Source organism: Bradyrhizobium manausense, assembly GCF_018129685.1.
Classification (GTDB): domain Bacteria; phylum Pseudomonadota; class Alphaproteobacteria; order Rhizobiales; family Xanthobacteraceae; genus Bradyrhizobium; species Bradyrhizobium manausense_D.
On the sequence record NZ_JAFCLG010000006.1, the window covers coordinates 54,779 to 110,348 of the forward strand.

At 63.9% G+C, this 55,570-nt stretch carries 56 protein-coding genes, 1 tRNA gene and 1 pseudogene (1 of these 58 only partly in view); 21 read left to right on the forward strand and 37 right to left on the reverse strand.

Translation table 11 applies throughout. The features are described from left to right. Positions 1–932, reverse strand: the 5' portion of a protein-coding gene (locus JQ621_RS16820) for a carbon-nitrogen hydrolase family protein (RefSeq protein ID WP_212235802.1). It extends 85 nt beyond the left edge of the window; the window shows 932 of its 1,017 coding nt (coding positions 1–932); the start codon lies at positions 930–932; its stop codon lies off the left edge, out of view. A 195-nt stretch (positions 933–1,127) separates the two neighbouring features. Here JQ621_RS16820 and JQ621_RS16825 point away from each other — a divergent pair, with 195 nt between their 5' ends. From JQ621_RS16825 to JQ621_RS16840, 4 genes are all read left to right on the forward strand, one after another. After that, positions 1,128–2,084, forward strand: coding sequence for an AraC-like ligand-binding domain-containing protein (locus tag JQ621_RS16825; RefSeq protein ID WP_212235803.1), 957 nt, complete (start codon positions 1,128–1,130; stop codon positions 2,082–2,084). 268 nt (positions 2,085–2,352) lie between these two features. Then, positions 2,353–2,499, forward strand: coding sequence for a hypothetical protein (locus tag JQ621_RS16830; protein WP_212236034.1), 147 nt, complete (start codon positions 2,353–2,355; stop codon positions 2,497–2,499). A 23-nt stretch (positions 2,500–2,522) separates the two neighbouring features. Then, positions 2,523–2,867: a c-type cytochrome gene (locus JQ621_RS16835; RefSeq protein ID WP_212235804.1), complete on the forward strand. Its 345-nt coding sequence runs from the start codon at positions 2,523–2,525 to the stop codon at positions 2,865–2,867. A 124-nt stretch (positions 2,868–2,991) separates the two neighbouring features. Beyond that, positions 2,992–4,413 (forward strand): MFS transporter, encoded by a 1,422-nt coding sequence (locus JQ621_RS16840; protein ID WP_212235805.1) that lies wholly within the window; start codon positions 2,992–2,994, stop codon positions 4,411–4,413. A gap of 73 nt (positions 4,414–4,486) precedes the next feature. Here JQ621_RS16840 and clpA read toward each other — a convergent pair whose 3' ends face one another. Beyond that, positions 4,487–6,895 (reverse strand): ATP-dependent Clp protease ATP-binding subunit ClpA, encoded by a 2,409-nt coding sequence (gene clpA, locus JQ621_RS16845; RefSeq protein WP_212235806.1) that lies wholly within the window; start codon positions 6,893–6,895, stop codon positions 4,487–4,489. Between the two features lie 294 nt (positions 6,896–7,189). Next, the gene (gene clpS, locus JQ621_RS16850) at positions 7,190–7,522 is read right to left on the reverse strand and encodes an ATP-dependent Clp protease adapter ClpS (RefSeq protein ID WP_027530069.1); all 333 of its coding nucleotides are present in this window, start codon (positions 7,520–7,522) and stop codon (positions 7,190–7,192) included. Positions 7,523–8,006: 484 nt separating this feature from the next. Here clpS and JQ621_RS16855 point away from each other — a divergent pair, with 484 nt between their 5' ends. Then, entirely contained in the window at positions 8,007–9,389 is a 1,383-nt protein-coding gene (locus JQ621_RS16855) for a TadE/TadG family type IV pilus assembly protein (RefSeq protein WP_212235807.1), read from the forward strand. Positions 9,390–9,459: 70 nt separating this feature from the next. Here JQ621_RS16855 and JQ621_RS16860 read toward each other — a convergent pair whose 3' ends face one another. Further along, positions 9,460–9,798 carry a phasin family protein gene (locus JQ621_RS16860; protein WP_212235808.1) on the reverse strand — a complete coding sequence of 113 codons (339 nt, stop codon included), beginning with the start codon at positions 9,796–9,798 and terminating at the stop codon, positions 9,460–9,462. 387 nt (positions 9,799–10,185) lie between these two features. On the opposite strand from JQ621_RS16860, the gene JQ621_RS16865 reads away from it, so the two are divergent. Then, positions 10,186–11,991, forward strand: coding sequence for a D-alanyl-D-alanine carboxypeptidase (locus JQ621_RS16865; RefSeq protein ID WP_212235809.1), 1,806 nt, complete (start codon positions 10,186–10,188; stop codon positions 11,989–11,991). A gap of 223 nt (positions 11,992–12,214) precedes the next feature. On the opposite strand, the gene JQ621_RS16870 is transcribed toward JQ621_RS16865, so the two are convergent. Then, on the reverse strand, positions 12,215–12,940 hold the full coding sequence (locus tag JQ621_RS16870) for a DnaJ domain-containing protein (protein ID WP_212235810.1): 726 nt from the start codon (positions 12,938–12,940) through the stop codon (positions 12,215–12,217). Between the two features lie 168 nt (positions 12,941–13,108). On the opposite strand from JQ621_RS16870, the gene tehA reads away from it, so the two are divergent. Beyond that, positions 13,109–14,104 (forward strand): dicarboxylate transporter/tellurite-resistance protein TehA, encoded by a 996-nt coding sequence (tehA, locus tag JQ621_RS16875; protein WP_212235811.1) that lies wholly within the window; start codon positions 13,109–13,111, stop codon positions 14,102–14,104. A 6-nt stretch (positions 14,105–14,110) separates the two neighbouring features. On the opposite strand, the gene JQ621_RS16880 is transcribed toward tehA, so the two are convergent. The 3 genes from JQ621_RS16880 to JQ621_RS16890 form a co-directional block, all read right to left on the reverse strand. Then, positions 14,111–14,866, reverse strand: a complete 756-nt coding sequence (locus tag JQ621_RS16880) for a VWA domain-containing protein (RefSeq protein ID WP_212235812.1) — start codon at positions 14,864–14,866, stop codon at positions 14,111–14,113. A 153-nt stretch (positions 14,867–15,019) separates the two neighbouring features. Beyond that, complete coding sequence (locus JQ621_RS16885; RefSeq protein WP_212235813.1) at positions 15,020–15,880, reverse strand: alpha/beta fold hydrolase; 861 nt, start codon at positions 15,878–15,880, stop codon at positions 15,020–15,022. 339 nt (positions 15,881–16,219) lie between these two features. Beyond that, the gene (locus JQ621_RS16890) at positions 16,220–17,143 is read right to left on the reverse strand and encodes a division plane positioning ATPase MipZ (protein ID WP_212235814.1); all 924 of its coding nucleotides are present in this window, start codon (positions 17,141–17,143) and stop codon (positions 16,220–16,222) included. Positions 17,144–17,415: 272 nt separating this feature from the next. Here JQ621_RS16890 and JQ621_RS16895 point away from each other — a divergent pair. Continuing rightward, positions 17,416–17,547, forward strand: a pseudogene (locus tag JQ621_RS16895) (pantoate--beta-alanine ligase); the annotation flags it as partial. Between the two features lie 78 nt (positions 17,548–17,625). Here JQ621_RS16895 and JQ621_RS16900 read toward each other — a convergent pair. From JQ621_RS16900 to JQ621_RS16920, 5 genes are all read right to left on the reverse strand, one after another. Then, complete coding sequence (locus JQ621_RS16900) at positions 17,626–18,066, reverse strand: DUF1489 family protein (protein ID WP_212235816.1); 441 nt, start codon at positions 18,064–18,066, stop codon at positions 17,626–17,628. Positions 18,067–18,108: 42 nt separating this feature from the next. Continuing rightward, positions 18,109–19,110: a hypothetical protein gene (locus JQ621_RS16905; RefSeq protein ID WP_212235817.1), complete on the reverse strand. Its 1,002-nt coding sequence runs from the start codon at positions 19,108–19,110 to the stop codon at positions 18,109–18,111. A 157-nt stretch (positions 19,111–19,267) separates the two neighbouring features. Further along, positions 19,268–19,459 (reverse strand): hypothetical protein, encoded by a 192-nt coding sequence (locus tag JQ621_RS16910; RefSeq protein ID WP_026312695.1) that lies wholly within the window; start codon positions 19,457–19,459, stop codon positions 19,268–19,270. A 202-nt stretch (positions 19,460–19,661) separates the two neighbouring features. Further along, positions 19,662–20,030: a YidB family protein gene (locus tag JQ621_RS16915; RefSeq protein ID WP_212235818.1), complete on the reverse strand. Its 369-nt coding sequence runs from the start codon at positions 20,028–20,030 to the stop codon at positions 19,662–19,664. 136 nt (positions 20,031–20,166) lie between these two features. Further along, positions 20,167–20,829, reverse strand: coding sequence for a glutathione S-transferase family protein (locus JQ621_RS16920; protein WP_212235819.1), 663 nt, complete (start codon positions 20,827–20,829; stop codon positions 20,167–20,169). Between the two features lie 121 nt (positions 20,830–20,950). Here JQ621_RS16920 and JQ621_RS16925 point away from each other — a divergent pair, with 121 nt between their 5' ends. Continuing rightward, positions 20,951–21,664: a DUF599 domain-containing protein gene (locus JQ621_RS16925; RefSeq protein WP_212235820.1), complete on the forward strand. Its 714-nt coding sequence runs from the start codon at positions 20,951–20,953 to the stop codon at positions 21,662–21,664. Positions 21,665–21,717: 53 nt separating this feature from the next. Here the strand turns inward: JQ621_RS16925 and JQ621_RS16930 are convergent, their stop codons facing one another. The 4 genes from JQ621_RS16930 to mgtE all read right to left on the reverse strand — a co-directional run bounded on the left by JQ621_RS16930 (position 21,718) and on the right by mgtE (position 25,482). Then, a complete protein-coding gene (locus JQ621_RS16930; protein WP_212235821.1) occupies positions 21,718–22,611 on the reverse strand; it encodes a hypothetical protein in 894 nt (297 codons plus the stop codon). Positions 22,612–22,660: 49 nt separating this feature from the next. After that, a complete protein-coding gene (locus tag JQ621_RS16935) occupies positions 22,661–23,479 on the reverse strand; it encodes an aldo/keto reductase (RefSeq protein WP_212235822.1) in 819 nt (272 codons plus the stop codon). A gap of 151 nt (positions 23,480–23,630) precedes the next feature. Beyond that, positions 23,631–23,963, reverse strand: a complete 333-nt coding sequence (locus JQ621_RS16940; protein ID WP_212236022.1) for a helix-turn-helix domain-containing protein — start codon at positions 23,961–23,963, stop codon at positions 23,631–23,633. A gap of 97 nt (positions 23,964–24,060) precedes the next feature. After that, complete coding sequence (gene mgtE, locus JQ621_RS16945; RefSeq protein ID WP_212235823.1) at positions 24,061–25,482, reverse strand: magnesium transporter; 1,422 nt, start codon at positions 25,480–25,482, stop codon at positions 24,061–24,063. 75 nt (positions 25,483–25,557) lie between these two features. Between mgtE and JQ621_RS16950 the strand changes: the two genes are divergently transcribed. After that, positions 25,558–26,364, forward strand: a complete 807-nt coding sequence (locus JQ621_RS16950) for a polysaccharide deacetylase family protein (RefSeq protein WP_212235824.1) — start codon at positions 25,558–25,560, stop codon at positions 26,362–26,364. A gap of 194 nt (positions 26,365–26,558) precedes the next feature. After that, positions 26,559–27,851, forward strand: coding sequence for a polysaccharide deacetylase family protein (locus JQ621_RS16955; RefSeq protein WP_212235825.1), 1,293 nt, complete (start codon positions 26,559–26,561; stop codon positions 27,849–27,851). 4 nt (positions 27,852–27,855) lie between these two features. On the opposite strand, the gene JQ621_RS16960 is transcribed toward JQ621_RS16955, so the two are convergent. Further along, positions 27,856–28,230 carry a hypothetical protein gene (locus JQ621_RS16960; RefSeq protein ID WP_212235826.1) on the reverse strand — a complete coding sequence of 125 codons (375 nt, stop codon included), beginning with the start codon at positions 28,228–28,230 and terminating at the stop codon, positions 27,856–27,858. Between the two features lie 223 nt (positions 28,231–28,453). Between JQ621_RS16960 and JQ621_RS16965 the strand changes: the two genes are divergently transcribed. Together JQ621_RS16965 and JQ621_RS16970 are read left to right on the forward strand one after the other, a co-directional pair. Further along, positions 28,454–28,711 (forward strand): hypothetical protein, encoded by a 258-nt coding sequence (locus JQ621_RS16965; RefSeq protein ID WP_212235827.1) that lies wholly within the window; start codon positions 28,454–28,456, stop codon positions 28,709–28,711. Between the two features lie 282 nt (positions 28,712–28,993). Further along, positions 28,994–29,665, forward strand: a complete 672-nt coding sequence (locus JQ621_RS16970) for a transglutaminase-like cysteine peptidase (RefSeq protein WP_249125344.1) — start codon at positions 28,994–28,996, stop codon at positions 29,663–29,665. On the opposite strand, the gene JQ621_RS16975 is transcribed toward JQ621_RS16970, so the two are convergent. The 3 genes from JQ621_RS16975 to JQ621_RS16985 form a co-directional block, all read right to left on the reverse strand. After that, the gene (locus JQ621_RS16975; RefSeq protein ID WP_212235828.1) at positions 29,662–30,030 is read right to left on the reverse strand and encodes a helix-turn-helix domain-containing protein; all 369 of its coding nucleotides are present in this window, start codon (positions 30,028–30,030) and stop codon (positions 29,662–29,664) included. The two genes, JQ621_RS16970 and JQ621_RS16975, sit on opposite strands and share 4 nt — an antisense overlap. Positions 30,031–30,268: 238 nt before the next feature. Beyond that, positions 30,269–30,353 (reverse strand) — tRNA-Leu (locus tag JQ621_RS16980). A 176-nt stretch (positions 30,354–30,529) separates the two neighbouring features. Then, the gene (locus JQ621_RS16985; protein WP_011088012.1) at positions 30,530–30,772 is read right to left on the reverse strand and encodes a FliM/FliN family flagellar motor switch protein; all 243 of its coding nucleotides are present in this window, start codon (positions 30,770–30,772) and stop codon (positions 30,530–30,532) included. Between the two features lie 105 nt (positions 30,773–30,877). Between JQ621_RS16985 and lipB the strand changes: the two genes are divergently transcribed. Both lipB and JQ621_RS16995 read left to right on the forward strand, forming a co-directional pair. Next, complete coding sequence (lipB, locus tag JQ621_RS16990; RefSeq protein ID WP_212235829.1) at positions 30,878–31,612, forward strand: lipoyl(octanoyl) transferase LipB; 735 nt, start codon at positions 30,878–30,880, stop codon at positions 31,610–31,612. 199 nt (positions 31,613–31,811) lie between these two features. Further along, complete coding sequence (locus JQ621_RS16995) at positions 31,812–32,525, forward strand: DNA helicase (protein ID WP_212235830.1); 714 nt, start codon at positions 31,812–31,814, stop codon at positions 32,523–32,525. Positions 32,526–32,568: 43 nt separating this feature from the next. On the opposite strand, the gene JQ621_RS17000 is transcribed toward JQ621_RS16995, so the two are convergent. Beyond that, positions 32,569–32,991, reverse strand: coding sequence for a tautomerase family protein (locus JQ621_RS17000; protein ID WP_212235831.1), 423 nt, complete (start codon positions 32,989–32,991; stop codon positions 32,569–32,571). A gap of 113 nt (positions 32,992–33,104) precedes the next feature. On the opposite strand from JQ621_RS17000, the gene JQ621_RS17005 reads away from it, so the two are divergent. Beyond that, on the forward strand, positions 33,105–33,977 hold the full coding sequence (locus JQ621_RS17005) for a LysR family transcriptional regulator (RefSeq protein ID WP_212235832.1): 873 nt from the start codon (positions 33,105–33,107) through the stop codon (positions 33,975–33,977). On the opposite strand, the gene JQ621_RS17010 is transcribed toward JQ621_RS17005, so the two are convergent. From JQ621_RS17010 to JQ621_RS17025, 4 genes are read right to left on the reverse strand one after another with little or no spacing between them, the layout of a single operon-like run. Then, positions 33,974–34,387, reverse strand: a complete 414-nt coding sequence (locus tag JQ621_RS17010) for a hypothetical protein (protein WP_212235833.1) — start codon at positions 34,385–34,387, stop codon at positions 33,974–33,976. The genes JQ621_RS17005 and JQ621_RS17010 overlap by 4 nt on opposite strands. An 11-nt stretch (positions 34,388–34,398) precedes the next feature. Then, positions 34,399–35,835, reverse strand: coding sequence for a TIGR01777 family oxidoreductase (locus JQ621_RS17015; RefSeq protein ID WP_212235834.1), 1,437 nt, complete (start codon positions 35,833–35,835; stop codon positions 34,399–34,401). After that, on the reverse strand, positions 35,832–36,497 hold the full coding sequence (locus tag JQ621_RS17020) for a DUF4166 domain-containing protein (RefSeq protein WP_212235835.1): 666 nt from the start codon (positions 36,495–36,497) through the stop codon (positions 35,832–35,834). Before JQ621_RS17020 ends, JQ621_RS17015 begins: the two co-directional genes overlap by 4 nt. Before the next feature lie 16 nt (positions 36,498–36,513). Continuing rightward, the gene (locus JQ621_RS17025; RefSeq protein ID WP_212235836.1) at positions 36,514–37,071 is read right to left on the reverse strand and encodes a GbsR/MarR family transcriptional regulator; all 558 of its coding nucleotides are present in this window, start codon (positions 37,069–37,071) and stop codon (positions 36,514–36,516) included. Positions 37,072–37,223: 152 nt separating this feature from the next. On the opposite strand from JQ621_RS17025, the gene JQ621_RS17030 reads away from it, so the two are divergent. Continuing rightward, the gene (locus JQ621_RS17030; RefSeq protein WP_212235837.1) at positions 37,224–38,744 is read left to right on the forward strand and encodes a PAS domain-containing sensor histidine kinase; all 1,521 of its coding nucleotides are present in this window, start codon (positions 37,224–37,226) and stop codon (positions 38,742–38,744) included. 30 nt (positions 38,745–38,774) lie between these two features. Here JQ621_RS17030 and JQ621_RS17035 read toward each other — a convergent pair whose 3' ends face one another. The 4 genes from JQ621_RS17035 to JQ621_RS17050 are packed head-to-tail and all read right to left on the reverse strand — an operon-like array spanning position 38,775 to position 42,445. After that, positions 38,775–39,377: a c-type cytochrome gene (locus tag JQ621_RS17035; RefSeq protein ID WP_212235838.1), complete on the reverse strand. Its 603-nt coding sequence runs from the start codon at positions 39,375–39,377 to the stop codon at positions 38,775–38,777. A 59-nt stretch (positions 39,378–39,436) separates the two neighbouring features. Beyond that, entirely contained in the window at positions 39,437–40,084 is a 648-nt protein-coding gene (locus tag JQ621_RS17040) for a c-type cytochrome (RefSeq protein WP_249125345.1), read from the reverse strand. Positions 40,085–40,113: 29 nt separating this feature from the next. Beyond that, on the reverse strand, positions 40,114–40,884 hold the full coding sequence (locus JQ621_RS17045; protein ID WP_212235839.1) for an outer membrane protein: 771 nt from the start codon (positions 40,882–40,884) through the stop codon (positions 40,114–40,116). A 25-nt stretch (positions 40,885–40,909) separates the two neighbouring features. Next, the gene (locus JQ621_RS17050) at positions 40,910–42,445 is read right to left on the reverse strand and encodes a cytochrome C (RefSeq protein WP_249125346.1); all 1,536 of its coding nucleotides are present in this window, start codon (positions 42,443–42,445) and stop codon (positions 40,910–40,912) included. Between the two features lie 193 nt (positions 42,446–42,638). Between JQ621_RS17050 and JQ621_RS17055 the strand changes: the two genes are divergently transcribed. Then, entirely contained in the window at positions 42,639–43,286 is a 648-nt protein-coding gene (locus tag JQ621_RS17055; protein ID WP_212235840.1) for a c-type cytochrome, read from the forward strand. Positions 43,287–43,320: 34 nt separating this feature from the next. Here JQ621_RS17055 and JQ621_RS17060 read toward each other — a convergent pair whose 3' ends face one another. From JQ621_RS17060 to JQ621_RS17080, 5 genes are all read right to left on the reverse strand, one after another. Continuing rightward, entirely contained in the window at positions 43,321–43,995 is a 675-nt protein-coding gene (locus JQ621_RS17060) for a Crp/Fnr family transcriptional regulator (protein WP_212235841.1), read from the reverse strand. 127 nt (positions 43,996–44,122) lie between these two features. Further along, positions 44,123–44,422: an acylphosphatase gene (locus JQ621_RS17065; RefSeq protein WP_212235842.1), complete on the reverse strand. Its 300-nt coding sequence runs from the start codon at positions 44,420–44,422 to the stop codon at positions 44,123–44,125. After that, positions 44,419–45,285, reverse strand: a complete 867-nt coding sequence (locus JQ621_RS17070) for an isocitrate lyase/PEP mutase family protein (protein WP_212235843.1) — start codon at positions 45,283–45,285, stop codon at positions 44,419–44,421. The genes JQ621_RS17065 and JQ621_RS17070 overlap by 4 nt, the downstream gene beginning before the upstream one ends. Before the next feature lie 192 nt (positions 45,286–45,477). Further along, on the reverse strand, positions 45,478–47,493 hold the full coding sequence (locus tag JQ621_RS17075; RefSeq protein WP_212235844.1) for an acetyl-CoA carboxylase biotin carboxylase subunit: 2,016 nt from the start codon (positions 47,491–47,493) through the stop codon (positions 45,478–45,480). A 176-nt stretch (positions 47,494–47,669) separates the two neighbouring features. Next, positions 47,670–48,752: a zinc-binding metallopeptidase family protein gene (locus tag JQ621_RS17080; RefSeq protein WP_212235845.1), complete on the reverse strand. Its 1,083-nt coding sequence runs from the start codon at positions 48,750–48,752 to the stop codon at positions 47,670–47,672. Between the two features lie 203 nt (positions 48,753–48,955). On the opposite strand from JQ621_RS17080, the gene JQ621_RS17085 reads away from it, so the two are divergent. From JQ621_RS17085 to JQ621_RS17095, 3 genes are all read left to right on the forward strand, one after another. Beyond that, the gene (locus JQ621_RS17085; RefSeq protein ID WP_212235846.1) at positions 48,956–51,433 is read left to right on the forward strand and encodes a hybrid sensor histidine kinase/response regulator; all 2,478 of its coding nucleotides are present in this window, start codon (positions 48,956–48,958) and stop codon (positions 51,431–51,433) included. Between the two features lie 184 nt (positions 51,434–51,617). Further along, the gene (locus JQ621_RS17090; RefSeq protein WP_212235847.1) at positions 51,618–52,058 is read left to right on the forward strand and encodes an EamA family transporter; all 441 of its coding nucleotides are present in this window, start codon (positions 51,618–51,620) and stop codon (positions 52,056–52,058) included. A 28-nt stretch (positions 52,059–52,086) separates the two neighbouring features. After that, positions 52,087–53,337 carry an arsenic transporter gene (locus JQ621_RS17095; protein WP_212235848.1) on the forward strand — a complete coding sequence of 417 codons (1,251 nt, stop codon included), beginning with the start codon at positions 52,087–52,089 and terminating at the stop codon, positions 53,335–53,337. A 10-nt stretch (positions 53,338–53,347) separates the two neighbouring features. Here JQ621_RS17095 and JQ621_RS17100 read toward each other — a convergent pair whose 3' ends face one another. Together JQ621_RS17100 and JQ621_RS17105 are read right to left on the reverse strand one after the other, a co-directional pair. After that, positions 53,348–54,712 (reverse strand): MFS transporter, encoded by a 1,365-nt coding sequence (locus JQ621_RS17100; protein WP_212235849.1) that lies wholly within the window; start codon positions 54,710–54,712, stop codon positions 53,348–53,350. A gap of 41 nt (positions 54,713–54,753) precedes the next feature. Further along, positions 54,754–55,521: a GntR family transcriptional regulator gene (locus tag JQ621_RS17105; RefSeq protein WP_212235850.1), complete on the reverse strand. Its 768-nt coding sequence runs from the start codon at positions 55,519–55,521 to the stop codon at positions 54,754–54,756. Between the last annotated feature and the right edge of the window lie 49 nt (positions 55,522–55,570).

Sequence of the window (55,570 nt, forward strand, 5' to 3'; positions counted from 1 at the left end):
TTGAGCAGCAGCCGCGTAACGTCGGGCCGTGAATAATGTCCGGCAGGATCGGCGGCGTTCTTGGCGACACCAATGGCACCGAGATCGATCTCGGCAATCAAAAGCCCCTCCTGGTCCGGCGCGAGCTTGCCGCCGATCTGGCTGCCGTCAGGGCCGTAGATCGCGGCAAAACCACCGCCGACATGCAGCAGCGCATTCTTGTCCGGCCGGTCGCAGAGCTCGTCAATCATCGCCTGAGAGACGGTCGCGCACGGCGCGAGCACGAAGCAGGAGCCTTCCACCGCATAGACACGGGAGGCGGCGTTGTTGACCTCGGCGCCGAGGGCTGGTGCGAAGGGATCGTAGAGCGAGAAGCTCGGCCAGGCCGCGACATGCACCTGCTCGTTCTGGGCGTACATCGCATATTTGGACAGCGGCTGGAGATGCTCCCAGCAGCACAGCGCACCCAAGCGGCCGATGTCGGGGCGCGCGTGGACCGCAAGATCGCTGCCGTCGCCCTCGCCATAGACGGTGCGCTCGGCGTGGGTCGGCCGTAATTTACGCCGCTTCGCAATGGTCTCGCCGTCGGGCCCGATCAGCCATTGCGCCAGATAGAGGCTTCCACCGTCGCGCTCGGACAAGCCGATCACGGCGGTAAGCCTGGCCTTGCGGACGGCGTCACGCAGTCGCTCGGCCTGCGGGGTGTCATAGGCAAGCGAATTATCAAAGTAGCGCTGCACGAAACCGCGGCCGATCGCCCAGGCCGGCGAGTCCATCCAGATATGCCAGGGGTAACCGGGGATGAAAGCCTCGGGAAACGCGATCAGCTTGGCGCCTTTCTCGGCGGCTTCTCCGATCAACGCGATCGACTTGTCGATCGAGGCGTCGAGGTCGAGCCAGGCGGGGGCCGCCTGCACCACCGCGACCTTGTATTTCGGATGCTCGATACCCATTGCCGCCTCCATTCCTGGTTGATCCAAGACCACGTCCGATGCAGTCTATTGAGCCAAGCCGGGCGGCCGCCTGCTCGACCACGGCGGAACAAAAATTCGACTGGAGGGATCGCCGCCCGGTACGGAACTTGCCTGCGCTCAGGCGGATCTGCGCCACCACGCGGTCTTGCGGGAAGTGAAAGGGGGGCTTGCCAGATGCCAATCCAGTTCACGACAGACGGCAGCCCCGGCTACCGCCGGCTCGCCCTTTGGCAGGACATCGTCTGCGACGTCTTCGTCGGGCTCGACTGCAAGTCGGACCTCGGCAGCGCCTTTCATGGCTCGGTCACGCAAGTCCCGCTCGGCAAGGCCGTTTGCTCCGAGGTCTGCTCGGACCGCCAGCACGTGTTCCGCACGCCCTCGCGGATCGCGCGCTCGGATCAGGATTACGTTCTAGTCGCGCTCGGCAATCGCGGTGATGGCGGCGTCGTGCAGGACGGCCGTGAGACCGTGATCCATCCCGGCGAGTTCGCGCTCTACGACACCACGCGTCCCTATGAGCTGAAGTTCAAGGACACGTTCTCCCAGACCATCTTCAAGGTGCCACGCCAGATGCTGCAGCGGCGGCTTGGCGGCACCGAAACGCTCACCGCAATCACGTTTGGGGCCGATGCGCCGGTCGAACGGCTCGCTTATGATTTCATCTCCAGGCTCTGCCAGAGCGCGGACCGGCTCGCGCCGAACAGCGCAGCGGCCTTATCCGAGCAAGCCGTCGACTTGCTCGCAATGGCGCTGAGCGAGCGGCTCGGCGGGACATCGCTGCCGTCCTCGACCCATCGCTCCGCCCTGCTCTACCGGCTCAAGGCGCATATCCGCGCGCGCCTCGCCGATCCCGACCTTTCGCTGGCCGAGACCGCCGCCGCGCTCGGCATCTCATCGCGCTACGTCAACGATCTTCTTGCCGACGAGGACACCTCGTTCCAGCGTCATGTGCTTGCCGAGCGTCTCGCCCAATGCAAACGGGACCTCGCCTCGCCCATGCTTGCTCAGCGCCACATCAGCGAGATCGCGTTTGCATGGGGCTTTAACGACCTCTCGCATTTCGGCCGCGTTTTCCGCGAGCATTTCGGGATGTCGCCGCGCGACTTCAGGCAGAGCCAACTGCGACACTGACGTCAAGTCCAGTCAGCTATCATCGCAAATCCCGGTGCGGTCGGCTGGTCCCCGACCAAGGATCGTATCGCAAAGCTCGATGCCGCGAGCAAAGGTGACGCTGCCCTATCCGCATCGGCACCAGCGCGGCACCTTCTCCGACCGCAATCCGTCGCCGGTGTATTTGGCTAACGCGCAAGGGCCGCCTTGATTTGAGCTGTATCAATCCTGCCCGTACGGATCGTGGCATCGTGCTGCCTTGCGAGGCAGCCCGATGCGCCGATTTGCCATGAAAGCCTTGTTCACCGCCCTCAATCTCGATCGCACCGAGCGGACGCGGATCGACTGGGATCGCCGCGTCGTGATCATTTCAACGGCCGTGACGGTTGGGCTGATCGCGCTTTATGCCTATGGCAAGGCAACTTCGCGATGGTGAGGAGACCGGGCGCATCGCAGGGAATGGCTGTGATCAAGTCGGCGTCTTCGACTCTACTCCTGATTGGCCTGTCGTGTGCTTCATCCGCCCACGCGCTGGATGCCGAGCAGCAGCACGGTCAAGCCCTGCTGGAAAAAATGTGCTCACGCTGCCATGCGGTAGGCACGACCGGTACGAGCCCGAATGAGCTGGCCCCACCCTTCCGTAGCCTGGGTGAAAACAAGCTTTACGACCCTGATTTCCCAGTGCGCCTCCAAGAAGGTTACAGCAGCATTCATCGATTCATGCCGACCTTCCGCTTCGACCGGGAGAACGCCGAGGCCGTCACCAACTACCTCAAGGCCATTCAGGTGCGAAAGAAGAACTAACCCAAGCCCCGCAAGTTATCGACTTGTGCCGTGGTGGGAACCGCCCGTGTCTTGCCGGGTTGCGGTCGATCACGCAATTTCCTAATCCGGTTTTCATCACGGCTCGAACCAAGCACGCCCCACCATGTCGCCTGTCCCGACCGAACATGCCGACGGCCTGCCACAGCCTCAGCGCAATCAGGCCATCCTGACCATTGCGCTCAGCATCACCATGGCCGTCGTCGACAGCGCCATTGCCAATGTCGCACTGCCGACGATCGCGACCGACCTGAACGCGAGTCCGGCGTTCTCGATCTGGATCGTCAACGGCTATCAGCTTGCGATCACGATCTCGCTGCTGCCGCTGGCCTCGCTTGGCGAGATCGTCGGCTATCGCCGCGTTTATCTGATCGGGCTCGCGCTATTCACGCTCGCATCCGCCTTCTGCGCACTGGCGCATACGCTGCCGCTGCTGACGGTTGCCCGCATCATCCAGGGCTTTGGCGCGGCCGGCATCATGAGCGTCAATTCGGCGCTGGTTCGTTTCACCTATCCGCGCAGCCAGCTGGGCCGGGGCATCGGACTCAATGCGCTCGTCGTCGCCTTCTCCGCCGCGATCGGGCCGACGCTCGCTGCCGGCATCCTTGCGGTCGGCAGCTGGCCCTGGCTGTTCGCCATCAACGTGCCGCTTGGCGTGGTGACGCTGCTGCTCGGCCTGCGCAGCCTCCCGCACACGACCCTGGCGGGCCATTCCTTCGACTGGCAGAGCGCCGGGCTCTCGGCGATCACCTTCGGCATCGGTATCGCCGCGATCGACAGCGTCGGCCACGGCGAGGCGACGTTCACCTGTCTCGTTCAGTTCGCCATCGCGATCATCGCCGGTGCTCTGCTGATCTATCGCGAGACCCACATAAAGTCGCCGCTGTTGCCGGTCGACCTGCTGCGCATCCCGGTCTTCGGGCTGTCGATTGCGACCTCGATCGCTTCGTTCTGCGGCCAGATGCTGGCCTTCGTCGCGATGCCCTTCTACCTTCAGAGCCGCTTCGGCTACTCGGCGGTGCATATGGGCCTTCTGATCACGCCATGGCCGATTGCGGTGGCGTGCGCCGCGCCCCTCGCCGGCCGGCTGGTCGAGCGCTATCCGGCCGGCCTGCTCGGCGGCATCGGGCTGACGCTGTTCGCCTGCGGCCTCGGCACGCTCGCTTTTCTGCCCCCAAGCCCGACGCCGCTTGACGTGGTCTGGCGGATGGCATTGGCGGGCTTCGGCTTCGGCCTGTTTCAGACGCCCAATAACCGCACCATGATCGCAGCCGCCCCGCGCGATCGCGCTGGCGGTGCCAGCGGCATGCTGGGCACGGCACGCCTGCTCGGCCAGACCACCGGAGCTGCGCTGGTGGCGCTGTTCCTTGGCCGCTACCCGGCAGAGGGAACCCGGATTGCACTTCTCAGCGGCGTTGGATTTGCCCTCTGCGGCGCGATGCTAAGCCTGCTGCGGCTGTCGCCCGCAGGCGCACGCGGCGCCGAACACGTTCGGGTCCAGGACGATCAGCGCCTGCGGGGTGAATAGGGTCCGACAAAATGTGATGCCGGCAAACAAAAGGCCGGCTCTGCAGCCGGCCTTTCGATTCATGATGCGCCGATCAAACCTTGACCAGTGGGCCCTTTGACGTCGGCCCTTTGGAGCCGCCGGGGCCGCCCGGCTTGTTGGGCTTGCCCGGCGGGCGCTTGCGAGCCGGCAGCTTTTCCTGCTTCGGTGTGACCGGGCCCTCGACGAACTCGAAGCCGATCTTGTCCTTGGTCTCGTCAGCCTCGTCCTTGACCAGGACGACGCGGACATGGCCACCGCCCTTGAGCTTGCCGAACAGCACCTCGTCAGCCAGCGGCTTCTTGATGTGCTCCTGGATGACGCGGGCCATCGGCCGCGCGCCCATCTGTTCGTCATAGCCGTGCTTGACCAGCCAGGTCTTGGCGGGCTCGGACAGCTCGATGGTAACGTCGCGATCGCCAAGCTGTGCCTCGAGCTGAAGCACGAACTTCTCGACCACGGTGCCGATCACCTCGACGCTGAGATGGCCGAACGAGACGATGGCATCGAGGCGGTTGCGGAATTCCGGAGCGAACTGCCGGTTGATCGCCTCGTGGTCGTCGCCTTCGCGCTTCGAACGGGTGAAGCCGAACGCCTGCTTGGCGAGATCCGAAGCACCCGCATTCGTGGTCATGATCAGGATCACGTTGCGGAAGTTGACCTGTTTGCCGTTGTGGTCGGTCAGCCGGCCGTGGTCCATGATCTGGAGCAGCACGTTGTAGAGATCGGGATGCGCCTTCTCGATTTCGTCGAGCAGCACCACGCAATGCGGGTGCTGGTCGACGCCGTCGGTCAGCAGGCCGCCCTGGTCGAAGCCGACATAGCCGGGAGGCGCGCCGATCAGTCGCGACACAGTGTGCCGCTCCATGTATTCGGACATGTCGAAGCGCAGGAGCTCGACGCCGAGCGACGCCGCGAGCTGCTTGGCGACCTCGGTCTTGCCGACGCCGGTCGGACCGGAGAACAGGTAGCAACCGATCGGCTTCTCCGGCTCGCGCAGTCCGGCACGCGCCAGCTTGATGGAGGCTGCCAGCGATTCGATCGCCTTGTCCTGGCCGAACACCGTGCGCTTCAGGGTCTGCTCGAGATGCTTGAGCACCTCGGCGTCGTCCTTCGACACGCTCTTCGGCGGAATCCGCGCCATCGAAGCGATCGTGGTCTCGATCTCCTTGATGCCGATCGTCTTCTTACGCTTGTTTTCGGCAACCAGCATCTGCGCCGCGCCTGACTCGTCGATGACGTCGATCGCCTTGTCCGGCAGCTTGCGGTCGTGGATGTAGCGGGAGGACAGCTGCACCGCAGCCTCGATCGCCTCGTTGGTGTACTTCAGCCGGTGATAGTCCTCGAAGTACGGCTTGAGGCCCTTGAGGATCGCGATCGCGTCCTCCACCGTCGGCTCGTTGATGTCGATCTTCTGGAAGCGCCGCACCAGCGCGCGGTCCTTCTCGAAGTGCTGGCGATATTCCTTGTAGGTGGTCGAGCCCATGCATCGGATCGTGCCCGAGGCGAGCGCGGGCTTGAGCAGGTTCGACGCATCCATCGCCCCGCCCGACGTCGCGCCCGCACCGATCACGGTATGGATCTCGTCGATGAAGAGGATCGCGTTGGGATGCGCCTCGAGCTCCTTCAGCACCTGCTTGAGGCGCTCCTCGAAGTCACCGCGATAGCGCGTGCCCGCAAGCAACGTGCCCATGTCCAGCGAGAACACGGTCGCAGCCGCCAGAACCTCCGGCACCTCGCTGTCGACGATGCGCTTGGCGAGGCCCTCCGCGATCGCGGTCTTGCCGACGCCGGCCTCGCCCACGAACAGCGGATTGTTCTTCTGGCGGCGGCACAGCACCTGGATCGCCCGGTTGATCTCGGAATTGCGTCCGATCACCGGATCGATCTTGCCGTCACGCGCCTTCTTGTTGAGATTGACGCAATAGGTCTCGAGCGCCTCGCCCTTCTTCTTGGCGTCGTCGGTGCCCTTGGTCTCGGTCTCCTCGTCGACGCCGCGCACAGGCCGCGCCTCGGAGACACCAGGCCGCTTGGCGATGCCGTGACTGATGTAGTTGACGGCATCATAGCGCGTCATGTCCTGCTCCTGCAGGAAGTACGCGGCATGACTCTCGCGTTCGGCGAAGATCGCGATCAGCACATTCGCACCGGTCACCTCTTCGCGACCGGAGGATTGCACGTGGATCACCGCGCGCTGGATCACGCGCTGGAAACCGGCGGTCGGTTTGGCGTCGTCGGCACCATCCGTCACCAGATTTTCGAATTCGGTCTCAAGATAGTTGACGAGACTCGTGCGGAGCTTGTCGAGGTCGACGCTACAGGCACGCATGACGGCGGCTGCATCGGAGTCATCGATCAAGGAAAGCAGGAGATGCTCAAGCGTCGCGTATTGGTGATGACGCTCGTTTGCGATCGCCAGTGCACGATGCAGGGATTGTTCAAGGCTTTGGGAAAAAGTCGGCATTCGCGTCCTCTATGGCCCCCACCATCATGATCGCCATCGCCCGGTCAGGCAACAACAACCTTTGTCACATATAGTTATACAAGATCGCGGCGAAAGACCGGTTCCGCGACTCGACAGGCAGTACGAGCCCACCGCATTCTCGATGCAAAACCCGTTCCGATTTGGGCAAAACCACCCATTTGGGCAGGATTGGCGCCGGCGCCGATGTAGGCCGGATCACGCCGCGGCATGCGCTGACATCACACACCGCACGAACAGAACGACTCCGGAGAACGCTGGATACAAACGCGCGGGCTACTTCTTTTCCATCACGCATTGCAGCGGGTGCTGGTGCTTGCGGGCGAAATCCATCACCTGCGTCACCTTCGTCTCTGCAATCTCATAGGTGAACACGCCGCACTCTCCGATACCGTGATGGTGGACATGCAGCATGATCTTGGTCGCGGCCTCGACGTCCTTCTGGAAGAATTTCTCCAGCACGTGGACGACGAATTCCATCGGAGTGTAGTCGTCGTTGAGGATCAGCACACGATAAAGGTTCGGCCGCTTGGTCTTCGGCTTGACCTTGGTGATGACAGACGTGTTGGGACCCGCCGGGCCGCCCGAACGGTTCTCGTCATTGCTCATCCGGGGAGCGTGGGCGGCGGACGCCGCGGAAAGGTCAAGTCTGGAAGTCAGTTGCGGCATGGCTCAGGCGTTCAAATTCCCCACGGAAGCGTATGACGACTTGCCACGCGGCCCCGCACACGGAAGCTCCGCGCTGGCGCGCCGGCTTTTTGGATCGCCGCCTCCAGCCCGTCCGGCCTAACCGGATCGGCTGCAAGGAATATGGGCCTGCCATCGGCTAGCCGCAAGCGTGCAAAGGTCCAGCCGATGCGGCCGCAACGATCCCGATTCCCGGTCCGGGCGATCCTGGACAAGGTTAATCAATCCGAACCGATTTGACAAAAATTTCCCGCTGGCCGTTCAGAGGGTGTTGACCAGGAACCCGACGCCGACATGACCCGCGGCGTTCTGGAGCAGGATTCTCCCGTTTTTCTACGGGCCTGGTTTACCCGTCTTTCAAGGCCTTGGCGCAAAATAGGGCAAAACCACAGACCCCGGAATCGTCATGTTTCGCCTGCCCGTCGTCAGCCGCATGGGTCGACAGTTCACCCGTTTCGCGAGGGCGGAGCAAGGCAATATCGCCATGATCTTCGCCATCAGCCTGGTGCCTGTTCTCGGCTTCATGGGCGCCGCGATAGATTACAGCCGCGCCGTCCAGGCCCGCACCCAGATGCAGGCAGCGCTGGATTCCACCGCGCTGATGCTCTCCAAGGATTTGTCGTCGGGCGTCATCACGACGTCGCAGATCAACTCCAAGGCGCAGAGCTATTTCAACGGCCTGTACACCAATACGAGCACCCAGTCGCTGGCCGTCTCGGCGAGCTATACGGCTGCAAGCAGCTCTGCCAATGCGTCGGTCCAGGTCACGGGATCCGGATCGATTCCCACAGAGTTCACGAAAATCATCGGATTTCCGAATCTCGGCTTCAGTGCGAGCTCAACCAGCACCTGGGGAGCCAGCCTGCTGCGCGTTGCGCTGGTGCTCGATAACACCGGTTCGATGGGGCAATACAACAAGCTGACGTCAATGCAGAGCGCGGCCAAGAGCCTGGTCACCCAATTGTCCAACCTCGCCGTGAACGCTGGTGACGTCTATATTTCCATCGTTCCCTTCGAGATCGATGTCAATGTCGGCACGTCCAATGTCGGCGCGAGCTGGCTGCGTTGGGATCAATGGGATCCGAAGAACTATTCCAATGCAGCCACTCCGTGGCAGACCTATTGCAGTGGCGGCTACTGGATGACCATGGCCCAATGCAAAGGCCATGGCTACAATTGGGGTCATACGCCATCCGGCAGCACGTCGCAGTGGAACGGCTGCGTGACCGATCGGGACCAGAGCTACGACGTCTCGTCCACCGCGCCCACCTCGGTCGCGACCTATTTCTACGCCGACCAGGACCAGTCGTGCCCGACGGCGCAGATTCTGCCGCTGACCTACAATTGGACTGCGGTAAACAACACGATCAATGCCATGACGGCCCAAGGCGCGACCAACCAGACCATCGGGCTGCAGTGGGGCTGGCTCTCGCTGCTTCAGCAGGCACCGCTGAACGCGCCGGCGGAACCAGCTACCGGCAACACCTATCAGCACATCATCGTGCTGTTTACCGACGGCTTGAACACCGGCGACCGCTGGTACGGCGATTTCTCGAACACGAGCAGCCAGGTCGACTCGCGCATGAGCACCCTGTGCACCAACATCAAGAACTCGGGCGTGACCATCTACACGGTTCAGATCGATACGGACGGCGCGGGCCAGTCTGCAGTCCTGCCGGGCTGCGCGAGCGACTCGAGCAAGTTCTTCATGCTGACGAGTTCGAGCCAGATCGCAGCCGCCTTCAACCAGATTGGCGTATCGATCTCCAAGCTCCACGTATCACGGTGACGCGGCGGAGCCTGCACAAAAAAAGCCCGACTGTTTCAGCCGGGCTTTTCGATTCCAGGAGTTCAGAGAATTACTGAGCAGCCGGGGTGAACTTCGACACGACCGTCTCGACCGGCTTGAAAGCCTGCTTGGCAAGGTCGCTGTAGAGGCCGGCGATCTTCTGCGATTCCGCGACGAAGGTCTCGTAGGCGGAACGGGCGAAATCGGTCTGGGCTTCCATCGCCTTGTCCAGCGACTTCACGCCGGAAAGCTTCTCGACGAAGGACTTGGTGTCTTCAAAGGACTTCTTGGTGTAGTCGCCGTAGGCGCTGGCGATCGCCTGGAGGCCGTGCTGCACCGAGGTCGCGGAGGCAACGTATGTCTCGAAATGCTCTTTCCCGTAGTTCTGGAAGTCTTCAACCTTGAACATCTTGGAATCCTTTTCCCTGGCTCGTGTCCGGAAGCCCCGGCTCCCTGACTCTGCCCACAATTAGTGCAACGCACAAAAAAGTCAAGAATATTGTGCGACGCACAAAAATAGATGCAAGTCGCGGAGATTCCCGGGCTTTTCCGCAATGGTTCCTTAAGCTTTTGGAAACCGCACCCCCCTACCCTGATTCCCTGGACGGTTCACCTTCCGCAAACGGTCAAAAGCCGTTTGAGAACATCACCTTAGCCAGAACAGCGGCTCAGGCCCAACGTTCCCCGCACTGAGCACCAGCGGAGGGACAGCCTAAGCAGGTAATGATACCGGGTCCGCAGGGCACAATTTTGCCTCACGAGCCGGTGATCAAGTCACAAACGGGGACGGGGTTCCATGCTTCGTAACAACTGGTCTTCCTCGCGCTTGGCGCGGGTTGGCGTTTTCGGTCTTCTCACGGTCACCACTGCCGTCATCTTCACGACCAATGCTGCCGACGCACGGCACTATCGCCGTCACTATGCGCACCACCGGGTGCAGCGCGAAGCCTCCGAGAGTTCCAGTCCGAAATTCGCGTCGATCATCGTCGACGGCAATTCAGGCGCGGTGCTCCAGTCGACCAGCCCGGACGGGCTGCGTCATCCCGCCTCGCTTACCAAGATCATGACGCTCTATCTGCTGTTCGAGCGTCTGGAGTCCGGCAAGATGAAGCTCGACACCGAGTTGCCGGTGTCTCAGCATGCCGCCGACCAGGATCCGACCAAGCTCAATTTGCGCGCCGGCCAGACCATCCGCGTCGAGGACGCGATCAAGGGCCTCGTCACCCGCTCCGCCAACGACGCCGCTGTCGTGATCGCGGAAGCAATCGGCGGCGACGAGGACGATTTCGCCGCGATGATGACGCGCAAGGCGCGCGCTCTCGGAATGTCCAAGACGGTCTATCGCAACGCCAACGGCCTTCCCAACGACGAGCAGGTCACGACAGCGCGCGACCAGGCCACGCTCGGCCGCGCCATCCAGGAGCGCTTCCCGCGCTACTATCGCTATTTCTCGACCACCACGTTCAGCTGGCGCGGAGAATCGATCCGCAACCACAATCACCTGCTCGGCAGCGTCGAAGGCGTCGACGGCATCAAGACCGGCTACACCCGCGCCTCCGGCTTCAATCTCGTGACGTCGATGCGCCGTGGTAACCGCCACCTGATCGGCGTGGTGCTCGGCGGCCGCAGCGGCGGCTCGCGCGACGCCATCATGCGCAACCTGCTCGCCGAGAATCTCGAGAAGGGCGCGACCGTCCACACCGTTGCTGCGGTGACCGAACGCAATGGTGCCGACGCCAGCACCGACGTCGCCGATGCGTCGGACACCCCTGCCCGTCCCACTCCGCAGGTCCAGGCCGCAGCCGCTCCGGCCCCCGAGGCAGCCGCGCCGCGTCCCGCCTCGCGCCTCTCCGCGCTTGCAGCGGCGACCGCAGCGATGCCGCCGGCTCAGGCCAAACCTGAAGCCAAGCCCATGGAGTCCAGGATCGAGCCCGCGCCGCTCACCAATGGCGTGATCTCGAGCCAGCCGCTCTCCCTCATTCCGGGATCGTCCGAACCGATGAGGCCGGTCCGGGTCAAGACGGTTCAGGTCAAGGCCGGCGCGGTCAAGGTCGCCTCCGCCGCCCCGGCACAGGTCGCACCGCAGGTCACCAACACGATTTCGCCTCGCACTGATGTCGCCGAGACCTCAGGCGCGGTCGTCGCCAGGGCAGACATCGTCAACAAGCCGGAGCAGGCTCGTGCCGAACTGCCGCAGCAGCCGGCTGGCTTCGGCACCGGCAACGGCGTCCTCGGCGTGCTGCCCGCCGCAACCGCCGCGGCCCCGGCCCCCGCCCCGGTCGCCAAGCTTGCCTCCGCCGATCCGGCAGCGCAGCCGATCCAGATGAGCGCCACCGCCAAGCCCGCGGTCACCCATAGCGGCTGGATCGTCCAGGTCGGCGCGCTCGAGAGCGAAAGCGAAGCCCAGCAGCGCATCGAAGCCGCGCGCAGCTCGGCCCACGGCCTGCTCAGCAAGGCCGATCCGTTCACCGAGCCTGTCGTCGCCAGGGACAATCGCAAGCTCTACCGCGCCCGCTTCGCCGGGCTCGAGCGGGACCAGGCCGAAGCCGTCTGCAAGACGCTGAAGCGCGCTGATATCTCCTGCATGACCGTCCGCAACTGATCGCCCTTGGCTTTCCGAACAAAATGCCCGCGCCTTGCGCGGGCATTTTTGTTTTTGCGATGCGGCGGCGCTGGAAGCTGTTCTGCGACAACCTCTCGTCAAGAATTTACGGTTAAGACTTTCCTCAAGGGATCGACCACGCCGACAAGGCGGGCATCGGGGCGACGGCAAACGGAGCAGGCGGAGCTGACGCGGTACGGGCGTTTGTGGCGTGGTGCCGGAGTTAGCCGTTATGCGTACGAAGCAGAGTATCCTTGGCCTCGTTTACCCGAGCAGCGAGATACGTCGAGCCCCCCTGGTCGGGATGCAGTTTCTTCATGAGGGACTTGTGCGCCCGACTGATGTCGTCGCGCCCCGCGCCCGGCTGCAGGCCAAGGATCTGATAGGCCTCCTCCGTCGTCATTTTACCGCTCGCCGACGTGCGGCGCTGCCTCCCTGCCGCGTCTCCCTGCGCGTTCTGACGCCAAGCGGGAAACCGGCGGTCCAGATAGCTTTCAAGTAAGGCCACGCTCTCGGCGTCAAACGCCGGGACCATCGCCAGCAGGCCAGCCAGATCGAACTCGTCGAGACTGCGCCCGGCGTACGGCCCGGCGACGATCTCACCCGATAGCTGACCGGACTCGTGATCAAGCCGCATGTCCAGGAATTGCGAGCGGACGCGCGAGGCCTGACCGGACGCGCGCGTTGCACCACCGCCGAACAGGCTCCCAATATTCCCCAACCCGGCATTGGCCAGCGGCGCCCAGCCAAGCAATCCGGCCCCAAACAGTCCGAGCGGGATCGCCACCGCCAGTTCGCCCCGCAAGCCCGTGAAGGCGGCCACCGCAAGCGCGACGACGCCGCCCCCAACCTTGATGGCGCGTGCCAGCACAGCCGGATTGGCAGAGCGGAACATCTGCAGCAGCATATAAAGCGTGATAACGGCAACGAGGCCAGCGATCAGGGTCATGGCGCGAATATAGTCGCGCCGTTGTCAAAAAGCATGGTGTCCTTCCCTCGGTCTACGATCGGACGGTGACACCAGCGCTTCTTTTGCGGATAAGCACTTCACCCAATCATTCCAGCTCTCTCTGCCGTGACGAAGGTCAGGAATGATGAGGAGGCTTTGGGGAAGACCATGAGCATGGGATACAAGCCACCGATCGTGCCGGCCGCCTTCTTCGGCATTGTCCTCGGCCTTGCAGGTCTCGGTAGTGCCTGGCGTGCCGCACACCAGGTCTGGCACCTGCCGGCGATCGTCGGCGAAATCATTCTTGCCCTCGCCTCGGTCGTCTGGGCGGTTCTGATTGCGCTGTTCGCGCTGCGCTGGATTTTTGCACGCGCCGAGTCGCTTCATGAAGCCCATCACCCGGTCCAGTGCTGCTTTATCGGCCTCGCCGGCGTCTCCACCATGCTGATCGCGCTCGCCGCGGAGCCCTATTCGCGTCTCGTCGCCCTCAGCCTCTTCGGGCTCGGCTCAGCCTTCACCCTCGGTTTCGCACTTTGGCGGACGGGACTATTGTGGCGCGGCAACCGCGATCACACTGCGACAACGCCGGTCCTCTATTTGCCGACCGTTGCGGGCGGCTTCGTTACGGCCGGCGTCTCGGCGGCGCTCGGTTATCCCGATTGGGGGCAGCTCGCATTCGGTGTCGCACTGTTCTCCTGGTTCGCGATCGAGTCCGTTCTGCTGCATCGACTTTATATCGTCGAGACCCTTCCCATCGCACTTCGTCCGACGCTCGGCATTCAGCTCGCACCACCGGTGGTCGGCGCGGTCTCCTATCTCGCGATCAATGGCGGTGTCCCGGACATGTTCGCCCATGTCCTCGTCGGCTACGGGCTGATGATGGCGCTGCTGCTGCTTCGCCTGCTGCCCTGGATCATGGAGCAGCCGTTCTCGGTATCCTATTGGAGCTTCACCTTCGGCGCCACGGCGCTTGCGATCGCCCCGATCCGCATGGTCGGCCACGGCGACACCGGCGCGATTGCGCTGCTCGCGCCCTATCTGTTCGCGGTCGCCAATGTCGTAGTCGGACTGATCGCGCTCGGCACGTTGCGTCTGATCATACAAGGACGCTTGCTGCCGCCGCCCGTCGCGGCACCGTCTCCGCCGCAGGCAGCACCAGCCTGACTGCTGCTACTTCATCTGCCCGATCAGCTGCGCCGCGCCGCTCGCTGTCTTCGCCAGTTTCAGCAATGCCTCGCGGCCGCCGGCTGCATAAGCCGCAGCCGCCCGCAACAGCGCGCGCAACTGCGCCGCCGCGCCCGGATCGAACCTGCACCAGGCGCCGCCGGTCAGGCGCGCGATCTCGCGAAACGCCTGTTCGGCGACCGCGTCATGGCCTTCCTGAAACAGGAACACCGGCACCCTCAGCATCCCAAGCTCGCCGGCCCTGGCGCAGAGCGCGTCGACCTTCTCCTCCATGGCATCGCCGACGAACACCACGGCACGCACACCCGATGCGACCGCCTCGCGACGCGCGTCGGAGAGCACCCTGCCGATCTGGGTGTCGCCGCCGCGGCAATCGATCTTGCTCATCAACGTCGCAAGTTTGCCGCTGTCGGAAATCCACCCCGTGGCGCGGCATTCGTTGTAGCCCCGATAGTAGACAAGGCGGATGTCGAGGCTGCCCAGAGCCGCGGCCTCGCGAAACATGTCCGCCTGAAGCGTGCAGGCCATGTCCCAGGTCGGTTGCCTGCTCATCGTTGCATCGAGCGCGAAAATCAGCCGGCTCTTCGCGCCGGGTGCATGCGGCGAGAGCGCATGTGCTTTGGCGACGAAGGCAGCGACGTCCTCCGACGTCGAGGTCTTTGCCAGGGGCAACGCGCCGTCGTCATCGGCCTTCGCCGACAGGGCGTCGCCATGACGCAATTTGGTGGGATCGTCGGGCATCGGTGATCCGTAATCGCACTTGGCCTGAAGCCATCAATGTGGAGAGCATGCCCTGCCCGGTCAATGTGCAAAGCCTCCGCAGGCCGGGGCCTGCGGAGGCTTTGAAACGCGTGTCTTCTCAGATCAGCCGTTCTAAGATCAGCTATTCTAAGATCAGCCCTTGGCCGGCGCCATCAGAGCAACCGGGCCGGGCTCCAGGATCTTTGGCGGAGCGGAACGGGTGTCGACCGGCGCGAGCGCACTGTCACTGTCGTTCAGGAACTTATCGAGCATGCCCTGGATCGAGTTCTTGGCATCGTCGGGACCGGTGTCGCGCATGTCGTTATGCTGGAATTCGGTCTTCACAACCTTAATACCGGCCTTCTCGCACTCTTCGTCGGTCGGGATCACGCCCGGATCAGTCTTGAACTCCGGATCCTTGGAGCGGAACGACAGAATCTTGAACTTGCCGGCGGTCACGAAGGGCACGCGGAGATTGTCCAGTGTAACGACCTTCTTGACCTCATCCGGATACTGCTTGGCGAAATACATCGTGATGTCGCCACCCATGGAATGGCCGACCATCGTCACTCTGTCGTAATCAGCGTTGGGCTGAACCTTCTTCATCTCCTGCATCGCCAGATGGATGTTGGCGACGCCGCGCAGGATCTGCGGCAGACGGCCGACATAGAGCTCACCGGGCTTGGTCACCATCGGGGGATCGGTCGGCAAATCATGCTGCGGGCTCACGACGAGATAACCGCGCGCTGCGAAAATGTTGGCAAGAAAGCCGTATTCGGTGTTCTTGACGGTGTTGCCGTGATTGATCACCGCAACCGGAAGCGTGATCATGCCGGCATTGGCCTGCATTTCCTTGTCGCGGCGGATCGCGATGTCGACAGGCACGGGACGGTTGTCGCGCGAAGGGTCGTAGAATGTGATGGTCTCGTGCTTGATGGCCCACTTGCTCGCCGTGAAATAGGCGACGCCGAAGAGGGCTCCGACCGAAACCAGAACGGCAATTCCACGCTTCATTTTCGTCCTCAGCCTCAGGCCTTTCGACCTGATCCCTGTTGAAAATCGTGTTGTTCGAGGAGCTCTTCGGCCCCTTCGCGCCTATTCCCTAATATATGTCACAGCCGCGTGACAGGAAGGCCAAATATTGTGATCCGGCAGCCCTTTCATTGTGCGACGCACACGTTTGGTAGGCACCCCTGTTCTGATACCGGTACATCAGGTGCAAGTGACCATCCGACGCAACCTGTCACAACCAGGTTCAATTTCACGGTGAACGCCTGGTGAAAACGGCTTTGGGCGCGTCGGGTTCCCGCGCGCACCGGCCGCCATGATCGACAGGAAGTAGCAGCGTACCGCCTACGCCCCGAGGATATCGTGAACCTCGAGCGGCTTATCCACCTGGTTGAACCATTCGGCGCGATTTGCCGCACGGCGGCGGCCACGCTCGTCGAGCGGCAGCTTGAGCTGGCGGAGCAGGCTCGTCACCTCCTCCCGCGCGGTGAGATGGCCAAGATTGGGCCGCATCCCGAGCGTGGCCTCGTCGATCTCGTCGAGTGCCGTCAGGCCGCGCGGGAAGAACTCGCGATAGACGACGCGCTCGGCGAAGCCGTCGATGTAGCGGAAGCCGAGTCGAAGCGACAACTCCTTCAGCCCGTCGGCGACGAGCTGCTTGTTACGCGAGCCGAGCATCGACAGGCGGTTGCGCACCACGATCCAGTCGGTGGTCGAGCCGTCGAGCTGGCGGCGCTTGCGCCTGACGTCGCGCACCATCTCGGCGTAATGGCTTTCCCCCGTCACGGCGTAGTTGGCGGGATCGACGGTCCCGAGCACGTCGAAATCGAGGAAGCTGTCGTTGATCGGCGTGACCAGCGTGTCGGCCATCGAATGGGCCAGCCGCATCAGATAGCTGTCGGTGCCGGGCGTATCGATGACGATGAAGTCGAAGCTGCTCTCGACCGCCGAGACAGCCTCCATGAACTGCTGGAACTCGGAATTCTCGTTCTCGGCGATCTGCATGGTCTCGCCGAGCTTGATGCAGCGATGCACCGGCAGCTCAAGGTCGAGCTTGGTGCGGCGTGCCCAGGCGGACCGGTTGTTGATGTAGCGGGTGAAGCTTTGCTGGCGGCAGTCGAGGTCGATGGTAGCGACGCGCTGGCCGGCCTTCAGGAGCGCAACGGCGATGTGCAAGGCGGTGGTCGATTTGCCGGAGCCGCCCTTCTCGTTGCCGAGCACAACGACGTGCGCCGAGCCGGATTGGCTTTGGCTAGCCTGCACAAGCATGGCGATCCTCAACACCCCTGAACAATATCTTCGAGTTGGCCGCGTCTGCGGTCAAGTGAAATGCGTGACAGGATGACGAAATCACAGTGCGTTGGTCGTCATCATCAATCGCATCGTGGTGTTGCGTCTGTGATCCAGCCCACAATGGCGCGACGACCTCGCTGCAGGAAATGCTGTGCCTGATGTCGATGTGCGGCGTCCACGACCGCCGCTCGTTAAGGTTAGCCGGCCGCGCGGCTGGCGGCGCCCACCCCCAGCCTTCCCAAGCTCTGATGTCACGAAGCCCCTTGATCACCCGCACGGTGCCCGCCCTGCGACGCGCCGACGACCTTGTTCGCAAACGAAAGGCCACGGTCGCGCTGACAGCGACCATGGGAGCACTCCATGACGAGCATGTGTCGCTGGACGCCCGGCCCATGAATCCCGAAGGCTTCACCAACGGTGGCGAGGCTGACATCGTCAGACCGCCGTAAGCCTCTACGTCAGAGCAGTCCGAGATCGCGCAACTCGCGCCGCATCGGCTCAGGCATCGCCGCGATGGTGCCTGCGGCGGACTTGCCGAGATCGGGCGGCACGGAATCGTCGGTGAGATAGCGCCAGCCCTGGAACGGCCGCATCGGCCGCGGCGACACCGAGATCACTTTCGGCTGCATCACGATCCGGCAGCGTCCGATGCCGTCCTTGTCGCGGAACGGCTCGATGCCGATGATTTTTTCGCGCGCAGCGATCTCGCCCTTGATCACCCAGTAGAGCGAGCCGCCCGCGAGGATCTCGACGTCACGCTTGGGCACCATGCGCGTGATGTGGATGTGGTGTTGCGGCAGGCCTTTTTTCTTGGCCGTCCGCATCCGTTCGGCGACCCATCCCTTCAATTCCTTGACGGAGTCGCAGCCGACGGCAAGCTTGATCAAATGGAGTGGCATGGCCCAGCATTAGCGGGCCATGCGCGCGTTTTCAAAGCCGAACTACTCGTTATCCGCAGCCGCGGGAGCCGAGCCCGGCGGCGGTGCAAGGGGAACCGGCGCGGCAGCCGGTGCGCGCGCCGCCTTCGATGCGGGCGGCTTCTTCGCAGCCGGGGCCGCGGGCGCTGCAGCCTGTGCCGAAGTCGCAGCCGATCCGCGCGGCGCCGGCGCAGCCGCGGGCGACGCGGCCGTATTGGCCGGTGACTGGCGCGTCGTCGCGGTGGGCGGCTCAGGAGTCATGATGCTTACCGGCGGGGTCGACGCGGCGCTCGGGAACTCGGCATTGGTCGGCTTGCCCGTCGGCATCGTTGGCGGCAACACGGCGATCGGGTTGGGCGGCAGCGCTCCCGGCGCTGCGGCGGGCGAATTCCAGCCTGGTGCGTAGCGCGCGACCAGCTGATCATAGAGATGAGCGTCCATGTTGGCGGCGACCTGCTGCTGATCGGTCAAGGAGCGGAACGCGGCGCAGTCGAACTGCGTGCAGCCGTCGCGCGCGACCAGCACCTGGGCAACGAGGCCGTAGCGATCGTGCTCCAGCGACTTCCGCAGCACCTTGATGTCCAGCGTCAGGTTCTTGTCGGCGGCCGCGACATCGCCGAGCGCGGTCAGCCGATCGATCCGTGCCGCCGTATAGGCGACGGCCGCAGCAGCGGTGTCCGGCGCGCCGAACAGCGCCTTCTCGCAGCCCACGGCAACGGCATCACCGCCGAGATCATCGAGGCAGGACAGCGCCGGCAGAGTCGCCGTCACCATGGTTTGCGTGCGCGCCTCAGTCGGGGCCGCCTGACCCACCGGTCCGTAGATGCGCATCGTGGCGGCCACGGCGATGCCGATCGACAGCAGCGTGATGACGGTTAGCGCACCGTTGGCGACCGATTTCTCGGCGCGCAGCAGCGTGATCAGCAGGATCAATCCGAAGAAGCCGGCAGCCGCCAGCGTCATCCACATCGGAAAAGCTGGCGAGCGCCAGATTTGGTCGAGCGACGAGGCCCATGCCCAGTTCATGCGCGATGTCCCCTCACGCGAGCAAAGAGCTGATGGTCAAGCGAGCACCGCGAGTCGGCAACTGCCCCCGGCCCACCTTGTCGAGCCGAAGCTGGCCTTTTGACGGCGAGGCGGGCAAATTCGGCCGCGATGTCAACGCGCAGCGACGTTCAGCCAATTACGAGAGCGCGAGCTGGCTTTCCTTGGCGACCCGTTCAAAGGCTTCGGTTGAGCTCTTGATGCGGTACTGGCAGTCGTCGCCTTCCGTCGGCAGCAGGCGAATGACCTCGTACGAGCCACTCGCAGCCGGGCGCGCGACGTTGCTGGCAGTGAACAATACGCGCGTTCCCACGGGAAATTTATGCTTCAACGCCCATCTCCATCACTCAAACAGCGCCGGCCGTGCCCAGGGTCCCACTGCGACGGACCGGCTGAAAACCCGGCCCGACCTATAGCACGCGATGCGGCGTTTTGGCCAGCAGTATGCAGGCATGGCAAATGCGCCAAACCCGGAGTGTTTTCAGGTTGATAGAGGGGGAACCGGGCGTCCGGTGATACCGCCGGGATTCCCCCTAGGCGCCGTGGGGCAGGTGCCCATTCGGGCTTGCCTGATCCACGGCCTTGGGCAGCTCCTGGGCCAGGATCTCGCCGAGCTGGTCGACCGGGATGTTGTAGCGCGCGGCGAGCTGACGGACGGTGTCGCTGCCGAGCACGGCACGGAGCTGGTCGGCCGAGATCGGCAGGTTCTGGCCATTGCCAAGCCAGGATTTCACCTGGTCGCCGAAGCCCGCCTGCTGAAGCTTAGCCACGATCGCCCCCAAGCCGCCCTGATTGTTGCTGCCCATCACCTCCCCCAGCACGGCCGGCAGGACCGCAGCGCCGAGCTGGCCGAGCGCGCTGCGCAATGCAGGATTGTTTTCCAGCGAGTCCAGAATTCCCATGACCGTCCCTCTCCTGAGCCGTGTTCCCTCTGATTGAGCGCCGCGAGCGGCCATGCCGTCAAGCCGCGCTCAATCACATTTCAACCGAGCATGATCGGTCGGAGAACCAGTCCACTTCTCCCGATCATGCCCGTCATCACACGTTCTCGAACTTTTCGATGACAAGCGTTTCGGCGAGGCCATCGCGCGTCCATTCCTGGAACGCCGGCATCGCCATCATCGTGTCCATATAGGCCTGGGTGTCCGGGGCGACGTCGATCGCATAGGTCCGGAAGCGGTGCACGACCGGGGCATACATCGCATCCGCCGCCCCGAAGCGGCCGAACAGGAACGGTCCGCCAGCACCGTAGCGGGTCCGGCACGTGCGCCAGATCTCCTGCACGCGCGCGACGTTGGCCTTGGCATCCGCGGACAGCGTCACGGCCCGCACCGGACGGTGCAGGTTCATGCCGCATTCGCTGCGCAGGGCCATGAAGCCGGAATGCATCTCGGCGCACACCGAACGGGCGAGCGCGCGGGCGGCAACGTCGTCGGGCCACAGCTTCTTTTCCGGATAGCGCTCGGCGATGTATTCGATAATGGCGAGCGAATCCCACACCGTGATGTCACCGTCGACCAGCACCGGCACCTTGCCGGCGCGGCTGAAGGACAGGATCTGCTCCTTGTCCGCGGGATTGTCGGTGTAGAGCGGGATCAGGGTCTCCACGAACGGGATGTCGCTGGCGCGAAGCGCGAGCCAGGGCCGCATCGACCATGACGAGTAGTTCTTGTTGCCGATCGCGAGCCTGAGCGCTGCCATGTCACTGGTCCTTCCGGGGCATTGGATGCGGCTGCTTTTAACGCCATCGCCTGCGGCCAATCAATCGTTGCCGCAACCCAGCATGCGTGGCAATCGTTGCGATCCTCGCGAGGAGAGAGAGATGAGCAGGCATTGGGTCGACATCACCGCCGTCGGCTTCTTCATCATCGAATGGCTGGTCTATGCCGTGACGCTGGAACACTCCGCCTATGGCCGCGACAGCCTGTCGGCGCGGATGAACCGATATCGCGAGGTCTGGGTGCGCCGCCTGCTCGACCGCGAGGCGCGCATGGTCGACATGCAGATCATGGCCTCGCTGCAGAACGGCACCGCCTTCTTCGCCTCGACCAGCCTGTTCGCGCTCGGCGGCGCGCTGGCGCTGCTGCACGCCACCAACGACGCCATTACCATTCTCGGCAAGCTGCCGATCGATCTCAGCACCTCACCTGCCATGTGGGAGCTGAAATGCGTCGGGCTGGTGCTGATCTGCGTCTACGCGTTCTTCAAGTTCGCCTGGGCTTACCGTCTGTTCAACTATGTCGCGATCCTGTTCGGCGGCATGCCGCCGGCCTCGAAACGCGACACGCCGGAGGCCGAGGCCCATGTCATGCGCACCACGCGGGTGTTCGAATCCGCCGGCCGCCACTTCAACCGCGGCCAGCGCGCCTTCTTCTTCGCGCTCGGCTATCTCGGCTGGTTTGTCAGCCCCTGGGTGCTGTTCGTGACCACGGCCGCGGTGGTGATCGTGACCTGGCGCCGGCAGTTCGCGTCCAGCGCCTGGGCCGCGATGGCGCCGGAGGTTGTGGCGGGCGACGGACAGAAGCCCGGTCATTGATACGGCCGTCCCCAGGACAAGCTGCCGCGCTCGGGCGCGGCGCAGCACTGCGGCTACGATCCGCCGAAATCCCCCGGCGTGAACGAAAGGTCCATCACCTTCCATTCCTCGTACTTGTCGGGCGGCAGCATCTTGTAGGGTTGACAGGCTTGCATCGCGCTCATCGCGGATTTCACGACGGCGACGCCCTTTGTCGACGGCGGGGCTTCGATCAGGATCGGCGGGCGCGCCAGCGTGCCGTCGGTGGCCATCACCGCGCGCAGCCTGATGCGGACGGCATCGGTCGGAGCGACCCCGGCGGGCAGCTTCGAACAGTTCCTGAGGTGACGGCGAAGCTCGGCGATGACCTCGGGCGGCAGCTTGGCGGCGATCGAATCATTGGCACCGCCGCCGTCATCCTTGGGGGCGTCTTTCGGCGCAGGCGGCAAGTCGGGCGGCAGGCCAAGTATCACCCCATATTTCAGAGTGACATCGGGCTCCGGTTGCTTATAGGCCGGCGGCGCGGCCTGTGGTTGCGGCATTGCGGGCGGTGGCTGCTGTGAAGCCTGGGGCTGAGGCGGCGGCGCTTGGGACGGCTGTGGCTGCTTCTGCTGCGGCTCGTGGGCGGCCTGCTTCTGCTGCGTCGCCGTCTTTTCCGGCGGCTTTTCTTTGGCCGCAGGCTTGGCCGCTGCCTCCATCTTGTCCTTGTCGGTAAAGTCGAGCTTCGGCAGTTTCAGGTCGGGGAGCGGCTCCGGCGGCTTCTCCTTCGCGACCTCCTGGGCCTTCTCTTCAGCCTTGGCCTCCTCCTGCTTCACCTGTTCCGGCGTGACGATATCGACCGCAACAGTCTCGGGCGGCGCGGGATGAAACGGATGGACCTCGCTGATCGCGATGATCAGCACCACCAGCGTCAGATGCGCGATCGCCGACGCCGCAATGTCCGTCCGGATGATTTTCCGCAGTTCCATCGCCCGATCATGGGTTGCCGCTTTGCTCCTAGCATACAGCGGCTTCCTCTCAATCCCATTTCGGCGCGAAGCCGAAATCGGTCAGGCGCCCCTTGGGGCTGGCCAGCGCGGCGACCTCCGCCATCTCGTCGGCCGAGAGCTCGAAATCGAAAATCTCGATGTTCTCGGACAGACGTTCGACGCGCGAGGTTCTGGGAATGGCAGACACATTCTGTTGCACCAGCCAGCGCAGGCAGACCTGCGCCGCCGTCTTGTAATGCGCCCGGCCGATGGCGGCGAGCGTGTGGTCGGCCTTGATACGCCCCCTGGCGACCGGGCTGTAGGCAACGAGCGCCATCCCATGCTGGTCGCAAGCCGCCTTCACCTTCGTCTGGTCGAGATAGGGGTGATATTCGACCTGGTTGCAAACGAGCGGCTCACCCGACAGAGCGGCCGCCTGCTCGATCAGTGCCACCGTGAAATTGGAAACCCCGATGTGGCGCGTCAGGCCCATGCGCTTGGCATGCGCCAGCGCGCCCAGCGTCTCTTCCAGCGGCACGTGCGGATTGGGCCAGTGCAGCAGCACGAGATCGACGTGGGGAAGCCGCAACCGCACCAGGCTCTCCTTGACCGACCGTTCGAGATCGTGGGGCGTAAAATGGTTGGTCCAGACCTTTGTGGTGACGAAGACGTCGTCGCGGCGGACGCCGGAGGCGCGCAAGCCCTCGCCGACCTCGCGCTCATTGTCATAGACCTGCGCCGTTTCGATGTGGCGGTAACCCAGCCGCAGCGCCTGCTCGACCACGCGGGCGCAGGTTCGCCCGCTTAGCTCCCAGGTCCCGAGCCCGATCGCCGGGATTTTCGCGCCATTGGCCTCGACGAACAGCATGAGGAATCCTCTCTGTTGCGGCAGCCCCGCTCGCCATTATGGACCCGCTCCGCCGGAGTGCAACGGATGACGCCGGCCGCCAGATGCGGATCTTCGGCGCAATGCAAACGGGAGGTTCGTATCGGGCCTTGTCGTATCAGGCCTGGTCGCGTCAGGCCTTGGCGAGCGCCTGGAACACCGTGTCGGGCGCATGTGCGATCACGGCCAGCAGCGCGCGGGCGGGTCCGCGCGGGGCGCGCTTGCCCTGCTCCCAGTTGCGGATCGTCTCGACGGGCACGCCGAGCTTGGCGGCAAATTCCATCTGGGTCAGACAGGCGCGCCGGCGTAAATCGCGAACCGCGAGCGAGCCGGCCTCTGCCGGCGGCGTTTCGACCGCAGGCTGGACCGGAGAGGGCTGGACCGGAAACGGCTGAACAGGAAGCTCTTGCCCGTCCCGCAACTCAACGACCCGCCCGTCCGCCTTCAGCCGTAACCGCATGCTTATTCCCCCAAGCGGCGCGATGATGCGGCAGGTCGCTTAAGGTCGGATTAAAGATGCTCTCGTGCCCCGGACGCGGCGCAGTGCGCCCGGGACACGAGTCCTACTTCAGCCCGAACCACAACGTCGCGATGCCGAGGAAGGAGAAGAAGCCGACCACATCCGTCACCGTCGTCACGAACGTGCCTGATGCCACGGCCGGATCGGCCCTGACACGTTCGAGCGCCATCGGGATCAGGATGCCGCCGAGCGCGCCGGCGACCAGGTTCACGATGATCGCGAGCCCGATGACAACGCCGAGGCCGGGAATCTTGAACCAGACCACGGCCGCAATGCCAGTGATCACGGCAAAGGCGAGACCGTTGATGAGACCCACCAGCGTCTCGCGGACCACCACGCGCCAGGCATTGGAGGAGCCAAGCTCGCGGGTCGCGAGGGCGCGCACTGCGACTGTCATGGTCTGGGTCGCGGCATTGCCGCCCTGGCTGGCGACGATCGGCGCGAGCACGGCGAGCGCCACCATCTGTTCGAGCTGGCCTTCGAACAGGCCGAGCACGGACGACGCCAGGAAGGCGGTCGCGAGGTTGATCAGCAGCCAGTTGAAGCGACCGCGGGCAATCGTCAGAAACGTGTCCGACAGCTCTTCGTCGCTGGTGACGCCGCCGAGGGCCTTGAGGTCTTCATCGGCCTCCTCCTCGATGACGTCGACGACGTCGTCGACGGTGATGACGCCAACGAGGCGGTCCTGGGTGTCGAGCACCGGTGCGGCGACGAGGTTATATTTGCCGAACATGCGCGCCACCTCCTCCTGGTCCTCCAGGACGGAGACGCGGCGCCGATCCTCGTCGGTGAGCTCGGCCAGTGGCACCGGGCGACGTGCGCGGAGCAGCACGTCGAGCGGCACCGCACCCTGCCAGTGCCGGTCCTTGTCGACGACGTAGATCTCATAGAAGCGGTCAGGAAGATCGGGCGTATCGCGCATGTAATCGATCGCCTGCCCGACCGTGAAATCCTGCGGCACGGCGATGAACTCGGTCTGCATCCGCCGGCCGGCGGAGTTCTCTGGATACAGCAGGCTGCGCTCGAGCGCGACGCGCTCCTGCAGCGGCAGCTTCTCGAGGATCTCCTCCTGATCTTCCTCGTCGAGGGTTTCGAGCAGCTCGACCGCGTCGTCGGATTCCAGTTCGCGGACGCCCTCGGCCACCGTCTCGGGCGGCAGCTCGTCGAGGATTTCCTCGCGGACGGTCTCGTCGACCTCGTTCAGCGCGGAGAAGTCGAAGTCCGCGCCGGTCAGCTCGACCAGGCGGACGCGATCATCGGGTGCAAGCGCCGCGATGAGATCGCCGAGGTCGGCCTCGTGCAGATCGGCCACACAGGCACGCAGCGCAGCGCTGTCACCGGCCTCGATCGCGCGGGCGATTTCCTCGACGAACTCCTGCCGGATTTCGCCGTCTTCGTTGCGCATCGGGACGTGGTCGAGTACCAATGTCTCGGCGGGCGCAGCACCATCGATATGTTCATCCATGGAACGCCTCGCCGTCTGACAGGTTGATGGTTGGGCTGACGGTCAGGGAATACCCACAAGACAATCGCGAGCGCAATGGCAAAGATGCACCCGCCGAAATGGACCTCGATCACGACGGGCCTGGCTCTCGCCACCCTCACGGCGATCGGCTCGGCCCGGGCCGCAGACTGCCCGCGGAGCGATGCACTCGGCACCTCACGGGTGCTCAGTGTCGATGCGAAGACCACGCCCCGCGTTGGCCTGAAAAGTTTTCCGCAGACATTGCCGCTCGCCGATCATGAAGTGGTGCTGACCTTCGATGACGGTCCTCGTCCGCCGTCGACGAACAAGGTGCTGGCGGCGCTGGCGCAGGAATGCGTACGCGCGACCTTCTTCCTGGTCGGCCGGAGCTCCACCGAATTTCCGGACCTGGTCAAGCGCATCGCCCGCGAGGGTCACACCATCGGCCACCACACCTGGTCGCATCCGTACATGGCGCGGATTCCGGCCGATACCGCGAAGTACGAGATCGACCACGGCATCGCCGCGGATGAGAAGGCGCTGAACGGGGTCGCAACGACGACGCCGTCGACGCCGTTCTTCCGCTTCCCCTATTTCGAATCCACGCCGGCTCAGCTCGATCAGCTCGAGCAGCGCGGCATCGTTGTGTTCGGGGCCGATTTCTGGGCCAGCGACTGGAACGACATGACGCCGGAGCAGGAACTCAAGCTGATCACCGACCGCGTGACTGCCGCGCGCAAGGGTATCATCCTGTTCCACGATGCCCAGCCGCGCACGGCGGCCATGATGCCGGACTTCCTGCGGTGGCTGCGGGAAAACGGCTATCACATCGTCCACATCGTGCCGGCTGGCACATCGCAGCAGAACGCCGACGCGCATTGATGCCGGAATGTCACGCCTGACCAAAATGGGGTGATTTGAGCCCTATTAACACTCTGTTCATGCTACGCCATGCATTGATTGCGGGGCGTCTTGAGCGGAACCTTGGGCGAGAAACGTCTTTGCGCCTGAACCGTTTCCGGGCATCTCCGACCTACGGATATTGCACGCGACGTAGATGAGGACAGACGGAATTCATGATCGAAAGTAGCGTTGTAGTTCGGACGCGATCGTGGACCGTCCTGTCGGCTGCCCTGCCAGCTGTCGTGCGAGCTGTGTTGTTCCTGGGGGTGCTGACCACCGCCTCGACAGCAGCGTTGGCCGCCGAATGCCCGGGCCATCCCGACGCGCTCGGCACCTCCCGCACCCTCGTCGTCGATCCGCGCGAGCATCCGCGCATCGGCACCATGCAGTACCGTGAGACGCTGCCGCTGAAGGACCATGAGGTCGTGCTGACCTTCGACGACGGTCCGCTGCCGAAATATTCCAATCAGGTGCTTCAGATCCTCGCCGACGAGTGCATCAAGGCGACCTTCTTCATCATCGGCGAGCAGGCCAAGGCGAACCCGGAGGGCGTGCGCAAGCTGGTTGCAGCCGGTCACACCGTCGGCACGCACAGCATGACCCATCCCCTGACCATGGACCGGATGCCAATCGACAAGGTCGAGGCCCAGGTCGATGGCGGCATCCAGTGGACCTCCGCGGCGATGACGGACCCGTCCAAGCTCGCGCCGTTCTTCCGCATTCCCGGCCTGATGCGCGCCGATGGCGTGGAAAATCTTCTGATCTCGCGCGGCATCCAGGTGTGGAGCGCCGACTTCCCGGCCGACGACTGGCGCCACATCTCGCCGGATCGCGTCTACCAGCTCGCGATCCAGCGGCTGGAGGCCAAGGGCAAAGGCATTCTGCTGCTGCACGACATCCAGGCGCGCACCGTGGCGGCGCTGCCAAAGATCATCCGCGACCTCAAGGCGCGCGGCTATCGCATCGTGCATGTCGTGCCGGCAACCGCCGACCAACCGGCAACACCGACGACGACCGTGGAGTGGCTGCTGCATCCGCCGACGGAGACGACGCCGATTGCGCGCTGGCCGGCTGTCCCGAATTTCGTGTTCACGCAGACCGCAGCGATGCCTGCGCCCGGTCTTGCCGACCTCAACACACAGACTGCGCACCCGCCGCTGGTGCTGCCGCGCATGACCATGGCACAGGCCGATATCGCATCCACCCTGCCCGCCCCCGGCCGCGATCTCTTCACGATCCCCGAGGGCTCGGTCGAAGTTCTGTTGTCGGCGACCTTGTCGCGGCGCGCCGCCACCCGGCTCGCGATGGCGGCCGAGGCACCGCGCGCCAGCAAGCGCAACGCGGGGAAGATTCAGGCGCGCCGAACCGCGCATGCCGGCCACGCCGCGCCGAAGCACGCGGCTCAGGCCAAGAGCGCAGCGCCGCGACCGACCCGGCTCGCAAGCTTGAAGAAGCGCCCGCAGTAAACCTTCACTGCCGGAAGATGGCGGCGACACAGAGCAGCACGATCAGCGCCAGGAAGAACAGGTCCATGTAGGACTTGATCTCGCCGTCACGGCGCAGCCGCGCGACGTCGGTGACGATTTGCTTGCGGGCTGCTGTGCCGCCCGCACCGTCATTGATCGGCGCCTGCAGACGCCTCGTCTCCGCCTCCAGTTTCTCGATCTTCTGGAAGAAGTAGAACGCCCGCAAGGTCGAGGCCGCGCGCATCCCGCTATAGACCAGCACGAGCACCGCAAGCAGCGCCCGGTACTCATACTTCTCCATGTAGTTCAGGCCGAAATAGACCAGCGTGAGGAAAACGAAGTTGGTCAGGAAGCGGTAGACGAAGCTTAGAAAGACCATGCTGGCTCCAGCGAAGAGAGGTCGCGCGAGGTCCGTCTACGCCGCTTTTGTTTCAACGAGGCTACGATTGCCCGCACGCCGCCGCCTTTTATCCACGCGCCGCCATAATGCAAGCGCGAGCCGCAGGCCGCCGCCTGTTCCACGCGCCCTCCGCTGCGGCTCGATGGAGATTCGATGGAAGCTACGATAGACTGCCGCCGCCGCTTACGCGTGAGGTCTGCCGATGCCGAAAAAGGGAATCACGGGCCACGACGACTGGGTTATGACCGAAGCGCTCGCAACCGCCCTGGTCGCGCTGGAGCAGCTTGAGACGAAGCACCAGCCGAGCGCGCATATGGATGACATCCGCAAGATGCTGTCGCACGGCAAGGAGCCGACCGCGGTGCGCTTGCACCTCGCCCAGGCCAAATGCCGCCTGTTTCCGGAGACGGATCCGCTGGAAATCTACAAGGAATACGGCATCGGCGAGGAATATGGCTAGGCGATCTGCCTGCCTCTCCCGCGGCCCCATCCGACGTCATTTCAACGGCTTGCCATCGATCCTTCAGGCTCAGGCTTCACCTGAGCCGCGCGTGCATTAATCGAAACCACACCATGACCAATGGGCTGGGCCTTCTTCCTCCGAGATCGATTCAATTTGAGGCAATGGTTTAGCGGCATCGCGAGGTCTGTCTGCGAGCCTCCCGTCCGGACGCCGATGGGGGCAGGCATGACCGGATCTTGCAGGACGCAACTCAACACCGCCGCACGGATTTGCCGGTGGATGATGGCTGCCGCCGCCCTCGCCGCCGCCGCGCTGAATGGTGCGCCGGCCCACGCCTTCCTGGTCCGCCCGGCGCTGTTCGCCGCGATCGGAAACGCCACAAAGGCTCCGAACGGATGGTTGCAGCTCTGCGCCAGCAATGCCGAGGAATGCAAGCCGGCCGCCGACCAGGCCCGCGACGTGACGTTGACGCCGGACCTGCTGCAACAGCTCTATGACATCAACAAATACGTCAACGACCGCGTCACCTGGACCAGCGATGCCGAACTCTACGGTACGAGTGAACGCTGGGCCTATCCGCTCGACCGAGGCGATTGCGAGGACATGGTGCTGCTCAAGCGGCGGATGCTGGCCAAGGCCGGCTGGCCGATTGGCGCCTTGCTGATTACCGTCGTCGAGGAGCGCGGCCAGGGCAAACAAGGAGAGAAGACGCGTCACGCGGTGCTGACCGTCCGGTCGGACCGCGGCGAAATGATCCTCGACAACCAGACCCCGGAAATCCTGTTCTGGTACGAGACCAGTTATCGCTATCTGTTACGGCAGAGCGCGACGGACCCGAATGTCTGGGTATCCTATGGCTCCGATCTGGCCAGGCCAGTGGCGGCGATGCCCGTCCCCGTGTCCAGCTCCTCGCCTTTGGAGCTGCCTCCCCCTCTGGGGATCAAGCCCTAGCCCTTCTCGGGGCGGCGAAGCCGCGGCTCCTGCCGTGCACGAAGTTGCTCTTCGTACTTCAGCTTCTCCAGCAACATGTCAGTAACAAGACGTCGCAATTGGGCGTTTTCCAACTCCAGCTGCCTGATGAGCTGTTCGGAGCCAGCCTTATGCTGGGAGAGCGAGCCGCCATTGACCCCGCCGTCCGATTCGTCGTCCATCGACGGGACCGGAGATCGGAGCATCTTCTTCCAGCGGTGGTAGGTCATCACGCTGACGCCGAGCGCCTTTGATATCTCGCGCTGGGTCTTGCCCTTGGCCGCTAGTTGATCCGCCTGGGCCAGCTTGTCCGATATTTCCCGCGAATCATGCCGCCTGCCGACCATCTCCACCCTCTTCAAACAATGTCCCTGACCACCCTAGTAAGCGCGGCAAGCCAACCTTTTCAATATGGTTATAAAGAGTTGGGCTGCCGCTGATCGGCACCGAAACACGGCATCGTGGCATTGAGCAATACCAGAGGTCGTATTGCAACAAATGGTCGAGAACGGAACAGATGGTCTGGGGTTAAATGGACATCCACGGAAGCCCGCGGATGCAGTTCGACAATCAGCAAATGCCTAATGGTGCGCTCGGAGGGACTCGAACCCCCACTCGGTTAAGAACTGCCACCTCAAGGCAGCGCGTCTACCAGTTCCGCCACGAGCGCAAGAAGATACCGGCCTGAGGTCGTTGGCTGGCCGGATCAGCGGCCGCCGATCTAACAAATCCATCAGGGGGATACAAGTCTGCAAAGACCCTGAATTCCACAAGCTGGTCAGGAAAGTCGCGATCCTCGTCCGGATCGGCCCAATCAGGCCGCCAGCGGGTCCGCGGGCCCCGGCCCTACCGGGTCCCAGGCGTCCGCGGCAACATTTGTTTGACCTCGACCGCAATCCGGTTGCGGTCGACCAGCACAACGCCGGAGGCGACCGGCAGATTGTTGGCGAGAACCTTGACCTCGTCGGCCTCGGTTGCATCCAGCTCGATGATGGCGCCGCGGGAAAGACGTAATACTTGATGGATCGGCATGGTGGTCGTCCCGAGGACGACCATGAGATCCACGGTGACTTTATCGAGTGTGGGCACTGTCAGGACCACCGCAACTGGGGACTACACCAAGGAACTTGAACCAGGGACTGGAAGCAAGGACTTGGAATTTGCGTCCCATCATCACCACGTTATGGTTAGCCAATGGTTAATTCGCCTCAAAACCTCCGCCAACAGCTCGATTTGACGTCGTTTTCCGCCACCGGCGAGACCGTCGAGTGGCGGATCTCGGACGCTCCCGTGCACTATCCGGATGCCGTAGCGGCTATGGAGGCCCGTGTCGCCGCGATCGCCGCGGGCGAGGCGCCCGAGTTGGTCTGGCTGCTCGAACACCCCCCGCTCTATACCTCCGGGACATCAGGCAAGGCGACCGACCTGCTCGATCCCCGCTTCCCCACCTTTGCCAGCGGACGCGGCGGGCAGCTCACCTATCACGGGCCCGGTCAGCGGGTGGCCTATATCATGCTCGATCTCAAGCGGCGGCGTCCGGACGTGCGGGCCTATGTCGCGAGCCTGGAGGAACTGGTTCTGAAGACGCTCGCCGCCTTCAATGTCCGCGGCGAGCGGCGCGAAGATCGAGTCGGCGTCTGGGTGAAGCGCCCGGACAAGGGGCCCGAGCACGAGGACAAGATCGCCGCGATCGGCGTGCGGCTGAAGCGCTGGGTCTCGTTTCATGGCATCGCCATCAATGTCGAACCGGAGCTGGAGCACTTTGCCGGCATCGTGCCCTGCGGCGTTGCCGATCGCCGCTACGGCGTCACCTCGCTGGCCGATCTCGGCCAGCTCGTGACAATGGCCGATGTCGACATCGCGCTGCGGCAGGCATTCGAGGAGCTGTTCGGGCCGACCCACGCGCTGCTGCCGGAGGCGGCGGTCTAATCCATTTCTGTTGGAGACACGCTGACCGCGTTCTCGACGAGTGCGGAATCGGTTACCCTTGTGTCAGGCGCCGCCCACGCCTCCCCCCTCCGCCGGGAAAGCAGACTTCATGTCGGGCGATGCGACCATCGGACCAACTGTTCGAGCGCTGAGCATAAGGAGGGATTGCGCTTTCTGCTCGCATCAGGAGGTTCTGACGATGAAGCTGTCTGCACCGATCTATCATCTCAAGCGCAAGGCCAGGCGCCTGTCCCGCGAGGACGGCATCCCGCTCCACGACGCGCTCGACCGCGTCGCTGCGACGGAAGGCTTTTCCGCCTGGAGCATGCTGGCGGCGAAAGCGGCCGCGGCGACACCGGCGAACAAGCTGTTTCCGCACTTCAAACCTGGCGATCTGGTGCTGGTCGGGGCGCGTCCCGGCCAAGGCAAGACGCTGATGAGCCTCGCGCTTGCCGTGGAAGCCATGAAGTCGGGCCATCGGGCCGCGTTCTTCTCGCTCGAATACACCGAGAAGGACGTGCTGGATCGCCTGCGCGCGATCGGCGCGGAGCCCGCGCAGTTCGACAAGCGATTTGAGGTCGATTGCTCCGACGCCATCAGCGCCGACTACGTCGTCAAGCAGATGGCGGCAGCTCCCCGCGGCACAGTCGTGGTGATCGACTATCTGCAACTGCTCGACCAGCGGCGGGAACACCCCGACCTGACTGTTCAGGTGCGCACATTGAAATCCTACGCGCGCGACAAGGGGCTGATCATGGTCTTCATCTCCCAGATCGACCGGTCCTACGATTCCTCGGTCAAGCCCTGCCCTGATCTCAGCGATGTGAGACTGCCCAACCCGCTGGATCTGAAGCTGTTCGACAAGACGTGCTTCATCAACAATGCCGAGGTGCAGTTCCGCGTGGCAAGCTGATGATCGGGCCGCGGGTGAGATCGCTCACCCGCGGCTTGCCTCCTCACGCGGCCTTCAGCGACACGTCGAGCTTGCCGGCGATGTAACGGCGCTCCTGGGTGAGGCCGCCAAAGCCGTAGGCATCGCCCCTGACCTCGTCGACATGCAAATACGTCTCGGGATGCAGCGGGCCCAAAATCTCGGCCATGCGCTTGAATATGGCGGCAAGATAAGCGGCCTTCTCGTCCTTGGTGTTGGTGCCCTCGGTGACGTGGATGTCGATCCAGTAGCTGGCGAGCTTCTGCTCGGCGAGCGACGTCCCGCCGGCGAACCAGTCACCCGCATCGACCGACTTCACGATGATGGCGGTGACCCTGGGATCCTTGTGAAGAATTTGCGCAGTGAGCTCGGACACGGCGCTGGCGATGTCGGCCTTCAACGACGGCGACTGGCGGGTAGACGTATAGGACACGGTGATCAGGGGCATTGTCGTTCTCCTCAGGATGTCGCGCAGGTCTTGCGCGGCGTTGGCAGGAAGCTAGACCTTCACCCATCATTTTGGTACCTTATCTCATATGATACCAGTGATAAGAATTCATAATGATAGCCACACTCGACATCGCCACGGTCCATGCCTTCCTGCTGGTCGCGGACCTCCAGAGCTTCACGCGCGCCGCCGAAGCCCTCGGCACGACCCAGGCGGCGGTCAGCCTCAAGCTGCAACGGCTGGAAGCACTGCTGGGCAAACGCCTCGTCGAACGATCGCCGCGCGCGGTCCGGCTCACGGCCGACGGCGCCAGCTTCCTCGAGCGCGCTCGCGCACTGATGCAGGCGCATGACCACGCGCTCTCGGCTGAGGCGCCAGTCACGCAGCCGCTCTCGCTCGGCATTTCAGATCACGCGGCGGGCCCCGAGCTGGTGCCGCTGCTCGAACGCCTGAACGCAATGGCGTCAAACCTCACCCTCGCCGTCACCATCGGCTTCTCGCGCGAGATGCAGGATGCCTATGACGCAGGCGAGCTCGACGCCGTGATCGTCCGCCAGGAAGGCAGCCGCCGCGGCGGCGAGAAGCTGACGGAGGACGAGTTCGGCTGGTTTGCGTCGCGACGCCTCGCCCTGCCGAAGGGCGAGCCGCTGCCGCTGGCAACGCTCGCCCCGCCCTGCGGCGTCCGCGCGATTGCCGTGCGCGCGCTCGACAAGGCCGGCATCGCCTGGCGCGAGCGCTTTGTCGGCGGCGGTGTGACGGCGGTGGTCGCGGCTGCACTGGCCGGGTTGGCTGTTGCGCCGCTGGCGCGGCGAATTGCTCCGGCGGGCCTCGTCGATGTCGGACCGGCGCACAAGCTTCCCAGACTCGGCAGCTCGAAGGTGATGCTACATTCGAAGGTCAGCGATCCCGCCAAGCTCGCGGCGCTCCGTACGGTCGCCGCGACATTCCGGAGCGCGGCAGACGGACGCATTGGCGACAGAAACTAGCCCGTCTCCCCGGCAGGATGACCGCGACCGGCATGGCGTCCAGCGACATACCAATAACTCAGCCCCGCGGCGCCGCCGGCCAGAACAAACAGCCAGACGCGATTGAACGAGCGTTCGAACAGGATTTGGCTCAGCCCCCCGGTCACGCCGGCCGAGCAAACATAGAATAGCAGCGACCGCACCCGAAAACGCTCGGTCAGGCCGATGACGATAACGGCCGGGATCGCAGTGAGCATTCCGATCGCGAACAGGATAAGTGGCGCAGTCAGGCCAAGACCGATCAGATAATCCGACGCCGGCACAGATATTTGGGCGCGATGGTTTTCCCACATCGCCGCAACGATGAGGCAGATCTCGGCAGCGAGCGTGGCTGCCACGCATCCGCTGAGCCAGCCCTTGGTGACGCGCAACCAAGTTGACCTCATAAAATCGCCTCGAACGCGCTGCGCAGCGTCTCGTGTCGAAAGACAAAACCGCGGCTCAGCGCCTTGTTGGGCAGCACGCGCTGGCCGCCGAGCAGCAGCTCGTCGGCAAAGCCTCCGCCGATCCGGCGGAGCAGGCCACCGGGAATGCGGAACACCGTGGGCCGACGCAGACGGCGGCCAAGCTCCTCGGTGAACTTTGCGTTGGTGACGGGGATCGGTGCGGTGGCGTTGACCGGCCCGGCAAGGTCGGGCGTCGCCATCACATAGGCGATCAGACGGATGAGATCGTCGCGCTCGATCCACGACATCCACTGCCGCCCGGTGCCGAGCGGACCGCCAAGGCCGAACTCGAACGGCGTCAGCAGGCGCGTGATGAAGCCGCCTTCGGTGCCGAGCACGAGGCCGATGCGCAGGTTGACGACGCGCACGCCAAGCTCCTGCGCCGGCCGCGCAGCCTTCTCCCAGGCTGCGCACAGTTCGTGGCTGAAGCAGGTGTGAGATTTTGCGGACTCCGTCAGCACCTGGTCGGCCCATAGGCCATACCAGCCGATTGCGGAGCCGCTGACCAGCACCTCGGGCTTGCGGTCGAGCCGCCCGATCAGCTTGACGACCTCGCCGGTCATGTCGACACGCGAGCCGATGATCGTGGCGCGCTTCGCCTCGGTCCACAGGCCGTTGCCGATCGGCTCGCCCGCGAGATTGACGATGGCGTCGATATGCGTGTCCGCGGAAAGCTGATCGAGGCTGGTGATCAGCGTTACCGGCGGCGGCAGCATCTCGGCCTTCGCGGGATTGCGGATCAGCGCAATGACGTTATGTCCCGCCCCGCTGAGGCTTGCCGCAAGCCGGCTGCCGATGAAGCCGGTAGCGCCGGTGATCAGCACCGTCTTGCGGTTGGAGAGCTTCTCAACAAGTCCTGCTGCAGGCACACTCTTCATGCGGCAGAGCCGGCGCATCGCCGCAAAGTCCCTGACGCCGCAGAGCGCCGCGCCGACCGCGCAGGCGCTCGCAGCGATGCTGAGCAGGCCTTGATACATAACGCTCACGCCGAACGGCTGCGTCGCCCAGTCGATCAGCACCGGCAGCAGCAGCACCAGGATGGCACCGTAGTTGATGGCGAGCAGCGTGTGATTGATCCGCTCGCTCGGGGGCAGCTTCCGGCTCAGATCCTCCTCGACGAAATCCATCAGCGTGATGACGATCTCGGCGACCAGCACCGCGACGACCAGCACCGCCAGCAGGCCGTAGACTTCGAGCCACCCGAGCAGCAGGAACAGCAGCGCATAGAGCATGTTGCGGATGCCGTGCAGCTTGAGCTCAAACCGCTGCGATGGCCGCCAGGCCAGGCGCTCGGTGAATTCGTGATGATAGAAGGTGTCGAACACACCCATCACGATCTGGATGGCGATGAGCGTCCACAAGAGCGGCGTCATGATACGGCCTCCCTGAACAATGCAGACTGGTGGATCAGCGCGCCGTAACGCGGATGAATGACATCGAGAGTGAAGCGGAACGCGCCCTCGCCGAGATCCGAGTGTGTCACGGTGAGATCGCCCGGCGTGAGCCATTGCGGCAGCGGGATCCAGAAGCTTCCCAGCTGCAGGCCGTAACCGGCACTGCGAAACGTCAGCGTCTCGCCTTCGACCGCAATGCGGAGCGCCATGGAGACGCCGAAGCCGACATATTCCTCCAGACCGGTCGGGCCGGCGAAACGTTTGGCCGAATGGATCACCTGCGGAAAGCCGCGCTTGCGCGCGCAGATCCGGGTCCAGGTCTGTCCGCCGGTGGCACCATCCTCGGTGACCGTGACGATCATCGGCACGCCGGTGTCGCGCCCGATTGGCAGCGGCCCGCCGATCAGCCGTGCGGCCTGCGCGAACCACCAGCCGATCTCGCTGAACGAGACCTCGTCGACCACGCCGACATAGACGACGCTGTCGCCGTCAGCGACGCGCTTGGAGAAGCGCCGCCAGGTCGCCAGCGGCAGGCGGCCCCAATCCTCGTCCGACAACAGCGAACGGAAGCGGCGGTCGTCGAGCAGCTTGATGTGAGCGGAGGCTGGAGCGTTGGAGCCTGGTAATCTTGCCGACGTCATCGCAACCTCCTCAACTCTACTTGGCCTTGCCCAGCGGCAGCAAATTCGCGATTTTCTCGCCAAGCCGCATCAAGGCGACCACACGCGGCCGCGGCACTTTCAGCATCTGCATGAACCAGTGATCGGCGAGCTCGGTGAAGGCGAGCATCTCCTTCAACCGTTTGCTCGCGACCGGATTGATGGTGGGATCGTCGGCGGCGTCGGTGACGCAGGCCCTGAGCGCCGTGATCGCCGGATCGAGCTCGCGCTCCTTGCGCCGCGCCGCGATGCGGGCCGCGACCTCCCAGATGTCGGTCTCGGCCTCGAAGTGATCGCGGCGGTCGCCGAGGATCGGCACCCGCCGGATCAGGTTCCAGGCGAGCAGTTCCTTCAGCGAGTTGGAGACGTTGGAGCGGGCCATGCCGAGCGTGTCGGCGATGTCCTCCGCCGTCATCGGCGCCTCCGCGAGATAGAGCAATCCGTGGATCTGACTGACCGAGCGGTTGACGCCCCACTGATCGCCCATGTCGCCCCAATGCAGAACGAAGCGCTCAACGGCGGCGGGGAGTTTCTTCTTTCCGGTTAATTCTGTCATAACAGAAATATCTGACAATTGCGGTTGCATGTCAAGGACCCCAACCCGCCTTGCGTCATGCATACCGTTCGCAATATTTGCCTAAAAACGTCCCAGAGACTCGGAACCAAACGCCTTGACGAGCGTTTGCTCCGGTCGAGGCGGGGTCCGGAATGGTGAAAAAGTTCAGTCAACAGAGAGACTTGTTCGAAAGCGAACGGAGTTTCCGGCTGTTGGTTGAGGGCGTCGCTGATTACGCGCTCTACATGCTCGATCCCAACGGCATCATCACCAGCTGGAACATCGGCGGCGCGCGGATCAAGGGCTATTCGCCCGAGGAGATCCTCGGCCAGCATTTCTCGCGCTTCTATACCGAGACCGACCGGGCCAACGGCAAGCCTGCCCGGGCGCTCGGCATCGCGCGCGACCAGGGCCGCTACGAGGAGGAAGGCTGGCGCGTCCGCAAGGACGGCACCTTCTTCTGGGCGAGCGTCGTGATCGACCCGATCTACGAGGACGGCGTTCTCGTCGGCTTTGCCAAGATCACCCGCGACATCACGGAGCGGCGCAACACGCAAATCAAGCTCGAAGCGATGCAGACGCAGCTCGCGGAGTCGCAAAAATTCGACGCGCTCGGCCAGCTCACCGGCGGTGTCGCGCACGATTTCAACAATTTGCTGATGATCATCAGCGGCAGCCTTCATATCCTCAAGAAGGGCGACGTAGACGATCCCAAGTTTCAACGCGCGATCTCGGCGATCGAAACCGCCGCCAAGCGCGGCGCTGCGCTGACAGGCCAGCTCTTGAGCTTCGCGCGGCGGCAGAGCGTCAATCCGCAGGCGATCCGTTTCGGCGACCGCATCGCGGCGATCCGCGAGGTGCTTGACGCCGGCGTCGGCAGCTCCGTTCACCTTGCCTTCGACATCGCGCGCGACGTCTGGCCGATCAAGGCCGACGTCTCTGAGCTCGAGACCGGGCTGCTCAACCTCGTCATCAACGCCCGCGATGCCATGCCCGACGGCGGCACCGTGACGATCGGTGCGCACAATATCGTCCTGGACGATCCGCTCCATAGCGGCGAATTCGTCGCCATTACTGTCGCCGATACCGGGCTCGGCATTCCGTCAGACGTCGTCGACAAGATTTTCGAGCCGTTCTTCACGACGAAGCCGATCGGAAAAGGCACCGGTCTCGGCCTGTCACAGGTGCACGGCTTTGCCCATCAGGCCGGCGGTACGGTCAAGGTCGCGAGCGAACTCGGCAAGGGCACGACCTTCACCATCCTGCTGCCGCGCGAAACCGCGAGCATGCCGAGCGAAGCGCCCAAGACGACGCTCGCGCGCGGCAGCGGCACGGTGCTGCTGGTCGAAGACAATCCTGACGTCGCCATCGTCAGCACCGGGTTGCTGGAGCAGCTCGGCTACCACGTGCGCCGGGTTGCGGATGCCGAGTCCGCGCTGCGCGAGCTCGAGCACAACGGCGTCGACTTCGTCTTCTCCGACGTCGTCATGCCCGGCAAGATGGACGGGCTCGACCTCGCCCATCGCCTGCGCCAGATCCGCCCCGACCTGCCGATCCTGCTCGCCAGCGGCTATAGCGAAGCCGCCGCCGGCGTGCGCGGCGATTTCCCGATCCTGCGCAAGCCGTACGAAATCCACGAGCTGAGCGAAGCGATTTCGAAACTGCCGCGGTGAACATCAGGCGGCGAGCTGACTGCGCGAGGCCTATCTAACGAAGCTTAGATAAGACGCCAGCGCCTCGACTTCGGCCGGACCCAACGAGCGGGCGACGATCGGCATCGGCGTTCCTACTCCCGAGTGGTAACCTTGGCCCCACTGCTCCAGCCGGGTCTTCAGGTAGACGTAAGCCAGTCCGCCGAGGCGGGGAATGTCCCGCACACCCTCGGCGTTCGGACCATGGCATGCATAGCAGGACGCGACGTTCGCTTCCGGAATACCTTCGAGGTAAATCGTTCTGCCCCGTGCGGCGAGGCCCCTGTCGCCGTCATCCGCGGGCTTTGCCGGAATGGATGCGAAATAGGCAGCGAGGTCGCGCGCGTCCTGCGGCGCAAGCGCTGCTACCGCGCCCCACATGTACTGCTTCGAAAACGGGTTGTCGCGCGTGTGTTCGCGGAAGCTCCTGATCTGACTTTCGATGTATTGCGAACGCTGACCAGCGAGCCGCGGCGCAACCGTGTATCCCTGTCCTCCGGTGCCGTGACACCAGGTGCAATTGCGGACCCGGGAGTCGCCTCCGTCCCATGCCAGCGCCGGTGCGATCGAGCCCGCGATGGCGAGAACCACGAGTTTCCAACCGATGCCCTTCATGATCCCGCGCTGTCGCGCCCCATGTTTGCGGCCGCCGCAGATTTGAAACGGCGTTACCGTCATTGCAGATAACCGACATAGGCTGCGACCGCCTCGACCTGGGATCGCGAGAGGTTGTGCGCCGTCGGCGCCATGATCGCCGAGGTATCGACCGCCGAACCCTGGCCTCGCACTTTCGCCCAGCCCCCGAGCTGGCCGACCGTATAATCGTAAAGCTGACCCGCAAGGCGCGGGATTTCATTCTGGCCCCTGCCGTCGGTGCCGTGACAGGCCGAGCACGCCGGCACGTTGGCCTCCGGAATCCCTTCCTCGTAAATGCGCTTGCCGACCGCCAGAGAGCCGCGCGGCGCTCCTCCGATCGGTTTCGGATCGAGACTCTTGAAATGGGCAGCCAGGGCAGACACCATGGACGGGCTCAGCACGTGAGCGACGTTGGCCATGATCGGATTGGTTCGCCTGCGCTCGATGAACGCGCGCAACTGGTTCTCCAGATATTGCGGCTGCTGCCCGGCCAGCCGTGGCATCGGAAAATATCCGCGATAGCCCTGGCCCGACAGCCCATGGCAGGTCTTGCAATATTCGAGCTTGGCCTCGAGGCTTCCTCGGGAGGCGACGCCGCCGTCCTCGGCATGACACGCAACGGAGAAGGCCAGCACGAGCATCAATGCCTGCAAGGCCCGGCCCAGGCCGGCCGTGCTCCGCAGCAAGATGCGCCTTCGTACCGGAGAGCGGAACATTACCAGCCAGCTCCCCACATGTGGAAGTTCAATCCGACCTTCACGACCTGGACGGTCTGGCTGACGCTCACCAAGCCCTGGGTTCCCGTGAGCGGATCAAACATATTCAGGTTGCCGCGGCCGAACCCGTAATAGTCGTATTCAAAGCTTGCCGACCAGTGACGCGCAAAGGCCCAGTCCACGCCGGCGCCGACCGTCCAGCCGATCCGATTGTCGAGGCCGCGAAAGTCAAACGGCACACCACCGATTGAGCCACTGACCTCGTATTTGTCGCCAGCCATTGCGACGCCGCCCTTTCCGTAAAGCAGCACGTTGTCGAAGGCATAACCGACGCGCCCCGTGACGCTGGTCAGAAAATCCGTATTCGCCTGCACCAACGCCGTATCGGGAACGCTGACCGGCAGTCCAACGGTCTTGTTGGCCTTCATGGTCGAGCCTGACGCGCTGCCTTCGATTCCGATCACGAATGCGGAGGAAGCGAACTGGTAGTCGCAGCCGATCTGGCCGCCGATAACAGCACCGCTCGGCCCTGGGTTGACGGTCGTTACCCCGACCGTCCCACCCGGCCCCGCGTTATCCTGCACCAGTTGCACTGGGTCGGTCATGTTCTTGGTGGCGAAGCCGCCGCCAAGATGCATACCACCGTAGCAGCTGGTCCAGTTGAAGCGCTCCGCGAACGGCGTTGGCGCGACCGCCAGATCGGCAGCATGCGCCGGTCCAATCACGCTCAGTGCGAGCGCTGCGACTTGTACGGCAATCGATTTTCTCATGCGACGATCTCCTGAGCAGCCCGGCCTACATTGCGAACCAGGCGTGGAGGAATAGGGTGTTGTTGTCGTGGGCGGCGACCGAGGTACCGTTGAACTTGTTGTAATAGGTGTATTGCAGGCCGATGCGGGCGTTGAACCACGGCCAGCCGATCATCTTGCTCGCCCCGAAGGGGATGTAGGCGATCTCGGCCTGCCAGCCGTCACTGTTGGGGGTCATGGCCAGTCCGCTGAGCGGGTCGGTGCCGTAAAGATTCGCGTCGGAAGTGCCCGAGATTTTGAAGTACTGGCCGGTGAGAACGACGCGGTTGTCGGCCCCCATCGCCACGGAGGCCTGCAGCTTCATGCTGTTGACCACATTGGTCGGATTGGCGGCGGCGAGGCTCGCAAAGCTGGAGTCGAGCCGCTGATATTCGCGAATGTAGCTGCCGCGCAATGTCAGCCAGAAATCGTCACCTTGATATTGGTATTGCGTGTCGAAGCCAATGTCGGTGAACCTGTCCGACAAGGGATCAACCGCGGTTGTCCAGGTGCCGAAGGCGGTGTTGAGCCATGGATGGAGCTCGGAATACATGCCGAAGGTTCCGATCATCCATGTATTTCGGCCCCAGTGCGGCTCAAACGCCACGCGCCAATATGGCGCGACGCCGCCGAGTTGTCCGACGCCGAACGGATCCGTGCCGAGCGCATTCTGCTGGCTGAAGGAGAGCATCTTGTAGCCGGTCACTTCGAGATACAGCAGATCGTTGATCATCGCGTATGCGCCAACGCCGCCGACATGCGCGGCGAGCGCACCCTCGACAACGGTTTTGGTGGCGGGCGTCGACGCCAGGTTCGAAGCCGCATAGGGGAATCCCCATGCCGGCGTGGTGTTCCACAGATCCTGCACGGTCGGATTGTTGTTGGCGGTGATGCCGTAGACGACGTCGAGAGGTCCGACCATCGCGGTCCCCGCAAAGCGCACGTCGGTGTTGTCCCACGTCCAGGTGTGTCCGAAGGGGTCGCCAAATCCTCCGGCCGGTACCGCGTTGTAAGTGACTTGCGCGAACGCGCCGATGTTGCTCGTGATCGCGCCGCCCCAGAAGATGCTGAACGGCGACATGACGGTGTTGTTGTTCGGGGCATAGGGATCTGTCGGCGCAGGCAGGTCCGCCTGTGTGTGGGTGAAGCCGACGACCGCCATCATCGAGATCGGCGGGACCCATTCCTTGCTATCGGCATCGGCCCGAGATTGCGGCGCCACCGCCTTCGCGTAGCCGCGCAGCTTGTCGTACTCGGCGCGCACGTCCATCGCGTCGTTGGACGAAAACGGCGTCGTGCGGAATTGGCCACCGCCAGCAGTATATCCGAGCAACTTGAAGCGACGGCCGTAAGGCGTGAGCGCGGGAAAGTCGGTATGGCATGTGCCGCACGGTTGCCCGGTTTGGCGCGCGAAACTCGGCAAGGCCTGCGCAGGCGACGCAAAAACGATCGTCAGCCAAAAAGCCGAGAACAGGATTGCGCCAACTGCGACCAGCTTCCAGCTTCCTAGCAAGCCAAGAAAACGACCGCGGTCAGCTCGCATCGCGCCACCCCAATTTGCTCGCAGCCAGCCGTCAATACGGTGATCGCTGCCGAGGACACTGAGCTAAAACCGAACCAATCCGCGCGACTGTTCTAAAAAGAACAGCAAATTTGATTTCGAGGGTGTGAGGTGATTCAGCAACACGGATTGGGCGTAAACAAAACCAGGTTGCGCGGATCATCGGAGGGCGATCATGAAGATCAGGGAACTGGCGTCGACGCTGCTGGCAGCAATTCTGGTAGCCGGCGTCCCGGCGCCGAGCTTCGCAGAGGACAAGGGGATCGACGTCCCCGCTCGGGAGCTCAAAGCCAAGACTGACTACTGCAAGACGTGTCACGGCCTATCAGGACAGGGTTTCCGAGGATCTTTTCCGATGCCGCGGTTGGCAGGGCAGCAACCGGAATACGTGAAGAATCAACTGCAGGCCTTCATCGAGCGCAGGCGAACCAATCCCGTGATGTTCAACGTGTCGCATGTTCTGACGCCGGCGATGCTCACCGCCCTTTCGACCTATTTCAAGGATCTCAACCCGAAGCCATTGGGAGGCGCACCGAGGGACTCACTGGCTGCCGGAAAGAAGATCTATGAGGAAGGCGTTCCCGCCGCTGAGGTGCCGCCATGCGCGTCGTGCCACGGACCGGACGCCAAGGGCGCCGATGCGTTTCCGCGTCTGGCGGGCCAGCTCCACGACTACATGATCAGGAAGCTGAGCAATTGGGACAAGGAGCGCGGCCAGGACAAGGCCAACCCCGACAACTCGGCGATCATGCAGCCGATCGCTCACAATCTCACCGAAGCGCAGATCAAAGCCGTCGCGGCCTATCTCAGTTACCTGGAATAGGCTGGCCCCCTCCAGTGCATGGCCCCTACGACGGCTAGGCTCCCAGCACCGACATCAGAAGTGCGGCGTAGACCTGGATTCTTCGGCCATGGCCGTCGTAGCTGATGAATCCTTGCTCGCGAAACCTGTTCATGAAAGTGCTGATTCGAGATCGGGTCGTGCCGACCATCTCCGCGAGCGCTTCCTGACTGAGGTTGATCTCGTTCGGTCTTCCGTCGTCTTGTCCCGAGTCGGAGAGGACCAGCAACAGCCGAGCGAGCCGCTTTTCACTCAGGTTCAGCAACTGGTCGCCCAAGTCCTCCTCGAGCCGCGTGTTCCGCGAAAGGAGATGCGCCATGAAGAACTTACAGAACTCTGGCTCAGAGGCGAGGGTCGCAAACATCACGTCCTTCGCCACGGTGGTGATCAAGCAATCTTCGAGCGCCACGACGGTTGCGGTCCGCAGCTTCGCCCCACCCAGGCTGGTCTCGCCGAAGAACTGGCTTGGTCCGATGATCCCGACGATGGCTTCCTTGCCGCGGTTGGAAAGCGTCGTGACCTTGACGCTCCCCTTGCGGATGTAGCCTATGGCGTCGGCGGGCTCACCCTGGGTCCAAATCTGCCAGCCGGCTTGAAATCGCTCCAGCGTCACACCGGCGGCGGGCTTCGCGAGGAAAGCCTTGGGATCGAACGGCACCTTCACTGTTCTATCGAGCGGTGCATCGGCCATGGCATGCACTTACCGATCTTGAAAGCTTGAACACAGCCATTGATAGACTGTTCGCAAGCGCAAGCGTTGCGGCAGATCAAGCCTGATCTGCCGCAATTGCGAGGCATTCTTGATTTCAGCAGGCGCTCTAAACCGTCGGCAGAACCGAGAATGGTTCCCCTGCCCTGCGCAGGTTCAGCTCATCCACGCTCGCCGTCTCGCTCGTCACGCTGTCCACGCGCGACGACGGCGGGCCGTGGCGGCACAGCGCGACCATGTCGGCGACGTGCTTCGGCGCGCCCGCGAACAGCGCTTCGACGCTGCCGTCGCGGCGGTTGCGGACCCAGCCTTCGAGACCGCTCGTCGTCGCCTGGTATTCGACCCATGCGCGATAGCCGACGCCCTGGACGCGTCCGCGGATCATGACCTGGAGGATCGCGCGGCTCATCTCTTCAGTCCAAGAAAGTCGGCGCTGCGCGCTTTGACCTCGGCCTCGCGCGTGACGCGGCTGGTCAACTCCGCCGAGGGCAACCCCTTCAGCGCTTTCGGCGCAGTCCCTTCACGTAACGCTTTCTGCACGTCGTAGATTGCCTGCGTGGCCGCCGCGATGGGCGCATGGCCCTGGAGCGCGATGCGGACGCGCTGGCCCGCGAGGTCATCGATCGCGTTCAATTCATCAGGCACGCCGCCGAGCACGATCGGCAGATGCGTGGCACCAACAATCGCCTCGAGCTCAGCGCGCGACTTGATTCCAGTGAAGAACAGCGCATCGACTCCGGCAGCCTCATACGCCCTGGCGCGGCGGATTGCATCCTCGATCGAGGTGATCGAGGCAGCTCCGGTGCGTCCCATGATGACGAGCGAAGGATCGCCGCGCGCATCGAGTGCCGCCTTGATCTTGCCGACGCCCTCCTCCAGCGAGATCAGCTGCGCCTTGGCCTCGCCAAAAGCGGCCGGCAGCAGCGTGTCCTCGATGGTGAGGCCGGCCGCACCTACCGTTTCCAGCTCCTGCACCGTGCGGCGAACATTGAGCGCATTGCCATAGCCGTGATCGGCATCGACCAGCACCGGGAGGCTGGCGGCACGCGACATCCGCCGCACCTGCTCGGCGAGCTCGGTGAGCGTGATCAGGGTGACGTCAGGGTCGCCGAGCACGGCGAGCGAGGCGACCGAGCCGCCAAACATGCCGAGCGGAAAGCCGAGGTCCTCGGCGATGCGGATCGAGATCGCGTCATAGACCGAGCCGGGATGGACGCAGGCCGGCCCCGACAGGATGGAGCGCAGTTTTTCGCGGCGGGAACGAAAAGCCATGGGAATGTCTCGCGATCACACTCTATCGTCGTCCTGGCGAAAGCCAGGACCCATTACTCCAACTGTACATTGTCGCAGAAGATGATGGCTACGATCTCCGTCCACAACTGCCCCTTGGGGTAATGGGTCCTGGATCGGCTTTCGCTCCGCTCACTTGTCCAGGACGACATTGGGCGATAGCCGAGACCAGCCTTACGCAAACTCCAGGATCAGCGCGTCCACCGCGAGCGTCGCGCCGGCGCTGGCGTGGATCTTCTTCACGGTACCGTCCCGCTCGGCGCGGAGCACGTTCTGCATCTTCATGGCTTCGACCACGGCCAGCGTCTCGCCGGCCTTGACCTCCTGCCCCTCGGCCACTGCGATCGAGACGATGAGGCCGGGCATCGGACACAGCAGCTTCTTGCCAGTGTCGGAGGCCGTCGTCACCGGCATCAGCCTTGCCGAGGCAGCTTCCGCCTCGGTCCAGACGTAGACTGATACCTCGACACCCTGATGCGCAAGACGAATGCCGTTGGCGATCGGACGCGCCTGCACCGCGATGACGTGACCATCGATGGTGCCCTGCCAGACCGGATCGCCCGGCTTCCATGCGGACTGCAGCAGATGCGCATGGCCGGCCTTGCCATCGGCGTCGACGAAGCAGATCGCAATCACATCGCCCTCGCGGGCAACCTCGAGCAGGATCTCCTGGCGGTCGAGCCAGACCGCGCGGCGGCGTTCGCGCTGCACGACGCGTCCGCCCATCTGGCCGGAGATCTGCCGCTTGCGTTCGCCGAGCACGTGATCGATGGCGGCGCCGACGGCGGCGATGCGCCGCGCGACCTCGCCTTCCGGCAGGCGCGGCGCGAAGCCGCGCGGGAATTCCTCGGCAATGAAGCCGGTCGACAGATTGCCCTCGCGCCAACGCGGATGGTTCATCAGCGCCGACAGAAACGGAATGTTGTGCCTGATGCCGTCGACATAGAACGCATCGAGCGCAGTCGCCTGCGCCTCGATCGCCGCGGCGCGTGACGGTGCATGCGTAACGAGCTTGGCGAGCATCGGATCGTAGTGGATCGAGATCTCACCGCCCTCCTGCACGCCGGTGTCGTTGCGCACGGTGATGCCGTCCTTGCTCATTTCCGCAGGCGGACGATATTTCACCAGGCGCCCGATCGAGGGCAGGAAGTTGCGGAACGGGTCTTCGGCGTAGAGGCGCGATTCCACCGCCCAGCCGGTCAGCGTGACGTCCTTCTGCGCGATCGCAAGCTTCTCGCCGGCGGCGACGCGGATCATCTGCTCGACGAGGTCGACGCCGGTGATGAGCTCCGTGACGGGATGCTCGACCTGGAGACGGGTGTTCATCTCCAGGAAGTAGAAGCTCTTGTCCTGGCCTGCGACGAACTCGACAGTGCCGGCGGAATCGTAGTTCACGGCCTTGGCCAGTGCGACCGCCTGCTCGCCCATCTTGCGGCGGGCGACCTCATCGAGCAGCGGCGACGGCGCCTCCTCGATGACCTTCTGGTTGCGGCGCTGGATCGAGCATTCGCGCTCGCCGAGATAGATGACGTTGCCGTGCTTGTCGCCCAGCACCTGGATCTCGATGTGGCGGGGCTCGACGATGAACTTCTCGACGAAGACCCGATCGTCGCCGAACGAGGCCTTCGCCTCGGCCTTGGCGAGATTAAAACCTTCGGCGACCTCGGCCCTGGAATGCGCGATGCGCATGCCCTTGCCGCCGCCGCCGGCGGAGGCCTTGATCATCACGGGATACCCGATCTCGTCGGCGATCTTGACCGCGTGCTTGTCGTCCTCGATCACGCCGAGATAGCCCGGCACGGTCGAGACCTTGGCCTTCGCGGCCGCCTTCTTGGATTCGATCTTGTCGCCCATCGCAGCGATCGCGCCCGGGTTCGGGCCGATGAAGACGATGCCGGCGGCTTCCAGCGCGCGCGGAAACGCCTCGCGCTCGGACAGGAAGCCGTAGCCGGGGTGCACGGCCTCGGCGCCCGTCCTGCGGCAAGCCTCGACGATCTTCTCGATCACCAGGTAGCTCTCGGCCGCGGCGGGCGGGCCGATCAGCACGGCCTCGTCGGCCATCTCGACGTGGAGGGCGTCGCGGTCTGCCTCGGAATAGACGGCGACCGTCTGAATTCCCATCTTGCGGGCGGTCTTGATGATCCGGCAGGCGATTTCGCCGCGGTTGGCGATCAGGATGCGTTTAAACATGATTTTCTTGAGCTTCGTCCCTTGGGCGGGACCCCACCCGGGGCCTTGGCGGGCCGAGCGGACGGGGCCGTATCCTGCCGTGGTACATCAAAATGGGCCGGAGGCAACGGGCAAAATCCCACCCGCTCTGGCGTACCAGCGCAAGACCGGAACGGGTCCGGTGAGCCCGGCGGGCGCTATTGCTTTCCGGCCCCGGTCCTGCCCTTGGCCACGCCACGGACCAGGCTATGGATGAAGCCCAGTTTGGCGACCACGGCCGGCGACAGGATGAAGGGATAGAGATCGCGCAGGCCCATGGCGCGGTTGACGCTGTTCAGGGCGAAGGTGAACGGCAGCCATGCGTCGACGATCGCCTGAACGTCCCGCGCCTCGTAGGGGTTGAAGCGGATCCGCGTGGACAGCTCCCCGTCGCGGTCGACCTTGGGCCGCACCTCCATTCCGAACTCCGAGGCCATCTCGAGGGTGTCGACGATGTGAAGGTAATGCGCCCAGGTTTCGGCGAAATCTTCCCAGGGGTGCGTGGTGGCGTAGGCCGAGACGTAGTTCTGCTGCCAGTCCGGCGGCGCCCCTTCGGCATAGTGACGCTGCAGCGCCTCGCCGTAATCGGCGGAATCGTCACCGAACACCGCCCGGCATTCGTCGAGTCTGCCGCCGTCACGCACCAGCACGTCCCAAAAATAGTGCCCGACTTCGTGGCGGAAATGGCCGAGCAGCGTCCGGTACGGCTCGCCCATCTCCAGCCTGCGCCTCTCGCGCTCGATGCCATCGGTCTCGGTGAGCGCGATCGTGATCAGGCCGTTGTCATGGCCGGTCAGGATCTTTTGCCCGCTGTTGGGATCGTCGGCGAGGAAATTGAAGATGAGGCCGTGCGCGGGATTGTCCTGCCGGGTCTGCAGCGGCAGATTCCAGCGGATCAGCGAATAGAACAACCGGTGCTTCGCCACCTCCAGCTCGCGCCAGCCGGCGAACTGCGCGGGGTCGGAGAGGTCGGGCACGATGCCGTTGTGACAGCAGGCGCGGCAATAGCCGGTGGTGTCGTCCATATCCGTCAGCCAATTGCAGGAATCGTACTCGGCATTGCGGCACAGCATGCGACTTTCGCCCTTGCCTGCCAGAGTCTTCCAGCCCTCTCCATCAGGCTCGATCGCCGACATCGTCTCCTTCTCCGGCAGGAAGGCGACCCGGTGGCCGCAGCGTTCGCAGGCACGGTTCTCGAAATAGAGGACATTGCCGCAGTCCTGGCAGACAAAGAGCTTCAAGGTTTAGCCTCTCGGGAAAGGGAGTCTTGCTGATATCATTGTGGCGCCCCGCAGATACGCGCACCGCGGCTCATCGTTCCTTCGTCAGGAACAAATTGCCAGCCCCGGCGTTCGAAGTCATACCCGCAACACGGTGTTTCATCATCTATTCCCCATTGAGCAATGGCTATCACGCTCTGTATGTGTGAATATCGGCCCGGCACGTGCGCTCCCGCATCACAACGGCCGACGCCTTGAACGATCCAAAACCCGAGACCCAGGCCGCCGAAAGGCTGCGCCAGCACCTCGACGAAATCGCCCGCGAGCGCGACAACGCCCATCATGCGCTCCAGGAGCGCGAAGCCGAGCTCGCGCGCATCCAGCGCATCGGCAAGGTTGGCGGCCTCGAGGTCGACTTTCGGGCAGGCTTCAAGAACCGCCGTTCGCCGGAATATCTGATGATCCACGGGCTGCCGCCCGAGGCCGCCGACGAGACACATGAGAACTGGGTCAGCCGCATCCACCCTGACGACCGCGACGTCACCGTCCAGCATTTCTTCGATGCGCTGGCCGGCACCAGCGAGGACTACACCGCCGAGTACCGCATCATCCGCCCCAGCGACGGCGAGACGCGCTGGATACGCGTCGTCGCCAAGGTCGAGCGCGACGTCGACGGCCGCGCCATCCGCCTCGTCGGGGCCCATATCGATATCACCGATCAGGCCCTTGCCCGCGCGACCTTGCGCGAAAGCGAGGAACGCTTCCGCCTGATCGCCGACAGCGCGCCGGTGCCGATCTGGGTGACGAAGCTCGACCGCACGCGCTCCTTCGCCAACCAGGCCTATGTCGATTTCGTCGGCCTTCCCTACGAGCAGGCCATCGCCTTCGACTGGCGCAAGGTACTGCATCCGGACGACCTGCCGCGCGTCTTGCAGCAATCGGTCGAGGGCGAAGCCTCGCTCAAACCCTTCGTGCTCGAAGCGCGCTACAAGAACGCCAGCGGCGAATGGCGCTGGCTGCGCTCCGAATCGCAGCCGCGCTGGGACCCCACCGGCAAGCATATCGGCTTCATCGGGGTCGCCCACGACGTCACCGTCGCCAAGCAGGCCGAGATCGAGCTGCGAAGGCTCAATGAGACGTTGGAGGAGCGCATCACCGAACGCACCACCGAGCTCGAATCCAACGAGGCACGGCTGCGCGCGATCTTGGAGACCAGCAACCAGTATCAAGGCCTCGTCAACCTCAAGGGCGAGCTGCTCTACGCCAACAAGACTGCGCTCGACGACATCAAGGCTAGTCCTGCAGACGTCATCGGCAAGCCGTTCTGGGACACGCCCTGGTTCACCGGCACTCCCGGCATGAGCGCCCTCGTCCGCCAAGCCTTCGACACCGTGCTGAAAGGCGAAGCGGTGCGGATGGAGATGCGCCTGCACTTGCCGATCGGCGAGCGCGATTTCGAATTCGGCATGCGTCCGGTGCTCGACCGCCACGGCAACATCACCGGCGCAGTGCCCGAGGCCGTCGACATCACCGAGCGCCGTCGCGGCGAGGAAGCGCTGCGGCACTCGCAGAAGATGGAGGCGATCGGCCAGCTCACCGGCGGCGTCGCGCACGACTTCAACAACCTCCTCACCATCATCCGCTCGGCGACCGACTTCCTGCGCCGCCGCGAGCTGCCGGAGGAGCGGCGCCGCCGCTATGTCGATGCGATCTCCGACACCGTCGAGCGCGCCTCGAAGCTGACCGCGCAGCTGCTGGCCTTTGCACGCCGGCAGCCGCTGAAGCCGCAGATCTTCAATGTCGGCAGCCAGGTCGAAGGCGTGGCGCAGCTGGTGCGACCACTGGTCGGCGGCCGCATCGAGATCGTGGTCGAGATCGACGATGCCGACTGCTTCACGGTCGCCGACATCGCGCAGTTCGAGACCGCACTGATCAATCTCGCCGTCAACGCCCGCGACGCCATGGACAGCGAAGGCCGGCTCACGATCGCCGTGCGCAAGGTTCAGGGCATCCCGAGCCTGCGGGCGCAGTCGGCGCGCGGCGGCGATTATGTCGCGATCTCGGTGGCGGACACCGGCAGCGGCATCGCGCCTGAAAACATCGACGCCATCTTCGAGCCGTTCTTCACCACCAAGGAGGTCGGCAAGGGCACCGGCCTCGGCCTCAGCCAGGCCTTTGGATTCGCAAAACAGTCCGAGGGCGACATCGCCGTGACCAGCACGCCCGGCAAGGGCGCGACCTTCACGATCTATCTGCCGCAGGCGCAGAGCCCCGCCGCTGAGAAGGAAGCGGCGTCGCTCTCCAGCGAAGGAGCCACCACCGGGCGCGGCTATCGCGTGCTCGTGGTCGAGGACAATGACGATGTCGGCCAATTCTCCACCGAGCTCCTGGAAGACCTCGGCTACCTCACCCGCCGCGCCGCCAACGCCAATGCCGCGCTCGCCATCCTCGGCGAGAATGAATTTGCGGTTGATCTCGTCTTCTCCGACGTCATCATGCCTGGCATGAACGGCGTCGAGCTCGCCGGCATCATCCGCGAGCGCTACCCCGGCCTCCCAGTGGTACTGACCAGCGGCTACAGCAACGTGCTCGCTGAAAACGCCCATCGGGGATTTGAATTGATCCAGAAGCCATATTCGGTGGAATCGCTCTCGCGCATCCTGCGCAAGGCGATCACGGAAAAGCTGCCGGTGGCACGGTGAGTGCGAGCCAGGAATTTCGCCGTCGTCCCGGCCAAGGCCGGGACCCATACCCCCAAGGAAGAAGCTTTACACGAGACGGTCATTGGCGATCTTCGCCAAACACCTTTTCGTGGTTATGGGTCCCGGCCTTCGCCGGGACGACGATTGAATGCTAGGCTACAGTTAGCCCCACAAAAGAGCCCCCATGAAACCCGCCCTCTTCTCCGCCTGGCAAACCTGGGCGCTGCTCTCCGCATGTTTCGCCGCGCTGACCGCGATCTTCGCCAAGGTCGGCGTCGAGAACATCAATCCGGACCTCGCCACCTTCATTCGCACCATCGTCGTGCTGCTTGCCTTCGCGGTGCTGCTGTTCTTCACCGGGCAGTTCGCCGTCCCCTCGGCCGTGTCGTCCAGGACCTGGTTGTTCCTGATCCTGTCGGGGCTCGCGACGGGCGCGTCATGGCTGTGTTACTTCCGCGCCCTGAAGCTCGGGCCGGCGACACTGGTGGCGCCGATCGACAAGCTCAGCGTCGTCCTTGTGGCCCTCTTTGCTTTCGCCTTTCTCGGCGAGCGACCGACCGCTCAGGGTTGGGTCGGGATCGCCATGATCGGCGCCGGTGCGGTGCTGCTGGCGGTCAAGTTCTAGGGCACGAACTCATGGACAAGGATTGAACGTGCCGTCTGACGCCATCTGGGCCTGGAGCATCATCGTCGCCGCGACCGCCTGCGTCATCATTCGCCCCTTTCGCCTGCCCGAAGCGATCTGGGCCGTGCTCGGCGCCGCCGCTTTGGTATTGCTCGGCTTCTTGCCGTGGCAGGATGCGCTTGTCGGCATCGAGAAAGGCGTCGACGTCTATCTTTTCCTGATCGGCATGATGCTGATCGCCGAGTTGGCGCGGCTTGAAGGCCTGTTCGACTATCTCGCAGCGCTCGCCGTGGAATATGCCGCCGGCTCGCCGCAGCGGCTGTTCCTGCTAATTTATGTCGTCGGTACGGTCGTGACCGTGCTGCTCTCGAACGATGCCACCGCGATCGTGCTGACGCCGGCGGTCTATGCCGCGACGCGCGCGGCCGGTGCCAAACCGCTGCCTTATCTGTTCGTCTGTGCCTTCATTGCGAACGCCGCGAGCTTCGTGCTGCCGATCTCCAATCCGGCCAATCTCGTCGTGTTCGGCGCGCGCATGCCGCAACTGACAGAATGGCTGCGCCTGTTCGCCCTGCCCTCGATTGCCTCGATCCTGCTGACTTACATTGTGCTGCGCCTCACCCAGCACCGGACGCTGAAGGACGAGACCATCGCGCGCAGCGTGCCCCATCCAAAACTCGGCCGCGGCGGCAAACTGACCGCCATCGGCATCGTCGCAATTGGCGTCGTGCTGGTCGCGGCCTCCGCGCTCGACACGCAGCTAGGCCTGCCGACCTTCATTTGTGGCGTCGTGACGGCCGCGATCGTGCTGCTGATCAGCCGCCAATCGCCTCTGCCCGTGCTCGGAGGCGTGTCCTGGAGCGTGCTGCCGCTGGTCGGCGGACTCTTCGTGATGGTCGAGGCGCTGATCAAGACCGGCGTGATCGGGCAGCTCAGCGCGCTGCTCCATCAGGCCGTTGAACAATCCGCGACGAAGGCCGCCTGGAGCGTTGGCATCGCCACTGCCATTGCCGACAACGTCGCCAACAATCTGCCGGTTGGACTCGTCGCGGGCTCGGTTGCCGGCAGCGATCATCCGCCCGCATTTGTCGTCAGCGCGATCCTGATCGGCGTCGATCTCGGCCCCAATCTGTCGGTGACCGGCTCGCTTGCGACCATTCTCTGGCTGGTCGCGTTGCGGCGGGAGAAGATCGAGATCGGCGCCTGGCCGTTCCTCAAGCTCGGCATGCTGGTGACGCCGCCAGCCCTGATCGCGGCATTGGCGGCCGCGATCAGTTAACTGGCAGAGTTTAGTCGTTCTCGTAACCGTAGACTTCCGGCAGGATGAAGATGGCGGCACACAATCCGATCAGCGGGAAGATCGCGACGAACAACGTGGCGTTGGCCTGGCCGATCGCCGCGAACAGCGACGGGAACAGGAAGATCGCCAGGAACGACGGCAGCTTCACGAACATGTAGGCGAAGCCGCTGGCAGTGCCGCGATATTTCGGCTTGGCCACCATCGTCGGGATCGTCATGCAGTTCGACGCATCCCAATAATGGCCCCACAGCATGGCGGCGGCCGCGAACGGCAGCAACATCTTGTTGTCGGTGTAGAGCGCAAAGGCTGCGACCAGGAGCGAGGCCAGCACGATCGAAAAGCCGGCGATCGCGATGCCGCGATGGCCGATCTTCGGCGTCAAGAGCGGGCCGACCCAGCCCGACACTGCGGCGAAGCAGAACAGCGCCATGGTCACGAGGTTGTTGCCGAGCACGCTCGACACGCCGACCATGACGAACAGCACCGGCAGATAGAACGCGAAGGTCGAGAACTCGCTGCCTTGCGCGAAGCAGGCGATCCAGCCATAGATCGTCGCGCGCCAGCGGATCGGGTCCTTCCGGAGATCCGCGATGAAGTCGCGGGTCGAGACCTTCGGCATCACGACGTCCTGGTCGGGCAGCATGGCGAGATCGTCGTTGAACATCTCGCACGCGACCTGCTTGGCCTCGCGGAAGCGCCCCTTCTGCACCAGCCACACCGCCGTCTCCGGCACGTCGTGCCGCATGATCAGGATGATCAGCGCCGGCACCGCACCGAGGCCGAGCGTCACGCGCCACAGCGTCTCGTGGTGGAGGTCGAGCAGCAGGAAGATCACGATGACGCCAATGGTCAGGACTTCGCCGACGGCGAACATGAACTGCCAGCGATTGCCCATCACCTCGCGCTCACCCTTGGCCATGGATTCCATGATGTAGGTGTAGCCGGTCGAAATGTCCGAACCGAGCGGGACGCCGAGCAGGAAGCGGATCACGACGAGCCAGGTGACGTTCGGCACGAAGGCTTGCGCGAGCGCCAGCACGATGAACATCACCATAGTGATCAGGAACATGACGCGACGGCCGATCTTGTCCGACAGCCAGCCGCCGAGCAGTGCGCCAATCAGCGCACCGCCCTGCGTGCCTGCTGCGGCAAGGCCAAGCATCAATGGATCGGGATTGTATTGCTCCTTGATGAAGATGAGCACGAAGGCGATGGAATAGAGATCCCAGGCCTCGACCAGGATCGAGGCCATCATCAGCCAGCCGACCTTGTTGCCCTTGGGGCTGTAGTTCGTGATGAGGTAGCGGACCGCGGCTTCGCTCGCGGTCGGTTGTGGCATGGCCATCGTTGACATGTCTGGTCCTCTCTTCAAAACGCCTTGCGTGCCGGATGGTTCTAAGCGCCGAGCAACGGCTCAATGCTGCAATCGAGCAGGCGCGGATCGATCCCGGTCTCCATGCCCGTGAACATCTGGCCCATGTAGTCGATCAGCGCATCGCTCGCCTTGACGGCATCCTCCACGCGGCGGTTCGCAACTGCATTGAGAATACCGAGATGATGGTCGATCGTTCCTGAGAGATCTTGCTGGCCAGGCATGAAGCGGTGGTGGATGTAGCCGATGCGGCGATACAGCGTGTGCAGCGGCCGCAGCGTATGCACCAGGAACGGCTCGCCTGCAGCCTCCAGCACCAGCGCATCGATGCGGCGGTCGATGCTGTTGAACTCGTCCAGGGTCAGGGTTGCGCGGCGCTCGCGCAGCAGGCGCTCGATGTGCAGCGCCTGATTGCGATGCGAAAGGCTGGCACGATCCGCTGCAAGGCGAACGACAAAGCGCTCCATGTCGCGGCGCAGGGCCAGCAGCATGCGCTCGCGCGCCAGATCGATCGGCGCGATGTGCAGACCGTGGCGCGGACGGATGATGATGAGCGTGTCGGCTGAGAGACGATTGACGGCGTGATGCACCGGCGTGCGGCCGAAGCCGGTGATATGCTGCAATTCCAGCATGGTCATGAACTGACCGGGCTTGAGCTCGCAATGAACCAGCAGCTCCTCGATCTTCTGATAGGCCAGCTCGAAGAAGTTGAGACGATTGCGCCGCGAGGGCCTACCCTCGCCGTCGTCCTCTGATCTCACCACCTCGAGCGCGCGCTTGCGCCGTGCCATGTTGTCCTCCCGGCCGCCCGAGCTGTCGCTCGCAAGGCGCGCCCTATTA

Coding starts and splice junctions, on each gene's coding strand:
- JQ621_RS16970 (WP_249125344.1), top strand. CDS start 28,994: ATGATGGCTGCCGCCGCCCTCGCCGCCGCCGCGCTGAATGGTGCGCCG.
- JQ621_RS16825 (WP_212235803.1), top strand. CDS start 1,128: ATGCCAATCCAGTTCACGACAGACGGCAGCCCCGGCTACCGCCGGCTC.
- tehA (WP_212235811.1), top strand. CDS start 13,109: ATGAGCATGGGATACAAGCCACCGATCGTGCCGGCCGCCTTCTTCGGC.
- mgtE (WP_212235823.1), bottom strand. CDS start 25,482: ATGGATGAACATATCGATGGTGCTGCGCCCGCCGAGACATTGGTACTC.
- JQ621_RS17070 (WP_212235843.1), bottom strand. CDS start 45,285: ATGGCTTTTCGTTCCCGCCGCGAAAAACTGCGCTCCATCCTGTCGGGG.
- JQ621_RS17060 (WP_212235841.1), bottom strand. CDS start 43,995: ATGGCCGATGCACCGCTCGATAGAACAGTGAAGGTGCCGTTCGATCCC.
- JQ621_RS17045 (WP_212235839.1), bottom strand. CDS start 40,884: ATGAGAAAATCGATTGCCGTACAAGTCGCAGCGCTCGCACTGAGCGTG.
- JQ621_RS16840 (WP_212235805.1), top strand. CDS start 2,992: ATGTCGCCTGTCCCGACCGAACATGCCGACGGCCTGCCACAGCCTCAG.
- JQ621_RS16890 (WP_212235814.1), bottom strand. CDS start 17,143: ATGCTTGTGCAGGCTAGCCAAAGCCAATCCGGCTCGGCGCACGTCGTT.
- JQ621_RS16960 (WP_212235826.1), bottom strand. CDS start 28,230: ATGGTCTTTCTAAGCTTCGTCTACCGCTTCCTGACCAACTTCGTTTTC.
- JQ621_RS16995 (WP_212235830.1), top strand. CDS start 31,812: ATGAAGCTGTCTGCACCGATCTATCATCTCAAGCGCAAGGCCAGGCGC.
- JQ621_RS16900 (WP_212235816.1), bottom strand. CDS start 18,066: ATGCCACTCCATTTGATCAAGCTTGCCGTCGGCTGCGACTCCGTCAAG.
- JQ621_RS16830 (WP_212236034.1), top strand. CDS start 2,353: ATGAAAGCCTTGTTCACCGCCCTCAATCTCGATCGCACCGAGCGGACG.
- JQ621_RS16975 (WP_212235828.1), bottom strand. CDS start 30,030: ATGGTCGGCAGGCGGCATGATTCGCGGGAAATATCGGACAAGCTGGCC.
- JQ621_RS17015 (WP_212235834.1), bottom strand. CDS start 35,835: ATGACGCCGCTCTTGTGGACGCTCATCGCCATCCAGATCGTGATGGGT.
- JQ621_RS16835 (WP_212235804.1), top strand. CDS start 2,523: ATGGCTGTGATCAAGTCGGCGTCTTCGACTCTACTCCTGATTGGCCTG.
- JQ621_RS17035 (WP_212235838.1), bottom strand. CDS start 39,377: ATGAAGGGCATCGGTTGGAAACTCGTGGTTCTCGCCATCGCGGGCTCG.
- JQ621_RS17065 (WP_212235842.1), bottom strand. CDS start 44,422: ATGAGCCGCGCGATCCTCCAGGTCATGATCCGCGGACGCGTCCAGGGC.
- JQ621_RS16955 (WP_212235825.1), top strand. CDS start 26,559: ATGATCGAAAGTAGCGTTGTAGTTCGGACGCGATCGTGGACCGTCCTG.
- JQ621_RS16930 (WP_212235821.1), bottom strand. CDS start 22,611: ATGGAACTGCGGAAAATCATCCGGACGGACATTGCGGCGTCGGCGATC.
- JQ621_RS17025 (WP_212235836.1), bottom strand. CDS start 37,071: ATGACAGAATTAACCGGAAAGAAGAAACTCCCCGCCGCCGTTGAGCGC.
- JQ621_RS17075 (WP_212235844.1), bottom strand. CDS start 47,493: ATGTTTAAACGCATCCTGATCGCCAACCGCGGCGAAATCGCCTGCCGG.
- JQ621_RS17000 (WP_212235831.1), bottom strand. CDS start 32,991: ATGCCCCTGATCACCGTGTCCTATACGTCTACCCGCCAGTCGCCGTCG.
- JQ621_RS17030 (WP_212235837.1), top strand. CDS start 37,224: ATGGTGAAAAAGTTCAGTCAACAGAGAGACTTGTTCGAAAGCGAACGG.
- JQ621_RS17055 (WP_212235840.1), top strand. CDS start 42,639: ATGAAGATCAGGGAACTGGCGTCGACGCTGCTGGCAGCAATTCTGGTA.
- JQ621_RS17100 (WP_212235849.1), bottom strand. CDS start 54,712: ATGTCAACGATGGCCATGCCACAACCGACCGCGAGCGAAGCCGCGGTC.
- JQ621_RS16865 (WP_212235809.1), top strand. CDS start 10,186: ATGCTTCGTAACAACTGGTCTTCCTCGCGCTTGGCGCGGGTTGGCGTT.
- JQ621_RS16935 (WP_212235822.1), bottom strand. CDS start 23,479: ATGCTGTTCGTCGAGGCCAATGGCGCGAAAATCCCGGCGATCGGGCTC.
- JQ621_RS16870 (WP_212235810.1), bottom strand. CDS start 12,940: ATGACCCTGATCGCTGGCCTCGTTGCCGTTATCACGCTTTATATGCTG.
- lipB (WP_212235829.1), top strand. CDS start 30,878: ATGGTTAATTCGCCTCAAAACCTCCGCCAACAGCTCGATTTGACGTCG.
- JQ621_RS16915 (WP_212235818.1), bottom strand. CDS start 20,030: ATGGGAATTCTGGACTCGCTGGAAAACAATCCTGCATTGCGCAGCGCG.
- JQ621_RS16950 (WP_212235824.1), top strand. CDS start 25,558: ATGGCAAAGATGCACCCGCCGAAATGGACCTCGATCACGACGGGCCTG.
- JQ621_RS16855 (WP_212235807.1), top strand. CDS start 8,007: ATGTTTCGCCTGCCCGTCGTCAGCCGCATGGGTCGACAGTTCACCCGT.
- JQ621_RS17105 (WP_212235850.1), bottom strand. CDS start 55,521: ATGGCACGGCGCAAGCGCGCGCTCGAGGTGGTGAGATCAGAGGACGAC.
- JQ621_RS16880 (WP_212235812.1), bottom strand. CDS start 14,866: ATGCCCGACGATCCCACCAAATTGCGTCATGGCGACGCCCTGTCGGCG.
- JQ621_RS16920 (WP_212235819.1), bottom strand. CDS start 20,829: ATGGCAGCGCTCAGGCTCGCGATCGGCAACAAGAACTACTCGTCATGG.
- JQ621_RS16905 (WP_212235817.1), bottom strand. CDS start 19,110: ATGAACTGGGCATGGGCCTCGTCGCTCGACCAAATCTGGCGCTCGCCA.
- clpS (WP_027530069.1), bottom strand. CDS start 7,522: ATGAGCAATGACGAGAACCGTTCGGGCGGCCCGGCGGGTCCCAACACG.
- JQ621_RS16965 (WP_212235827.1), top strand. CDS start 28,454: ATGCCGAAAAAGGGAATCACGGGCCACGACGACTGGGTTATGACCGAA.
- JQ621_RS17090 (WP_212235847.1), top strand. CDS start 51,618: ATGAAACCCGCCCTCTTCTCCGCCTGGCAAACCTGGGCGCTGCTCTCC.
- JQ621_RS17050 (WP_249125346.1), bottom strand. CDS start 42,445: ATGCGAGCTGACCGCGGTCGTTTTCTTGGCTTGCTAGGAAGCTGGAAG.
- clpA (WP_212235806.1), bottom strand. CDS start 6,895: ATGCCGACTTTTTCCCAAAGCCTTGAACAATCCCTGCATCGTGCACTG.
- JQ621_RS17020 (WP_212235835.1), bottom strand. CDS start 36,497: ATGACGTCGGCAAGATTACCAGGCTCCAACGCTCCAGCCTCCGCTCAC.
- JQ621_RS16885 (WP_212235813.1), bottom strand. CDS start 15,880: ATGAAGCGTGGAATTGCCGTTCTGGTTTCGGTCGGAGCCCTCTTCGGC.
- JQ621_RS16925 (WP_212235820.1), top strand. CDS start 20,951: ATGAGCAGGCATTGGGTCGACATCACCGCCGTCGGCTTCTTCATCATC.
- JQ621_RS16860 (WP_212235808.1), bottom strand. CDS start 9,798: ATGTTCAAGGTTGAAGACTTCCAGAACTACGGGAAAGAGCATTTCGAG.
- JQ621_RS17005 (WP_212235832.1), top strand. CDS start 33,105: ATGATAGCCACACTCGACATCGCCACGGTCCATGCCTTCCTGCTGGTC.